47 protein-coding genes and 1 tRNA gene are annotated in these 57,671 nt (G+C 62.9%); 28 read left to right on the top strand and 20 right to left on the bottom strand.

The features are described 5' to 3' along the window. The first annotated feature begins 83 nt into the window (after window positions 1-83). Window positions 84-566: a MarR family winged helix-turn-helix transcriptional regulator gene (locus AC0L2P_RS18515; protein ID WP_254816029.1), complete on the top strand. Its 483-nt coding sequence runs from the start codon at window positions 84-86 to the stop codon at window positions 564-566. Between the two features lies 1 nt (window position 567). Here the strand turns inward: AC0L2P_RS18515 and AC0L2P_RS18510 are convergent, their stop codons facing one another. Continuing rightward, a complete protein-coding gene (locus AC0L2P_RS18510; RefSeq protein WP_473502751.1) occupies window positions 568-1,440 on the bottom strand; it encodes an AraC family transcriptional regulator in 873 nt (290 codons plus the stop codon). A 51-nt stretch (window positions 1,441-1,491) separates the two neighbouring features. Here AC0L2P_RS18510 and AC0L2P_RS18505 point away from each other — a divergent pair, with 51 nt between their 5' ends. The 5 genes from AC0L2P_RS18505 to AC0L2P_RS18485 all read left to right on the top strand — a co-directional run bounded on the left by AC0L2P_RS18505 (window position 1,492) and on the right by AC0L2P_RS18485 (window position 5,601). Beyond that, window positions 1,492-1,899, top strand: a complete 408-nt coding sequence (locus AC0L2P_RS18505) for a DUF2000 family protein (protein WP_473502749.1) — start codon at window positions 1,492-1,494, stop codon at window positions 1,897-1,899. Between the two features lie 198 nt (window positions 1,900-2,097). Further along, window positions 2,098-2,982: a DMT family transporter gene (locus AC0L2P_RS18500; RefSeq protein ID WP_473502748.1), complete on the top strand. Its 885-nt coding sequence runs from the start codon at window positions 2,098-2,100 to the stop codon at window positions 2,980-2,982. A 68-nt stretch (window positions 2,983-3,050) separates the two neighbouring features. Further along, complete coding sequence (locus AC0L2P_RS18495) at window positions 3,051-4,073, top strand: LacI family DNA-binding transcriptional regulator (RefSeq protein ID WP_352522759.1); 1,023 nt, start codon at window positions 3,051-3,053, stop codon at window positions 4,071-4,073. After that, entirely contained in the window at window positions 4,070-5,050 is a 981-nt protein-coding gene (locus AC0L2P_RS18490; RefSeq protein WP_473502747.1) for a 2-hydroxyacid dehydrogenase, read from the top strand. The genes AC0L2P_RS18495 and AC0L2P_RS18490 overlap by 4 nt, the downstream gene beginning before the upstream one ends. Before the next feature lie 155 nt (window positions 5,051-5,205). Further along, window positions 5,206-5,601, top strand: coding sequence for a hypothetical protein (locus tag AC0L2P_RS18485; RefSeq protein ID WP_473502746.1), 396 nt, complete (start codon window positions 5,206-5,208; stop codon window positions 5,599-5,601). Between the two features lie 12 nt (window positions 5,602-5,613). Here AC0L2P_RS18485 and AC0L2P_RS18480 read toward each other — a convergent pair whose 3' ends face one another. Beyond that, window positions 5,614-6,387 carry a gamma-glutamyl-gamma-aminobutyrate hydrolase family protein gene (locus AC0L2P_RS18480; RefSeq protein WP_473502745.1) on the bottom strand — a complete coding sequence of 258 codons (774 nt, stop codon included), beginning with the start codon at window positions 6,385-6,387 and terminating at the stop codon, window positions 5,614-5,616. Window positions 6,388-6,674: 287 nt separating this feature from the next. Here AC0L2P_RS18480 and AC0L2P_RS18475 point away from each other — a divergent pair, with 287 nt between their 5' ends. Further along, entirely contained in the window at window positions 6,675-7,784 is a 1,110-nt protein-coding gene (locus AC0L2P_RS18475; RefSeq protein WP_352469878.1) for a TRAP transporter substrate-binding protein, read from the top strand. Between the two features lie 283 nt (window positions 7,785-8,067). Here the strand turns inward: AC0L2P_RS18475 and AC0L2P_RS18470 are convergent, their stop codons facing one another. The 4 genes from AC0L2P_RS18470 to AC0L2P_RS18455 all read right to left on the bottom strand — a co-directional run bounded on the left by AC0L2P_RS18470 (window position 8,068) and on the right by AC0L2P_RS18455 (window position 12,597). Continuing rightward, window positions 8,068-9,093 (bottom strand): zinc-dependent alcohol dehydrogenase family protein, encoded by a 1,026-nt coding sequence (locus tag AC0L2P_RS18470; protein ID WP_473502744.1) that lies wholly within the window; start codon window positions 9,091-9,093, stop codon window positions 8,068-8,070. Window positions 9,094-9,125: 32 nt separating this feature from the next. Further along, entirely contained in the window at window positions 9,126-10,904 is a 1,779-nt protein-coding gene (locus tag AC0L2P_RS18465; protein ID WP_473502935.1) for a TRAP transporter large permease, read from the bottom strand. Further along, window positions 10,904-11,488: a TRAP transporter small permease subunit gene (locus tag AC0L2P_RS18460; protein WP_473502743.1), complete on the bottom strand. Its 585-nt coding sequence runs from the start codon at window positions 11,486-11,488 to the stop codon at window positions 10,904-10,906. The genes AC0L2P_RS18465 and AC0L2P_RS18460 overlap by 1 nt, the downstream gene beginning before the upstream one ends. Window positions 11,489-11,691: 203 nt before the next feature. Continuing rightward, window positions 11,692-12,597 (bottom strand): branched-chain amino acid ABC transporter permease, encoded by a 906-nt coding sequence (locus tag AC0L2P_RS18455; RefSeq protein WP_473502742.1) that lies wholly within the window; start codon window positions 12,595-12,597, stop codon window positions 11,692-11,694. Window positions 12,598-12,735: 138 nt separating this feature from the next. Here AC0L2P_RS18455 and AC0L2P_RS18450 point away from each other — a divergent pair, with 138 nt between their 5' ends. From AC0L2P_RS18450 to AC0L2P_RS18400, 11 genes are all read left to right on the top strand, one after another. Next, window positions 12,736-13,344, top strand: a complete 609-nt coding sequence (locus AC0L2P_RS18450; protein ID WP_473502741.1) for a CGNR zinc finger domain-containing protein — start codon at window positions 12,736-12,738, stop codon at window positions 13,342-13,344. Beyond that, window positions 13,337-13,867, top strand: a complete 531-nt coding sequence (locus AC0L2P_RS18445; protein WP_473502740.1) for a hypothetical protein — start codon at window positions 13,337-13,339, stop codon at window positions 13,865-13,867. The genes AC0L2P_RS18450 and AC0L2P_RS18445 overlap by 8 nt, the downstream gene beginning before the upstream one ends. A gap of 224 nt (window positions 13,868-14,091) precedes the next feature. Next, window positions 14,092-17,571, top strand: a complete 3,480-nt coding sequence (locus AC0L2P_RS18440; RefSeq protein ID WP_473502739.1) for an indolepyruvate ferredoxin oxidoreductase family protein — start codon at window positions 14,092-14,094, stop codon at window positions 17,569-17,571. Window positions 17,572-17,722: 151 nt separating this feature from the next. Next, entirely contained in the window at window positions 17,723-20,044 is a 2,322-nt protein-coding gene (locus AC0L2P_RS18435) for a putative bifunctional diguanylate cyclase/phosphodiesterase (protein ID WP_473502738.1), read from the top strand. A gap of 150 nt (window positions 20,045-20,194) precedes the next feature. Further along, window positions 20,195-20,977: an N-acyl amino acid synthase FeeM domain-containing protein gene (locus tag AC0L2P_RS18430; protein WP_473502737.1), complete on the top strand. Its 783-nt coding sequence runs from the start codon at window positions 20,195-20,197 to the stop codon at window positions 20,975-20,977. A 117-nt stretch (window positions 20,978-21,094) separates the two neighbouring features. Beyond that, window positions 21,095-21,244 carry a DUF3096 domain-containing protein gene (locus tag AC0L2P_RS18425; RefSeq protein ID WP_013528205.1) on the top strand — a complete coding sequence of 50 codons (150 nt, stop codon included), beginning with the start codon at window positions 21,095-21,097 and terminating at the stop codon, window positions 21,242-21,244. A 224-nt stretch (window positions 21,245-21,468) separates the two neighbouring features. Then, on the top strand, window positions 21,469-21,693 hold the full coding sequence (locus AC0L2P_RS18420) for an aa3-type cytochrome c oxidase subunit IV (RefSeq protein ID WP_473502736.1): 225 nt from the start codon (window positions 21,469-21,471) through the stop codon (window positions 21,691-21,693). A gap of 82 nt (window positions 21,694-21,775) precedes the next feature. Beyond that, complete coding sequence (locus tag AC0L2P_RS18415) at window positions 21,776-23,050, top strand: Re/Si-specific NAD(P)(+) transhydrogenase subunit alpha (RefSeq protein WP_473502735.1); 1,275 nt, start codon at window positions 21,776-21,778, stop codon at window positions 23,048-23,050. Continuing rightward, a complete protein-coding gene (locus AC0L2P_RS18410) occupies window positions 23,050-23,472 on the top strand; it encodes an NAD(P) transhydrogenase subunit alpha part 2 (RefSeq protein ID WP_473502734.1) in 423 nt (140 codons plus the stop codon). Before AC0L2P_RS18415 ends, AC0L2P_RS18410 begins: the two co-directional genes overlap by 1 nt. Before the next feature lie 6 nt (window positions 23,473-23,478). Next, on the top strand, window positions 23,479-24,876 hold the full coding sequence (locus tag AC0L2P_RS18405; RefSeq protein ID WP_473502733.1) for an NAD(P)(+) transhydrogenase (Re/Si-specific) subunit beta: 1,398 nt from the start codon (window positions 23,479-23,481) through the stop codon (window positions 24,874-24,876). 136 nt (window positions 24,877-25,012) lie between these two features. Next, a complete protein-coding gene (locus tag AC0L2P_RS18400; protein ID WP_473502732.1) occupies window positions 25,013-26,482 on the top strand; it encodes a hypothetical protein in 1,470 nt (489 codons plus the stop codon). Between the two features lie 104 nt (window positions 26,483-26,586). Here the strand turns inward: AC0L2P_RS18400 and AC0L2P_RS18395 are convergent, their stop codons facing one another. From AC0L2P_RS18395 to AC0L2P_RS18385, 3 genes are all read right to left on the bottom strand, one after another. After that, window positions 26,587-27,504 (bottom strand): hypothetical protein, encoded by a 918-nt coding sequence (locus AC0L2P_RS18395; protein ID WP_473502731.1) that lies wholly within the window; start codon window positions 27,502-27,504, stop codon window positions 26,587-26,589. 249 nt (window positions 27,505-27,753) lie between these two features. After that, a complete protein-coding gene (gene gyrB, locus AC0L2P_RS18390; protein ID WP_473502730.1) occupies window positions 27,754-30,225 on the bottom strand; it encodes a DNA topoisomerase (ATP-hydrolyzing) subunit B in 2,472 nt (823 codons plus the stop codon). Window positions 30,226-30,510: 285 nt separating this feature from the next. Then, window positions 30,511-31,080 (bottom strand): NADPH-dependent FMN reductase, encoded by a 570-nt coding sequence (locus AC0L2P_RS18385; protein WP_473502729.1) that lies wholly within the window; start codon window positions 31,078-31,080, stop codon window positions 30,511-30,513. A 181-nt stretch (window positions 31,081-31,261) separates the two neighbouring features. Here AC0L2P_RS18385 and AC0L2P_RS18380 point away from each other — a divergent pair, with 181 nt between their 5' ends. Next, complete coding sequence (locus tag AC0L2P_RS18380; protein WP_473502728.1) at window positions 31,262-32,635, top strand: cytochrome P450; 1,374 nt, start codon at window positions 31,262-31,264, stop codon at window positions 32,633-32,635. Between the two features lie 21 nt (window positions 32,636-32,656). Here the strand turns inward: AC0L2P_RS18380 and AC0L2P_RS18375 are convergent, their stop codons facing one another. Next, entirely contained in the window at window positions 32,657-33,631 is a 975-nt protein-coding gene (locus tag AC0L2P_RS18375) for a complex I NDUFA9 subunit family protein (RefSeq protein WP_473502727.1), read from the bottom strand. A 243-nt stretch (window positions 33,632-33,874) separates the two neighbouring features. On the opposite strand from AC0L2P_RS18375, the gene AC0L2P_RS18370 reads away from it, so the two are divergent. Continuing rightward, window positions 33,875-34,147, top strand: coding sequence for a hypothetical protein (locus AC0L2P_RS18370; protein ID WP_473502726.1), 273 nt, complete (start codon window positions 33,875-33,877; stop codon window positions 34,145-34,147). Window positions 34,148-34,201: 54 nt separating this feature from the next. Here the strand turns inward: AC0L2P_RS18370 and AC0L2P_RS18365 are convergent, their stop codons facing one another. The 5 genes from AC0L2P_RS18365 to AC0L2P_RS18345 all read right to left on the bottom strand — a co-directional run bounded on the left by AC0L2P_RS18365 (window position 34,202) and on the right by AC0L2P_RS18345 (window position 38,664). Continuing rightward, window positions 34,202-35,203, bottom strand: a complete 1,002-nt coding sequence (locus AC0L2P_RS18365) for an Ldh family oxidoreductase (RefSeq protein ID WP_473502725.1) — start codon at window positions 35,201-35,203, stop codon at window positions 34,202-34,204. A 138-nt stretch (window positions 35,204-35,341) separates the two neighbouring features. Continuing rightward, window positions 35,342-36,151, bottom strand: a complete 810-nt coding sequence (locus AC0L2P_RS18360) for an ABC transporter permease (RefSeq protein ID WP_473502724.1) — start codon at window positions 36,149-36,151, stop codon at window positions 35,342-35,344. Beyond that, window positions 36,151-36,882, bottom strand: a complete 732-nt coding sequence (locus AC0L2P_RS18355; protein ID WP_473502933.1) for an ABC transporter permease — start codon at window positions 36,880-36,882, stop codon at window positions 36,151-36,153. Before AC0L2P_RS18355 ends, AC0L2P_RS18360 begins: the two co-directional genes overlap by 1 nt. Window positions 36,883-37,005: 123 nt before the next feature. Further along, entirely contained in the window at window positions 37,006-37,800 is a 795-nt protein-coding gene (locus AC0L2P_RS18350) for a transporter substrate-binding domain-containing protein (RefSeq protein WP_473502723.1), read from the bottom strand. 54 nt (window positions 37,801-37,854) lie between these two features. Further along, complete coding sequence (locus AC0L2P_RS18345; RefSeq protein ID WP_352721545.1) at window positions 37,855-38,664, bottom strand: ABC transporter ATP-binding protein; 810 nt, start codon at window positions 38,662-38,664, stop codon at window positions 37,855-37,857. 217 nt (window positions 38,665-38,881) lie between these two features. On the opposite strand from AC0L2P_RS18345, the gene AC0L2P_RS18340 reads away from it, so the two are divergent. The 3 genes from AC0L2P_RS18340 to AC0L2P_RS18330 are packed head-to-tail and all read left to right on the top strand — an operon-like array spanning window position 38,882 to window position 42,072. Further along, window positions 38,882-39,730 (top strand): dimethylarginine dimethylaminohydrolase family protein, encoded by an 849-nt coding sequence (locus AC0L2P_RS18340; protein ID WP_473502931.1) that lies wholly within the window; start codon window positions 38,882-38,884, stop codon window positions 39,728-39,730. Further along, entirely contained in the window at window positions 39,727-41,307 is a 1,581-nt protein-coding gene (locus AC0L2P_RS18335; RefSeq protein WP_473502722.1) for a 5-guanidino-2-oxopentanoate decarboxylase, read from the top strand. Before AC0L2P_RS18340 ends, AC0L2P_RS18335 begins: the two co-directional genes overlap by 4 nt. A 57-nt stretch (window positions 41,308-41,364) precedes the next feature. Continuing rightward, complete coding sequence (locus tag AC0L2P_RS18330; RefSeq protein WP_473502721.1) at window positions 41,365-42,072, top strand: SDR family NAD(P)-dependent oxidoreductase; 708 nt, start codon at window positions 41,365-41,367, stop codon at window positions 42,070-42,072. 90 nt (window positions 42,073-42,162) lie between these two features. On the opposite strand, the gene rpsA is transcribed toward AC0L2P_RS18330, so the two are convergent. From rpsA to aroA, 4 genes are all read right to left on the bottom strand, one after another. Next, window positions 42,163-43,860: a 30S ribosomal protein S1 gene (gene rpsA / locus AC0L2P_RS18325; RefSeq protein ID WP_473502720.1), complete on the bottom strand. Its 1,698-nt coding sequence runs from the start codon at window positions 43,858-43,860 to the stop codon at window positions 42,163-42,165. Between the two features lie 204 nt (window positions 43,861-44,064). After that, window positions 44,065-44,715 carry a (d)CMP kinase gene (gene cmk / locus AC0L2P_RS18320; RefSeq protein ID WP_473502719.1) on the bottom strand — a complete coding sequence of 217 codons (651 nt, stop codon included), beginning with the start codon at window positions 44,713-44,715 and terminating at the stop codon, window positions 44,065-44,067. A gap of 9 nt (window positions 44,716-44,724) precedes the next feature. Beyond that, the gene (locus AC0L2P_RS18315; RefSeq protein ID WP_473502718.1) at window positions 44,725-45,048 is read right to left on the bottom strand and encodes a hypothetical protein; all 324 of its coding nucleotides are present in this window, start codon (window positions 45,046-45,048) and stop codon (window positions 44,725-44,727) included. Continuing rightward, complete coding sequence (aroA, locus tag AC0L2P_RS18310; protein WP_473502717.1) at window positions 45,045-46,403, bottom strand: 3-phosphoshikimate 1-carboxyvinyltransferase; 1,359 nt, start codon at window positions 46,401-46,403, stop codon at window positions 45,045-45,047. Before aroA ends, AC0L2P_RS18315 begins: the two co-directional genes overlap by 4 nt. A 194-nt stretch (window positions 46,404-46,597) precedes the next feature. Between aroA and AC0L2P_RS18305 the strand changes: the two genes are divergently transcribed. Both AC0L2P_RS18305 and AC0L2P_RS18300 read left to right on the top strand, forming a co-directional pair. Beyond that, window positions 46,598-46,987 (top strand): TIGR02300 family protein, encoded by a 390-nt coding sequence (locus AC0L2P_RS18305; protein WP_473502716.1) that lies wholly within the window; start codon window positions 46,598-46,600, stop codon window positions 46,985-46,987. A gap of 164 nt (window positions 46,988-47,151) precedes the next feature. Next, window positions 47,152-47,227: transfer RNA gene (locus AC0L2P_RS18300), tRNA-Ala, on the top strand. A 230-nt stretch (window positions 47,228-47,457) separates the two neighbouring features. Here the strand turns inward: AC0L2P_RS18300 and AC0L2P_RS18295 are convergent. Then, window positions 47,458-47,778, bottom strand: a complete 321-nt coding sequence (locus tag AC0L2P_RS18295; protein ID WP_473502715.1) for a hypothetical protein — start codon at window positions 47,776-47,778, stop codon at window positions 47,458-47,460. A 284-nt stretch (window positions 47,779-48,062) separates the two neighbouring features. On the opposite strand from AC0L2P_RS18295, the gene AC0L2P_RS18290 reads away from it, so the two are divergent. The 3 genes from AC0L2P_RS18290 to AC0L2P_RS18280 all read left to right on the top strand — a co-directional run bounded on the left by AC0L2P_RS18290 (window position 48,063) and on the right by AC0L2P_RS18280 (window position 57,544). Then, the gene (locus AC0L2P_RS18290; protein WP_473502929.1) at window positions 48,063-53,774 is read left to right on the top strand and encodes a HAMP domain-containing protein; all 5,712 of its coding nucleotides are present in this window, start codon (window positions 48,063-48,065) and stop codon (window positions 53,772-53,774) included. A 52-nt stretch (window positions 53,775-53,826) separates the two neighbouring features. Then, complete coding sequence (locus tag AC0L2P_RS18285; protein WP_473502714.1) at window positions 53,827-55,893, top strand: response regulator; 2,067 nt, start codon at window positions 53,827-53,829, stop codon at window positions 55,891-55,893. A 151-nt stretch (window positions 55,894-56,044) separates the two neighbouring features. After that, a complete protein-coding gene (locus AC0L2P_RS18280) occupies window positions 56,045-57,544 on the top strand; it encodes a helicase HerA domain-containing protein (RefSeq protein WP_473502713.1) in 1,500 nt (499 codons plus the stop codon). Window positions 57,545-57,671 lie beyond the last annotated feature (127 nt).

The following is a 57,671-nucleotide window of genomic DNA, read 5'->3' as shown; positions in this document are numbered from 1 at the left end:
AGCCGGAACGTTTTCGATCGTCATTGCCAATCGGCGGACTGCTTCTATGCTGTGCGCACCGGTTCGGCCGAGGAGGGATGAGCATGGCCAAGGCGGACAAGACTGCAACAATGAGCCGGCTGCATTCGGCGGCGCGGCTGGCGCGCACGGCGCTCGCCGCCCGGCTTCTGGCGCATGGCTTCTATGCCGGCCAGGACCAGATCATGCTGGCGCTCGACCGCGAGGACGGGCAGACGCCCGGCAATCTTGCCGGCCGCCTCGGCGTGCGTCCGCCGACCATCACCAAGACCATCAACCGGCTGCAGGCGCAGGGTTTTCTGGAAAAGCGGGCCTCCTCCGCCGATGCCCGCCAGGCGCATATTTTCCTCACCGACACCGGCCGCGAAATCATCCACGCCATCGAGAAATCGGTGAAGAAGACCGAAAAGCAGGCATTGAAGGGTCTCGACAAGAAAGATCAGAAAGCACTGTTCAAGCTGCTCGCCCGTGTCGAGGCGAACCTTTCGAACGGCGAAATGGTGCTCCCGGATGACGAACTGGACATCGAAGACAAGATGCTTGAATAGGTCACGCGTTCGCCGCTGGTGGCCGCCGCGTCAGTGCCGACCAGCGTCCCGGTGTGACGCCGAACGCTTTTTTGAAATGCCGATTGAAATGGCTTTGGTCACTGAAGCCGGCTGCGATGGCGATTTGCGCCAGTGGCTCGTCGGCTTCGATCATCCGACGGGCTCGTTGAAGCCGGCGCATCAACAGGAACCTGTGCGGGCTGGTGGAGAAGGTGGCGCGGAAATGCCGCGACAGGGCATAACGGTCCAATCCGGTTATCGCCTCCAATTCATCCGAGCGTACAATGCGCGCGACATTTTGCTCCAGATAGTCGCGCGCCAGGCTGGCCGCGCGCCAGGCCGTTTTTGCTAGCGGTTTCGCCGGCCGACCGGCGTGCCGGGCCAGGCTTTGCATAAGCTGCGTCATGAAATCGACGACAAACAGCTCGTCCAGCTCCTGATTCAGCGGCCCGAGCGCCGAAAGCAGTGTTGCGCGGAGATCGCGGTCTGTCACCACGGCATTCCCGACGAATGGCAGTGATCCGCCGCCGAGACAATCGAGCATCAGGGACGGCTCCAAATAGAGCATTCTGTATCGCAAGCCGTCTTCGGTGCCGGCGCCGCCGTCGTGCAGTTCGTCGGGATGAAGGATAATGATCTGGCCGGGCAGGCTCTGGTGCGTTTGGCCGCGATAGCGGAAGCGCTGCACGCCATAAAGCGTCACCCCGATCGCATAGGTGTCGTGGCGATGGAGATCGAAGGCGTTGCCGTGAAACCGGGCCTCGATGCGTTCCATCCCGGCAGCACCGGGTGCCGGCACGATGCAGTTCTCGGCTGCATCCACGCACAAACGTCCAAGACCCTGAAAGGCTTCCCCGTCTAGACCGTGCGGCATCGCTTCTCTCGGAGCCTTGGATTGGCCCCCTTTCGGATTGGAAACTGTCGCATGTTCGATACGAAATTTGCAATCGTGCTCAAGGACGATCTTCCCGTCTGGCAAAAGCTCAACGTCACCGCCTTTCTGGCCAGCGGCATCGTCGCGCAGTTTCCCGACATTATCGGCGGCCCCTACCGTGACCGCGCCGGCAATATCTACAACCCGCTGTCGATCCAGCCGGTCATCGTGCTTTCGGCGGACGGCAAGACGCTCGGCGCGATACAGCGGCGGGCGCTGGAGCGTGGTGTAACGGTTTCGCTCTATGTCGAAGAAATGTTTTCGACTGGGTATGATCTGGCCAACCGTGCCGCCTTTGCCGAATTTGCGCCGGAGGATGCCAAGGTGGCCGGCATCGCGCTTCGCGCCGAAAAGAAGCTCGCCGACAAGATCACCAAGGGCGCCCGCATGCACGCCTGAGTCGTCGGCCACTAGCTCGGCCACCAGGAACAAAAACTGAGCCTGTCGGCGGCTGTCGTTGTGCCAGGCTGTTTTGGCTTGCCCGCAGGCGACAATTGCCGCATTGGTGAGGCATTGCCTTGCTCCCCGTCCGGCCTGAAATTGAATGCTCCCTCAAGACAAGACGAAAGCGCGACATCGCCAGCGGCGATCCTGTGCATGCTTTCCGTCTATGTGTTTTTCACCTTTCTCGATACCAGCAGCAAATACCTTGTCCTGGCCGGCGTCTCGGCGCTGGTCGTCGCCTGGACCCGCTTCGCGGTCCATGTGCTGATCGTCGGCCTCTTTCTGCGCGGGTGGCGCGAGCCACTGCGCTTTCGTCCCGCCAACCTGCCGGCGCATATCACGCGCGGGCTGCTCCTGTTCGGATCGACGATATGCAACATTCTGGCGCTGCGGACGCTGCAGCTGGCGGAAACCACCTCGATCTACTTTTTCGGCCCGATGGTGATCACCGCGCTTGCCGGTCCGTTGCTCGGCGAATGGGCCGGCTGGCGGCGCTGGCTGGCGATCATGAGCGGCTTTGTCGGCGTTCTCATCATCACCCGGCCGGGCGTCGGCGTTTTTGGCATCGGCCATCTCTTTGCGCTCGGCTCGATGCTATCGAACAGTTTCTACGTCATCATGACGCGCCGCATGTCGGCGACGGAAACCTCCGAAAGCCTCATCCTGTTTTCGGTGTTGGCGCCCGCCGTGCTGCTGCTGCCGACACTGCCGTTTTCGGTTTCGCTGCCGCAGGATGGCTGGCACTGGTTCATATTGCTGATGCTGGGCGTCTTCGGCGCCATCGGCCATTGGCTTCTTGTGCAGGCCTATCGCCTTGCCACCACCACGGCCCTGGCCCCCTATCCATATTCGCAGATGATCTGGATGATCATCTCCGGCCTGATCGTCTTCGACCAGTTTCCCGACCGCTGGACGCTGGTCGGTGCCACGGTCATCGTCGCCAGCGGCCTCTACATCGTCCACCGCGAGCACCGGTTTCGCTTGCGCAACCGCGCGACGCTGGACGCGGAGGCGGAAGCGCTGGCAAAAAAACTTTGATTTGCTCGGGATCGATGGCATAAAAGCCGGCCTTTAAACAGTTTAAATTGCTTCGGGAGCGCAGGGCGCTGGCACAGAAGATCAAGCTTTCGACCATCGCGGATGCGCTCGGCGTGTCCACGGCCACGGTCTCGCTGGCCTTGCGCGACAGCCCGCTGGTCGCCGGCGGCACCCGCGACCGCATCAAGGAACATGCCCGCGCCATCGGCTATATCTACAACCGCCGCGCCGCCAGCCTGCGCACCTCGCGCTCGGGCATTGTCGGCGTCGTCGTCCACGACATCATGAACCCGTTCTTTGCCGAGATACTGCGTTCGATCGAGAGCGAGCTCGACCGCAGCCGGCAAACCTTCATCCTGTCGAACCACTACGACCAGCTCGAGAAACAACGCACCTTCATCGACACGCTTCTGCAGCTCGGCGCCGATGGCGTCATCATGTCGCCGGCCATCGGCACGCCGCCCGAAGACATAATCATGGCCGAGGAGAATGGTCTGCCGGCAGTGCTGATTGCACGGACCGTCGAAGGCGCCGACGTGCCGGTGTTCCGCGGCGACGATGCCTACGGCACCGGGCTTGCCACCAATCATCTGATCTCGCTTGGCCACAAGCGCATCGCCATGATCGGCGGCACCGACCAGACCTCGACCGGCCGCGACCGCTATCAGGGATATGTCAACGCCATGGAGGCGGCAGGGCTTGAGGTCAGGCCGTCCTGGCGCATCGTCGGCCCGCGCACCAAACAGGCGGGTTTCGAGGCCGCCGGGCAGTTCCTGGCGCTGAAGGACAGGCCGACCGCGGCCTGCTGCTGGAACGACCTCGTCGCCATCGGCCTGATGAACGGCATTGCGCGCGCCGGGCTGGTGCCGGGCATCGACATCTCCGTTACCGGCTATGACGACCTCGAAGAGGCGGCGATCGCGACGCCGGCGCTGACCACGGTCTGGAACGGCCAGCGCGAGGTTGGCCGCCGCGCCGCCAGCGCGCTGCTCGACAAGCTCAACGGACAGACGGTGCGGCCGTCGCAGGAACTGATCAAGCCGGAACTGCATGTGCGCCAGTCGACCGGCAAACCGGTGGAACGTGCATGACAAAAACCGAACAGCAAGCTGTCGCCATTCTGGTGCCGGGCCAGTTCAACGATCATGCCGTCGGCCGCATCGACGGGGCGTTCAGCCGCGTCCGGATCGAACGCGCCGATCCGTCGCTGGTCACCGACGAGATGCGCCGTACGGTGCGCGGCATAGCCGCCTTTGGCGGCATAAGCGCCGCGTTGATGGACGCGCTGCCAAGGCTCGAGATCATCGCCAATTTCGGCGTCGGCTATGATTCTGTCGATGTCCGCCACGCCGCACAGCGCGGCATCATGGTCACCAACACACCGGATGTGCTGACCGAGGAGGTCGCCGATACGGCGCTCGGCCTGTTGATCAACACCATCCGCGAACTGCCGCGCGCCGAGGCCTGGCTGCGCGATGGAAGTTGGCTGCGCAGCGGCAATTATCCGCTGAGCCGGCTGACCTTGCGCGGTCGCCATGTCGGCATTTTCGGCATGGGCCGCATCGGCCTCGCCATTGCCCGCCGCCTCGACGCTTTCGGGCTGCCCATCGCGTATCATAACCGGCGCCGCGTTGATGGCCTGTCCTATGATTATCACCCGACGCTGAAGGGTCTCGCCGAGGCGGTCGACACGCTGATTTCGGTGGCGCCCGGCGGGGCCTCGACGGAAAAGGCCGTCAATGCCGAAATCCTCTCGGCTCTTGGGCCGAACGGCGTCTTCGTCAATATCGGCCGGGGCAGTACGGTCGACGAACCAGCCCTGGCCGCCGCACTTGCCAGCGGCAGCATCGCGGCTGCCGGGTTAGACGTCTTTGCCGACGAGCCGAATGTGCCAGCGGCATTGCTTGCCGCGTCCAACACCTCGCTTTTGCCGCATGTTGGCTCGGCCTCGCAGCACACCCGCCGCGCCATGGCGGATCTGTGCGTCGACAATCTGGTTTCCTGGTTTTCGCAAGGAAAGCCGCTGACGCCGGTCCCCGAGACCGCAAACCTCAAGGCAAGGCCGTGAGCGGGCCGCCGTAGTTGTTAACTTCAGCTTAACCCTTCGGAATCATTCTGCTTCCTTCGCTAGTGTATGTCCACTTGACAGCACATGACAGCAAGACGAAGCGCGCCTCCTGATCTCTTCGAACGCGGCGCGCTTGAAATGCGCGGAGAAACAGAATGAAGACGCTTCCTGCATTGATAGCAGTCGCTGTGCTGTTCGGCAGCGTCCAGTTGTTTTACACCGGTAGCGGTGAAAGCCGCGCAGCCAGTGAGTCACCGCCTTCATCTGGCAACTACAGGCTCACCGCCAACGGCGACGAGGCCTCTTGTGCAGTCAGCCGCGGCGCCGCGATTTCGAAAGGCTTGTCGCTCCTGACGATCGCCACGAATTGCGATCGGGTATTTCCTGGCCTCGAGCAGGCGAAGTTCTGGCGGGAGCAGGATGACGGCTCGGTCAGCTTCAGCGCCAACGGCACCGATCCGATCGTCATGTTCTCAGTCGCCGATGGCGACGGTTACGAATCCTACGCACCGGCGCTGCCGCTGCTGACGTTGGCGGCGGCCGGCGACTGAAGCGCGGCAGGACTATTCCGCCGCGGCGCGCGCGCCCGATTTCGCCGCCTGATGCTGGCGCACCGCATCGCCGAAAGCGCGAAATATTTTTACCGAGATGCTGTCCGACTTGACCCAGTATTCGGGATGCCACTGGACACCGACGGCGAAAGCCCGTGCATCGCGCACCGAAACCGCCTCGACGGTGCCGTCGGTGGCGACCGCTTCGACCTGCAGCTTCGGGCCAAGCCGGTCGATCGCCTGGCGATGCACTGAATTGACCATGATGTCGCCGGCGCCGAAGACCCCGGCCAGGCAGCTGCCGGGTTTTATCGACACGCTCTGGCGGATGGCGAAGCGCTCGTCCTGATTCTCGCTTGCCGGCGCACGATGGTCGAGCGAACCGGCGCGTTCCTGGATTTCGGTGGCCAGCGTGCCGCCCAGTGCCACATTCATCTCCTGGATGCCGCGGCAAATGGCGAGCAGCGGCACCCCGCGCTCCACCGCCCGGCGGATCAGCGGCAGCGTGGTGGCGTCGCGGGCGGGGTCGTAGGGACCATTGGCTTCGCTGGCGTGACCGCCATAGAGCGAGGGATGGACGTTTGACTTCGAGCCGGTGACCATAACGCCGTCGACGGCGGAAAGCAGTTCATCGAAGTCGAGCCGGTCGCCGAAGGATGGTACCAGCAGCGGGAAGACGCCTGCCCCCGAAAGCGCCGCTTCGAGATATTGCTGCGGCGCGGCATGCCAGGTGTAATTATCGAACTGGCGGACGTCGGTCGATATGGCGACGAGCGGCTGGTGCATTTGGTCCGGATTCCATCAGGTGCAGTAAATTGTCCTGCCTGCAAAATAGGCGATCCGAAGGCGCATTTCCATGGCAAGTTTCGGCGTGTCGCGTAGGCCAGTTAATCGACCTTAGACTATAGTTGCAAGATCTGCCCCAACGCCGTGAATTTCCCCGAAAACCGCCACTCAAACCGGGCTGCCGCGCTGGACTCGACTCCTTGCCTGTGTATTGTCGAGCCCGAAGCCGATCCGGGCGCCGAAGCGTCCCGAATGTCGGTCAGTTGATCCAAAAAGGGAGGAACTTCATGGATCGTCGTTCGTTCATCCGCAAGGCCGGCACCACCGGTTTCGGCGCTGCGGCCGCTGCCGCGACACTTGCTGCGCCGGCCATCGCCCAGTCCAATCCGAAGGTGACCTGGCGGCTGGCGTCGTCCTTCCCGAAGTCGCTCGACACGATCTATGGTGGCGCCGAAGTGTTTTCCAAGATGCTGTCGGAGGCGACCGACGGCAACTTCCAGGTCCAGGTCTTCGCCTCCGGCGAACTGGTTCCCGGCCTGCAGGCCGCCGACGCCACCACTGCCGGCACCGTCGAGGCCTGCCATACCGTGGCATACTATTACTGGGGCAAGGACCCGACCTGGGCGCTGGGAGCGGCGGTTCCGTTTTCGCTCAACGCGCGCGGCATCAACGCGTGGCACTATCATGGCGGCGGCATCGACCTGTTCAATGAGTTCCTGGCGACGCAGGGTCTGTTCGGGCTGCCGGGCGGCAATACCGGCGTGCAGATGGGTGGCTGGTTCCGCAAGGAGATCAAAACGGTCGCCGACCTTTCCGGCCTCAAGATGCGTATCGGTGGTTTTGCCGGCAAAGTGGTGCAAAGGCTCGGCGTGGTTCCGCAGCAGATCGCCGGTGGTGATATTTATCCGGCGCTGGAAAAAGGCACGATTGATGCCGCCGAATGGGTCGGCCCTTACGACGACGAGAAGCTCGGCTTCTACAAGGTTGCGCCCTATTACTACTATCCCGGCTGGTGGGAAGGTGGCCCGACCGTCCATCTGATGTTCAACAAGGCGAAATACGACGAACTTTCGCCGGCTTACAAGTCGCTGGTGCACACTGCCGCCCAAGCGGCGGACGCCAACATGCTGCAGAAATACGACTACCTCAACCCGGCGGCGGTGAAGCGGCTGGTTGCCGGCGGCGCCAAGTTGAGTCCGTTCAGCCAGGAGATCATGGCCGCCTGCTTCGAAAAGGCCAACGAGGTCTACGCCGAGATGGAAGCCTCGAACGCGCCGTTCAAGAAGATCTGGGACTCGATCAAGGCGTTCCGCAAGGAGCATTATCTCTGGGCGCAGGTGGCCGAATACAACTACGACACCTTCATGATGGTCCAGCAGCGCAACAGCAAGCTCTAGACCATTCTGCGACGCCGAGTGGCTCCACTCGGCGTCGCAGAAATGGGCAAAAACAAAGCGGATGCCCGGTTTTGTTTGGCATTCCGCTCCAGGCTCCAGGAAGGCGTGGTTCTTGTGCCGCCACGCATCAGTTGCTGGACCTCACCCGGTTGCAGGCCGGCGTCGGCATAGGTAGCGGGTTGCATTTCCCCGGCTTCATCAGCCCGGCTTCAGCAGATTGAGGACGAAGCCAGCGATGCGACGCAGAACCGTGAAGCCCGCCAGTGGCAACCGGCCCGATGGATCAGCCCTGAGGCACTACCAGAACCTTGACCTCGCCTGGCGCCGACGGGTTGGCAATGATCGCCGCCGCCTCGTCGAGGCTGACCTGTCGCGATATCAGCCGATCTACTTCGATCGCCCCCGAGGCGATAAGATCGGCGGCCCGGCGATGGGTAAAGGGATTGAGGAAGGAGCCCAGGATCTTCAACTCGCGGAACAGCAGGTCGAACGGTTCGAACGCCGCATTCATGCCTTGCGGCATCACGCCGACGATGACAACTGTGCCGCCTGCTTTGGCCAGCCGCATCGACTGTTCGACTGTGTCTTTCACGCCGGCGCATTCGAACACCACGTCGACGCCGCTTGGCATCAACCCCGACCGGCCGACGATCGCGTCGGTGACGTCGGAAACACTGGGATCGACCGTCGCGGTTGCCCCCAGTTCCTCGGCGAGAGCCCGCCGCGAGGCCTGACGCGTCGACAGGATGATGGTCGTCGCACCGGCGAGCCTTGCCAGCTGAACTGTGAGCAGGCCGATCACGCCGCCGCCGAGCACCGCGACAGACGAGCCCGGTTTGATCGCCGCAAGGTCCACGCCATGCAGGCAGCAGCCGAGCGGCTCGCAGAGCGCGCCATGCGTCGGCGCCAGATTGCCTGGCAAAACGAAGGCCTGTTTCTGCGGCAGGACAAGATATTCGGCAAAGCCGCCATCGCGATGGATGCCGATGGCGCGCAAATTGCCGCAGAGATTGACCCGGCCGGCCTGGCAACGGGCGCATCGGCCACAGGCAATGTTGGGGTCGCCGGTAACGCGGTCGCCGACGGAAAAGCCGGATACGGCAGGTCCGATCGCCTCGACGATGCCGGAGAATTCATGCCCGAGCGTCACCGGAGGCGTGCACGGGAATTCACCATGGAAAAGATGCCTGTCGGTGCCGCAGACGCCGCACGCTTCGATCCGCACCAGCAGATCGTTCGGCCCGGCGGTCGGTTTCTCGACCTCGCACACGGTGAGGCAGCCCACTCGCTCCAGTCGCACCGCCTTCATGGCTGCCGGGCCTTTCTCAGTTGAAACTCGTCTCAGTTGAAACTCGGGGGTTGCGACAGATCGATTGCCGGCGCCGCCGGTTTCGCGGCCGGCTTTTCGTCGAAGCTCGGCGGCTGCGACAAATCCGGCGTGGAAGGTGAGGCCGGGGCAGCGCCGCCGTTGGCCGGCGGCGTGCCAAGCGGTGACAAGCCGATGCCAGGCGTTTCCGGCACCTGGTAGTTGATGGTGCCCGGATCGACGACGGTGCCTTTGTAGTGCATCACCATCTGCGGGAAGGCGATGGTCAGGCCGATCATGATCACCTGGATACAGACGAAGGGCACTGCGCCCCAATAGATCTGCCCTGTGGTGACCGGCGCGATCTGCTTGCCGGTGAGCCGGTCGAGATAGGGCACGCGCGCGGCGACCGAGCGCAGATAAAACAGCGCGAAGCCGAAGGGCGGATGCATGAAGGAGGTCTGCATGTTGACGCCCAAAAGCACGCCGAACCAGATCAGGTCGATGCCGAGCTTGTCGGCAGCCGGCGCCAAAAGCGGCACGATGATGAAGGCGAGCTCGAAAAAGTCGAGGAAGAAGGCGAGCACGAAGACGAGGATATTGACGCCGATCAGGAAACCGACTTCACCGCCCGGCAGCGACGTCAACAGATGCTCGACCCAGATGTGGCCATTGACGCCGTAGAAGGTCAGCGAGAAGACCCGCGCGCCGATCAGGATGAACAGAACGAAGGACGACAGCCTGGTCGTCGAGGCCAGCGCCTGCTTGACCACGTCGAGCGACAGCCGCCCCTTCATCGCCGCCATCGCCAGCGCGCCAACGGCGCCCATGGCGCCGCCTTCCGTCGGCGTGGCGATGCCGAGGAAGATGGTACCCAGCACCAGGAAGATCAGCGCCAGCGGTGGGATCAGCACGATGATCACCTGCTGCGCCAACCTCGACATCAGGTTGATCTTCAGGCGCTGGTCGATGATCGCGACGACATAGATGAAGATCACCCCGATGGTGGCGCCGAGGATATCGGCGTTGCCGCCATGGTTCGGCGCGAGGTAGCGATACGCCGCATACGAAACCACCACCGCCGCCAGCAGCGCCGCCAGCAGCGACAGCACCCCGTGGCCGAGCGTGCGGGCCTCCAGCGGCAGGGCCGGCATCGACTTCGGCCGGAAGATCGACATGAGCAGGATGTAGAGCATGTAGATGCCGGTCAAAATGAGCCCGGGGATCAGTGCTCCCTTGTACATATCGCCGACCGAGCGGCCGAGCTGGTCGGCCAGCACGATCAGCACCAGCGACGGCGGGATGATCTGGGCAAGCGTCCCGGACGCGGCAATGACGCCGGACGCCAGCCGCCGGTCGTAGCCGTAGCGCAGCATGATCGGCAGCGAAATCAGACCCATGGCAATGACGGAAGCCGCCACCACGCCGGTCGTCGCGGCAAGCAGTGCGCCGACGAAGATCACGGCATAGGCCAGGCCACCACGGACCGGCCCAAACAGCTGGCCGATCGTGTCGAGCAGGTCTTCGGCCATGCCGGATCGTTCGAGCACGATGCCCATGAAGGTGAAGAATGGGATCGCCAGCAGCGTGTCGTTCGACATCACCCGGCTGCCGTAGAAATTGTCCGGCAAGGCGTGCAGCAACGGCCAGGCGAGATTGATCGAGCCGCCCGAATAGGGCGACAGCAGCACGCCGATGAAGAAGAACATCAGGCCGTTGGCGGCAAGCGAGAAGGCGACGGGATAGCCGATCAGCAGGAAGACGACCAGCGAGGCGAACATGATCGGCGCCATGTTCTGGGCGATGAACTCGATCACGAGCGCACCTCTTCGGCGAGCGCCTTTGCTTCTAGCTCGGCTTGCTCATGCGCTGATATGAACGGAGTGGGATCGTCCATCTGACCGCGCATGATGGCGATTTTCTTGATAATTTCGGAAATGCCCTGCAGCGCGAGCAGGAAAAAGCCGACCAGCAGGATCGCCTTCGCCGGCCAGATGATCAGCCCGCCGGAATTATTCGACATCTCGCCGCTGCGGTACGACAGCGACACATAGGGAACGAAATAGACCACCATCAGCGTCACGAACGGCATCAGGAAGAAGACGTGACCGAATAGGTCGATCCAGTGCTGCACGCGGCGCGAGAACATGCCGTAGACGATATCGATGCGAATATGGTCGTTCTGCTTCAGTGTGTAGGCGGCGGCCAGCATGAAGGCGGCGCCGAACAGATACCATTGCAGTTCCAGCCAGGCGTTCGAGGACATGTCGAACAGCTTGCGGATGACGGCGTTGGCGGCGCTTACCAGAATTGCCAGCAGGATCAGCCACGATACCCATTTGCCGATGAATTCATTCAAACGGTCAATGGCTCTGGATAGAGCGAGAAGCCCTGCCATGCATTCCTCCCTTGTGTCAGAGCGCGCCGGTTCCCTGTCCGTCGCGTCGCTGTGGACCAACGGTATGCAGTGCGTGGTTCGGCGGGTCAACTGAGACAGGCCGCATAAACACAGTTGTGAGGTGACGGCCGGCAAAATGCTGCCGCGTCCGTTGCATGTCGAAGGACATGCGGCGCTTTCACCCAGGCAATGTCGGATGCGGCTCAGGCGATCTTCTGTTGGTCGCGGCCGGCGCCGATCAGCACAAGCATAGCGACGAGGAACAGGTACATCCAGCCGTCCCGCCATTCGAGCGGGAAATAGCCGGCCCATAGCGATTCGGCCATTCCGAAGGCGGCGGCGCCCAGTGCCGCCCGCAAAGGCGAGAGATAGCCGCCCACCGCGGTCACGAACAGGATCTTCAAGCCGTAGACCAACCCTGTGCCGAAGCTTATGTTGCCGTAGTAGAAGCCGGCGAGCACGCCAGCCAGTGCCGCGCAAAGGCCGCCGAAAAGCACCGCACGCCGAAACACCGCGCGAACATCGACGCCGCACATCGCGGCGGCCTTGGGATCGTCGGATACGGCGCGCCAGCTGCGGCCGAAGCTCGAATATGCGAAGCCCCATGCAGCCAGCGCAATGGCCGCCAGTACGGCGGCGCAATCGAGCAACTGGATCAGCGTCAACGTCGCCTTGAAGCTGGCATTCTGCGCGAAGACGACGGTCTGGGCCAGCATTGGCGGCAACCATAGGTCATGGGTATCGGCCGCGATGCGGCTGGCTTCCGACAAGACCAGCAATATGCCGAGCGTCGTCACCACGATGGCGTTGGGCGAACGGTCAGCCAACGGTTCGAAGATGCTGCGCGACAGGACATGGCTGAGCAGCGCCGCATAGAGAAATGCCGCAGCTACGCCGAGCGCGACCGATCCAAACAGCGTCAGCCACAGCGCCTGATAGCCGAACGCCGCAGTAAGGATCATCGTATGCCCGCAAAAGGCGAACAGCGCGCCATAGGCAAGGTTGGTGCGGTGCAGGATGCCGTTGGTCAGCACATAGCCAAAGGCAAGCAATGCGTAAAGCGCGCCCGAATGCAGCCCGTTCAGAACCTGCTGGAAGAAATAGAGCATGCAAAACCCTCGATGCATGCCCCGCAATCGGGGCAGAGGTTTGGGACGAACGATGTTCTCATACGCGATCGCCTCAGTGACGAGCGTTGCACCCGGAATCTAACTTGTCAAACGCGAGTTATCAGTTAGATTCGCCATATGACAGTATCCTGGACTCCGCACCGCTTCACCGGTGGAATGCTGGCGCTCGACACGGCCAACACCGTGGTCTTGCGGAACGATCCGAAGAAAACTTTCGACCGTTTCGACGATCCCGCCGAGATCGCCCGCTTTGCCGAAGCCGCGAGTGGCTTTCGCGCCGCCGAACTCGGCGGCAGGCGGCTCGTAGCTTCGGCGCCAGAAAAAATCGCACCGGTTGTGCTGTCGATCCGCGGGACGACCGATAGGCTGTTTCGCCATGCGGTGTCGAAAGGTGCGATCGCGACCGGCGATATGCCGAAATTCCTGGAAGCCTGCGCCGATGGCCTTGCCCATGGCCGCACCGAAATCGGCATGCCTGGAAAACCGTTCGGTGATCCGGCGACGCCGATCGCCTTCGAGGCGGCGCTTGCGGTCTCGGCGCTGTCGCTGCTGCGCGGCGACACCATCGCCAGGCTGCGGATATGTCCGAACTGCAGCTGGCTGTTTGTCGACAAAAGCCGCAATTCCAGCCGCCTCTGGTGCGACATGGCGGTGTGCGGCAACCGCCAGAAGGCAAACCGATACTATCGCCGCCGGACCGCGGCCAGGGAGGTCACCAATGTTTAATAGATTCTCGCGCGCGATGATTGTCGTCGCGGCGTTGTTCGCGGCGTCCGCGCTCGGCGCCTGCCGTGACTCCGGCAAAGACCAGCTGTTTGCCATTTCCGGGAAGCTGTTCGAGTTCAACTACCGGCTGGGTATCGCCACCTATGTCATTACCCTCAATCCGCTGCGGCCGGTGGGTGAGGGGCAGGTCGCCGTGGTCTCCTTCCAGAACCCGGCCGGTGGTGATCCGATCATCGTCACCCAGAAAATATGGCCGAAGCTGCCGCATGTGACGCTCACCAGCCCGCCGCTAACCTGCGTTGTCAAGGACAAGCCCTATGCGGTGTCGATCCGCATCGAGGATTCCAGCGGCAAGTTGCTGCAGAGTTTCGAGACCACTCTGACGTCCTCGCTCGACCAATCGGTCCTGCCCGACCGGCCTCTGGTGGTCGGGCCAGTCTACGAGCTCAACAAGGACTTGGCCGGCCATGTCGACGGCAAGCTGCCCGGCGAACCGAAGCCCAGTTGCCCAAAGGCTGCATGATGCGTCACCAGCGGTACTGACCGCCGCCGGAATTTTCGTGTTCGGCCATCCTCCCCGACAGGCGTTTCGTGGCGCCACACGGCTGCGCATGGATCATTTGTTGCGGACCGCCTGGCACCTTCGATTTTGTTTGACCTCCCCGGCAAGGGAAGAAAGACTGTAGGCACTCGACTCCGACGTTGGCTACGCACCTCCTCGCGCGGCTTCCGCACAGGAAACACCTGATGACGCTGCACAATGTCACGCTCGACGACAAGTTCGACCTGGCAAAGGAGCGCATCTTCCTGTCGGGTGCTCAGGCAGTCATCCGCATGCTTCTGATGCAGCGCGAGCGCGACCGCCGGGCTGGCCTGAACACCGCCGGATTCGTCTCCGGCTATCGCGGCTCGCCGCTCGGCGGCCTCGACATGCAGCTGTGGAAGGCCAGGAACCAGCTCGCTCAGTCGGACATCGTCTTCCAGCCCGGTCTCAACGAAGAGCTCGCCGCCACCGCCTGCTGGGGCTCGCAGCAGGCCGAATTGCTGGGCGAGGGCACCCATGACGGCGTTTTTTCGGTCTGGTATGGCAAGGGTCCGGGCGTCGACCGCTCGGGCGACGTGTTCCGCCACGCCAATCTCGCCGGGTCGTCGAAACATGGCGGCGTGCTGGCCCTGATGGGTGACGACCACATGGCCGAATCCTCGACCAACGCGCATGCCACTGAGTTCCTGTTTGTCGACACCATGGTGCCGATCCTCAATCCGGCCGGCGTCCAGGAGATAATCGACTACGGCCTCTACGGCTTTGCCATGTCGCGCTTTGCCGGCACCTGGGCGGCGATCAAATGTGTCAAGGACAACATCGAATCGACAGCTTCGGTCGATGCCGCGCCCGACCGGCTGGATATCGTCATCCCGGACTTCGACATGCCGCCCGGCGGCCTCAACATCCGTAACGAGATCGACATGCTCGGCCAGGAGGAGCGATTGCATGAATACAAGCGCGCCGCCGCCTCGGCCTTCATCCACGCCAATGGGCTGAACCGGATCGTCTATTCGGGCGGCAGCGGCCCGAAGCTTGGCATCGTCACCATCGGCAAGAGTTATCTCGACGTTCGCCAGGCGCTCGAAGATATCGGCATCGACGAAGCGGCCGCCAATCGTATCGGTATCAGGCTGTTCAAGGTCGGCTGCCCGTGGCCGCTCGACCTGCAGCACATCGCCGACTTTGCTCGCGGCCTCAATACCATCGTCGTCGTCGAGGAGAAACGCTCGCTGATCGAGGTGCAATTGCGCGAGAACCTTTACGGCACCGCCTCGCAGCCGGTCATCGTCGGCAAGAAGGACGAGCGCGGCGACTGGCTGTTCCCGGCCAAAGGCGCGCTCGACCCCAACGACATCGCTATCGCCCTTGGCGAGAGGATTTTGCGAACGATCGGGCCGGCGGAAGAAATCGCCGCGCGGGTGGAAAAAATGCGCCAGTTCCAGGCGATGCTGGCCGACACGTCTGACATCGCCTCGCGCACGCCCTTCTTCTGCTCCGGCTGCCCGCACAATTCCTCGACCAAAGTACCGGACGGCTCGCTCGCTGCCGCCGGAATCGGCTGTCATTTCATGGCCTTATGGATGGACCGCAATACCGTCGGCTTCACCGCCATGGGCGGCGAGGGCGCGCAGTGGGTCGGCCAGGCGCCGTTCTCGAACCGGGAGCACATCTTCCAGAATCTGGGCGATGGAACCTACAACCACTCGGGTGTGCTGGCGATCCGCTTCGCGCTGTCGACCGACGCCAACATCACCTACAAGATCCTCTACAATGACGCCGTCGCGATGACCGGCGGGCAGCCACACGAGGGCGGCCTGACGGTGGACATGATCGCCAGGCAGGTGCGCGCCGAGGGCGTCGAGCGCATCGCCATCGTCACCGACGAGCCGGACAAATATATCGGCAAGGTGGAATTTCCCGCCGGTGCCACCATCCATCACCGCGACAACCTCGACCTCGTCCAGCGCCAGTTGCGTTCGGTCAAGGGCGTATCGGTGCTGCTCTACGATCAGACCTGCGCCGCCGAGAAGCGTCGCCGCCGCAAGCGCGGCACCTTCCCCGATCCCGACAAGCGTATCTTCATCAACGAGCTGGTCTGCGAAGGCTGCGGCGATTGCGGCGTGCAGTCGAATTGTGTCTCGATCCAGCCGGTCGAGACCGAATTCGGCCGCAAGCGCAAGATCGACCAGTCGAGCTGCAACAAGGACTTCTCTTGCATCAACGGTTTCTGCCCGTCCTTCGTCACCGTCCACGGCGCCAAAATCAGGAAAGCCGAAGGCATAGCCGGCGCGGCCGACCCGCTCGCGGGTGTGCCGGCGCCGGCGCAATTTACGCTCGGTGAGCAAGGCTGGGCGGCGATCATCGACGGTGTCGGCGGCACCGGCGTCGTCACCATAGGCGCTGTGCTCGGCATGGCCGCGCACCTTGAAGGCAAGGGCTGCGGCATGATCGACATGGCCGGCCTTGCCCAGAAGGGCGGCTCGGTGTTCACCCATGTCCGCATCGCCCGCACGCCGGACGACATCCACGCCATTCGCGTATCGGCCGGCAGGGCCGACCTCGTGCTTGGCTGCGATCTCGTCGTTTCGGGTGCCAAGAAGGTGCTGGCGGCGGTGCGCGAAGGCCATACCATCTTCCTCGCCAACACCGCCGAGATCATGCCAGGCGAGTTCGCACGTTCGGCCGATTTCTCGCTGCCCATCGAGCGGCTCAAGAAAGCGATAAGAACTGCCGCGGGCGACGACAGGGCGCATTTCTTCGACGCTACCCGCACCGCCACCGCGCTGTTCGGCAGCTCGCTCGGCGCCAACATGTTCATGCTCGGCTTCGCCTTCCAGCACGGCGGCTTGCCGCTGTCCGCGGAGGCGGTCGAGAAGGCGATCGAACTCAACGGCGAGGCGGTGGCGATGAATGTCGCGGCATTTCGCTGGGGCCGCCGCGCTGCCCACCAGCCGGAATTCGTCCGCGGCCTTCTCGCTCAGCCGGGCAAGGCCACGCAACCTGCCGCCATGGCCGAGACGCTTGACGACGTCATTGCCCGCCGGGTCGCCTTCTTGACCGCCTATCAGAACGCCGCCTATGGCAAGCGCTATGCCGACAGGCTGGCGGCGCTGCGCAAGGCCGAAACCAATGCCGTGCCCGGTTCGACCGTGGTGACCGAGGCCGCCGCAAAGAACCTGTTCAAGCTGATGGCGATCAAGGACGAATACGAGGTGGCGCGGCTTTATACGGACGGCTCTTTTGTCGCAGAGCTCGCAAAGCAGTTCCAGAGCTACAACAAGCTCGAATTCCATCTCGCACCGCCGATCATGGGCAGGCGCGGCAGTGACGGCAAGCCGAAGAAATCGAGCTTTGGTCCGTGGATGATGAACGGGTTCCGCCTGTTGGCGGCGATGAAGGGGCTCCGCGGTACCGCTTTCGATATGTTCGGCTACAGCGCCGAGAGGCGTATGGAGCGGCAGCTTCTTGCCCTCTATGAAGCCGACCTGGATCTCGTCGCCGGCGCGCTGGCACCGGGCAAGATCGACGCCGCCGCCGCGCTCCTCTCGGTGCCGGCGCTTGTCCGCGGATATGGCCACGTCAAGCGGGCCAGTGCCGAAAAAGCCGCCGGCGAACGCCAGCGTCTGCTCGACCGCCTTTCGACGGCGCCGCAGCGACGGCAGCTTCAAGCCGCCGAATGATTCCGCGCTGCGATACGCTTGTTTACCTGAACTGTCGTTTCCCTGTTTCCGTAGCGTCAGCGATGGACACCGGCAGGGCTCGAACCGCTGCTCTAAACCTTTCTTAAGGCCAATGTGACACTGCTGGGTTCCCCAAGGTTGGGATCCAGGCGTGAATCTGAGAAGAAAAAACGAGATTCCGGTCGACGTTTACATTCCGTTCGTGGAAACTCTGTTTCGCGACGGGTTCACGCTGTCGATCGGCCTTGTCGCGCAGACACTCCTCGTCATCCTGGTCTATTGGAAGACCATGGACTTGGCGTATCTTCTAGTTGCCGCTGGGCTCATCGTCGTCGGTACTCTGCGCCTTCGCAACATCCGGAAATACGGGCGACTTCCTTCCCCCACGACATGGGAGGAAGCGCACAACCGTGAAAACGATTATGTACTTTTCGGTTCGATGCATGGTTTCATGCTTGGCGCATTCTGTTTCGTCAGTATCTATCTGGCAAATGACAGCCACGACAACTATGCCGAAATAGCCTCGGTCTGCGTCACGTTGGCATCGGTCACGTCGATTGCCGGCCGTAATTATGGGTCGCCGCGCATGGTCATGATTTTCATCATGACCACCACATGGCCCATATCGCTTGGCTTTATCCTGCGCGGCGATATCTACCACGTCATCCTCGGTCTGATGTCAGCCCCCTTTCTGTTCGCGATCAAGCGGTTCGCCGACATCGTACGCGAGGTCCTGTTCACCGCCCTGTCGGAGGAAAAGAAGGCGAACCGGATCGCGCAGCGTTTCAACCGTGCGCTCAACACCATGTCGCACGGCCTTGTCATGCTCGGTCCTGACGGCCGGGTGGCGGTAGCCAATGCCGAAGCCGCGCACCTGATGTCGCTCAAATCGCCCGATGCCTTGCTCGGACGCTCGATCCACGGTCTGCTGATGCGCGGCGTTGCCGGCGGCATGCTGGCGCCGAAGGATTGCCGCTACATCGAGGCCCAACTGACGCGTGCCCTGCGCGAGGGCCGCGACCGCAAGGTCCTGGTCTCGCTCACCAACGGCCAGCACTATGAATTTTCGGCTCGCGAGGGCAGCCAGGAACTGGGCGTCATCACTTTTGAGGATGTGACCGCCCGTGTCGAGGCGGAAGACAAAATCCGCTTCATGGCGCGTTATGACAGCCTCACCGGCCTACCCAACCGCGCCTATTTCCATGAACTGGTGGTGGAGGCGATGGCCTCGGGCGATCCGGACCGTCTCTGCGGGCTGGTCGTGCTCGACCTCGACGATTTCAAGAGCGTCAATGATACGCTCGGCCATCCGGTCGGCGACGGTTTGATCTACGCCGTTGCCGAGCGGCTGGCGGCGGTCGCCGGGCCAGGCATCACCGTCAGCCGCTTCGGCGGCGACGAGTTCATGATCTTCTTCGAGCGCATCGAGGATGAAAGCCATCTGACCGCCCAAGTTGATGAGATCTTTGTCAATCTACAGGGCGAGGTCGATGTCGCCGGCCACGGATTACGGATCCAGGCCAGCGGTGGCGCGGCGCTGTCGCGGGTCAAGGATACCGACGTCGACGCCATGATCGTCAAGGCCGACCTCGCACTCTACAAGGCAAAGGAGCTTGGCAAGAACGGCTGGCGGCTTTTCGAGGCCTCGATGGACGCCGCCTTCCGCAGCCGTCAGCTGATGAAGGCGGATCTGCGCAGTGCGGTGGAGAACAAGGAGCTGCGGGTCGTCTACCAGCCGATCGTCGCGATGAACACCATGCGCATCGCCAGTTGCGAGGCGCTATGCCGCTGGGATCATCCCGACCTCGGGCCGATCTCTCCCGGCGTCTTCATTCCTCTGGCGGAGGAAATGGGCATCATTTCCGACATCAGCACTTTCGTCCTGCATGCGGCGTGCACGGAATGCGCCAAATGGCCATCCCAGACCAGCGTCTCGGTCAATCTGTCGGCCAAGGATTTTCGTAACCGCGACGTAATACAGAAGGTTCGCGAGGCGCTTGCCGGTTCCGGTCTGCCGGCCGGCCGCCTCGAGATCGAAGTCACCGAGACGGCGCTGCTCGACGACAAGTCGCTGACACGCCAATATATCGAGGAATTGAAGCGGCTCGGCGTGCGTATTGCGCTCGACGATTTCGGTACCGGGTATTCGAGCCTCAGTTATCTACACAAACTGCCGCTCGACAAGATCAAGATCGATCGCTCGTTCCTGATGGATGTCACTCAGAACAGCCGGTCCCTCGAACTGCTCAAGGGCATCGTCAACCTGTCACGGCCGCTGGGACTTTCGGTTACCGTCGAAGGCGTCGAGACCTTCGAACAGCTCAAGATCCTGGCATTGCAGGTCAAGCCGGACCTGGTCCAGGGCTTTCTGTTCGGGTCGGCGCTCAGCGCGTCCGGCATTGAGACGATGTCGACCACGGTCTGGCCTTTTGCCAATGACATTAAGACCGTAAGGAAGGCGCCGCGGCGCTGACTTTGCGCCGAAAGGCTACGTATTTTATTATAATTTGATCAATTATTAACCTTAACGCGCGGTAAACGACCTCATACTTATTTTCATCTTTACATCTTATGACCCATCCGTAGTGTCGGCTGGTGGCGGTAATCGCGGGGAATAGAGTTCATGTGTGCCCAGTTGAGTTCGCTCGGCCATGCGGCGGGCGCTGGTGGGAACGATGCGTCCGAGACCATGTCCAGCTTCGCGCAACATGTTTATACGCTGCTTGACCGGACGGAGTACCGACGCTGTGAGAGCGGCGAGGACTTCGAAAGTATTTACAGGCTGCGCTACAATTCCTATCGAATGAACGATCTCGTGCCCGAGAATTCGTCCCGTCAGGTCCATGACGAGTTTGACGAACTGCCCAATTGCCATATATTTGGAATCTACATCGAGGGGCGGCTGGTCAGCACAATTCGCCTGCATAACGTGTCTGCTGATAACGCGACATCACCAGCGCTCAGCGTCTACAAGGACCTCCTGATGCCGCGTCTGGCGGCCGGCGAAGTCTTTATCGACCCGAGCCGTTTTGCCGTGGATGCCGAATGGTCACGGCTTTACCCGCAGATCCCTTATGTGACGCTGCGCCTTGCGGGCATGGCTTGCTTCCATTTCGGCGCGCCTTATTGCATATCCATGATCCGCGAGGATCATGCGGCTTTCTACAAGCGCATCTATCGCGCGCGACCGATCGGCGATGCGCGTCCCTATGCCGGCGTGATCAACTGTTTCGCGTTGCTTTATCAGGCTGATGTCCTGGCGATTAAGAACGAAACCTACGCTCGCTTTCCGTTCTTCCGTTCGACGGCGATGGAGCAGCGCATGCTGTTCGATACGCCCGGTGCCGGCGAACTCGCCCCGCTGACCATCCTGCCTACCGCCAAGTATTTTCGCGAAGCCGCCTGAACCAGCCCACGGAGCCTTCCGGTCGCTTCGGCGTTCTGGGCAAGGGCGCTCGTGGCAGGCCGGCATGGCCGCCATCCGCCACGCCGCTTCGACAGCGATCCGATCAAAGGAACCGATATGACCATTTCGACACTCGCCCTTACCCCGCTTATCTCGCTGATCGCAGGCGTGCTGATCCTGGTGATGCCGCGGCTGCTCAACTATATCGTCGCCCTTTATCTGATCGTTGTCGGCCTGCTCGGTCTGTTCCCGCATCTCGCCGGCTAACGTCATCGACAATAGCGGACCTGCCATTGGTTTCGCCGCGCCTGACCTGCCTCGTTTACAGGGAGGGTCAGTCATAAGACCGCTGCGCACGTTGAGCCACATCATTGGTGCCGCGGCTTCAAGTTTCGCTTGAGACTGTTGGCTTGCGCTGCGGCAATAGCGCCATTGCCCTTAACGCGGCTTTTCGCTATGTGCCTGAAAGATGTCTTCGAAGGGGTATTCCTATGGCTGAACACACGCCGACCGGTCCTGTCGAATTGGGCGCGAAGATGGACTATGCCGAGCACGACCGCACCTATGCCGGCTTTGTGATGCTGGCCAAATATGGATCGCTGTTTTGCGCCGCCGTGCTTCTGGCCATGGCGTTCGGCTTCTTTGCGGGCGGCTTCTTCTCGGCGACTATCCTGTTCGTGCTGATCCTGGCCGTCGGCGCCCTTATTCTCCGATAACTCCTCCAACCATTGTCGAAGGGCGCCGCCGGGGTCGGTTGGTGTCTTGCGCTAACAGGGTTCCGGCCGAAAGGATCGTGCGGTGGGACAGACGGTTTTCATCCCTCGTGAGCTCGACGCGAGCGAGCCGCGTGTCGCGGCCTCGCCCGATACGGTGAAGCGGCTGGCGGCACTGGGTTTCGACGTGATTATCGAAACCGGCGCCGGCGCGGCGTCGCGCATTCCCGACGAGGAGTTTGCCAAGGCGGGCGCCGCGATCGGCAAGGCCGGCGATGCTACCAAGGCCGATGTGGTACTGAAGGTGCGCCGCCCCATGGACGCCGAGCTGAAGGGCTACAAGTCCGGCGCCGCCGTCATCGCGATCATGGATCCCTACGGCAACGACGCTGCCGTCGCCGCCCTTGCCAAGGCCGGTGTTACTGCCTTCTCCATGGAGTTCATGCCGCGCATCACCCGGGCGCAATCGATGGACGTTCTATCAAGCCAGGCGAACCTCGCCGGCTACCAGGCGGTGATCGACGCGGCTGCCGAATATGACCGGGCCTTGCCGATGATGATGACGGCGGCTGGCACCGTACCGGCAGCGAAGGCGTTCGTCATGGGCGTCGGGGTCGCCGGTCTGCAGGCCATCGCGACCGCGCGCCGCCTCGGTGCTGTTGTCACCGCCACCGATGTACGCCCGGCCGCCAAGGAGCAGGTCGCCTCGCTCGGCGCAAAGTTCCTGGCCGTCGAGGACGAGGAGTTCAAGGCAGCCGAAACGGCCGGCGGCTACGCCAAGGAAATGTCAAAGGAATACCAGGCCAAGCAGGCGGCGCTGACCGCCGAGCACATCGCCAAGCAGGATATCGTCATCACCACGGCGCTGATCCCCGGCCGGCCGGCGCCGAAGCTGGTTTCGGCGGCAATGGTCGCCTCGATGAAACCTGGCTCGGTGATCGTCGACCTCGCGGTCGAGCGTGGCGGTAATGTCGAGGGCGCCGTGGCGGGGCAGGTGGTGACCACGGCCAATGGGGTCAAGATCGTCGGCCATCTCAACGTTCCCGGCCGCGTCGCGGCATCCGCTTCGCTTCTCTATGCCAGGAACCTCTATGCCTTCCTCGAAACCCTGGTTGACAAGGCGACGAAGACACTTGCCATCAACCGCGACGACGAGCTGGTCAAGGCAACCATGCTGACCGATGGCGGCAAGGTCGTGCATCCGGCTTTCGCCAGGGCTGAGCAGGAGCCACCAAAGAGCCAACATGTCGAACCGCCGGCCATTCCGGCCAAGACGATGGTTGCCGAGGCTTCGGCGAAACCGGCTGCGAAGAAACCGGCCGCTTCGAGGAAGCCCAAGACCACCGGAGGGATCGCGTGATGGACCAGACACTGCAGAAAGCCCTCGACCAGCTCGACCAGGCGACTGCGGCCGTCAGGCTTGCAGTACAGGACTTGGCCACTGCGCCAGGCACAGAGGCGGCCGGCGATGCCGCGCACGCGCTGTCCGGCGGCGCTATCGACCCTTTCGTCTTCCGCTTCGCCATCTTCGTCCTGGCGATCTTCGTCGGCTACTACGTCGTGTGGTCGGTCACACCGGCGCTGCACACGCCGCTGATGGCGGTCACCAACGCCATCTCCTCCGTCATCGTCGTCGGCGCGTTGCTGGCCGTCGGCATCTCGGCCTCAGGGCTTGCCACCGGCTTCGGCTTCGTTGCGCTGATGCTGGTATCGGTCAACATTTTCGGCGGCTTTCTCGTCACCCAGCGCATGCTGGCTATGTACAAGAAGAAGGAAAAGTAGGCCGCTATGAACGCCAACTTCGCCTCCTTCCTCTATCTGGTCTCCGGCATCCTGTTCATCCTGGCATTGCGCGGCCTGTCGCACCCGACCACCAGCCGCCAGGGCAATATGTACGGCATGATCGGCATGGGCATTGCCATTGCCACGACGCTGGCGCTGGCCATCCCTTCGGCCGGGCGCTTCGGGCTGATCGCGCTCGGGCTCGCCATCGGCGGCTCGGCCGGTGCGGTCACGGCGCGGCGCATTGCCATGACCTCGATGCCGCAGCTGGTCGCCGCCTTCCACTCGCTGGTCGGTCTTGCCGCGGTCATGGTGGCGGCCGCCGCCATCTATGCGCCGGAAAGCTTCGGCATCGGCACCATCGCCGATATTCATGCCCAGGCACTGATCGAGATGAGCCTCGGCGTTGCCATCGGTGCCATCACCTTCACCGGCTCGGTCATCGCCTTCTTGAAGCTCGACGGCCGCATGTCGGGCAAGCCGATCATGATCGGTGGCCGTCACTTCATCAACGCAGCCCTGGGCATTGCGCTGATCGTGCTGATCGTGCTGCTCGTCACCGCCGAGTCCAAGCTGGTGTTCTGGCTGATCGTTGCCGCGTCCCTTGTGTTGGGCGTCCTACTTATCATCCCGATCGGCGGCGCCGACATGCCGGTGGTCGTCTCGATGCTGAATTCCTATTCGGGCTGGGCCGCCGCCGCACTGGGCTTCACGCTCGGCAATCTGGCGCTGATCATCACCGGTGCGCTGGTCGGCTCGTCGGGCGCCATCCTGTCCTACATCATGTGCAAGGGCATGAACCGAAGCTTCATCTCGGTCATCCTCGGCGGCTTCGGCGGCGAGACATCAGCCACTGCCAACGACGGCATCGAGCGCACGGTCAAGCAGGGCTCGGCCGAGGATGCCGCCTATCTGATGATGAATGCGCAAAAGGTCATTATCGTGCCGGGTTACGGCATGGCCGTCGCCCAGGCGCAGCACGCGCTGCGCGAAATGGCCGACAAGCTCAAGGCCAACGGCGTCGAGGTGAAATACGCCATCCACCCTGTTGCCGGCCGCATGCCCGGCCACATGAACGTGCTCTTGGCCGAAGCCAACGTGCCTTACGACGAAGTGTTCGAGCTGGAGGACATCAACTCTGAGTTCGCGCAGGCCGACGTCGCCTATGTCATCGGCGCCAACGACGTTACCAACCCTTCGGCCCGTGACGACAAGTCGTCGCCGATCTACGGCATGCCGATCCTCGACGTCGACAAGGCGCGCACCTGCCTGTTCGTCAAGCGCTCGCTCGGCTCCGGCTATGCCGGCATCGACAACACGCTGTTCTACAAGGACGGCACCATGATGCTGCTCGGCGACGCCAAGAAGATGACCGAGGAGATCGTCAAGGCGATGGATCACTGAAAAGGCGTCGTTGCCAACTCACTGCCGATCATCGAGTACAGCCCGGCTCCGCGCCGGGCTTTTTCTTGGCTGTTGCCGGTTCTGAAGCTACGATGCCGACCGTCGTCTTGCAAACGGCGTCATTGTGGAGGTGCTGGTGCCCGACCCTGGTTCTGCTGCATCGCCGGCCGCCGATCTGACCGCAGCAGAGAAGGCGCCACGCAAGCGCAGCCAGGCGGTGGTGGTCGTGCATGGTATGGGCGAACAGCGGCCCATGGACACGTTGAGGGGGTTTGTCCAGGCCGTATGGAGCCACGATCCAGCCCGTGCCCCGTTCTATGCCCATGTCGCCGATCCTGCCGACCCGATGGGTGCGAAGATCAACCAGAGCTGGATCACGCCCGACAGCCGGACCAATTCGCACGAGCTTCGCCGGATCACCACGCCCTATGATGTAGATGGCCGCCGCACCGATTTCTACGAGCTTTACTGGGCCGATATCACCCAGGGTACGACCCGGAGCCGCCTTGCTGCCTGGGTGACGACCCTGCTGTGGCGCAGGCCGGCAGATATTCCGCGCGATGTGCGCAAACTCTACGTCGTCACGCTTTTGACCACCATCATCGTCCTCGGCGCCGCGCTGGCGCTCGCAACGTCGGCTTGGCAAGGCTACATCTCCTGGACGACTGGCGCGCTTGTAACCGTCGTGGCGTCGTTCGTCATCTGGTCGGTGGACCAGTTTGGCTTGCCGTATTTCGGCGATGTCGCCGCCTATGTGCGTGCCGAAGCGGCAACGGTCGAGAAGCGCGCGCTGGTCCGCGAGCGTGGCCTCAAGCTGCTGAAGCGCCTCATGATGGACGACACCTATGACCGCGTCGTGCTGGTCTCGCACAGCCTTGGGTCGATCATCGCCTATGATCTGTTGCAGATATTATGGGCCGATTTCAGGCCTCGAAAGCTGGAAGCCATTCGTGACAGAGCGCGGCTGAAGGCGATCCACGCCGTCGACAAGGCGACGCTGGCCGCCGATGCCTTCGCCTGGCCCGACAGCCTCGACGACCTCCCCGCATTCCGGCGCCACCAATGGGAGCTCTACCGGCAGCTTCGCGTCCACGACGCCGATCATCCGCTGCCGTGGAAGATCAGCGATTTCGTCACGCTCGGCAGTCCGCTGACCCACAGCGAGTTTCTGGTGACCTACAACCTCGCCGAATTCAGGCGCGCCATCGCCGAGCGGCTGTTCTCGGCATGCCCGCCGATCCCCGACAAGACGGCGGGCGGGACCATGCTCTACCAGGAAGGGCGCAGCCATTCCGGCAAGCCGCAGCGGGCGGTGCATCATGGCGCGGTGTTTGCCGCGACGCGCTGGACCAACATTTTCGACAAAGGCAATGGCTGGCTGACCGGCGATCCGATTTCCGGGCCGATGACGGAGAACTTCGGTCCCGGTGTGGAAAACATCCAGGTCGAGCTGCGCGGCTCGCGCGGCCGCGTCTTCACGCACACGCTCTACTGGTCGCTGACGGCGAGCGCCGTCGAGGTCAACGCGCCGGCCGGCGCACAGCCGCGCTCGCACCTTGCCGTGCTGCGCGATGCGGTCGATCTCGGCCGCAAGCTGGGGGATTGAACTATCGGCGGCGAGCAGCGCACGACAATGCTGCACCGGCAGCTCAAATCAAGGTCCGCTTCGGGGTAATCTTCCCGAAGCGGATCGAACTCGCCGAGCCCCGATCAACGATTGGTCAGGAAAACCGCTTCCTCGTCGTCGCGCTGCCTGCCGCCGAGTGCCGCAGCCGCGCTGGCGATGAAAGCCCCGACGACCAGCGACAGCGCGCCGATCAGCGAGAAGGTGGCGCCGGCCTTTCTGGCGGTGTCGGCCGCCTGCTGGGCCTTGACCTTGGCGTCTTGCGCTTTGGCGATTACCGCATCGACGCGCGCGGTGGCATCCGCTTCGGACAGGCCTGTACGGGCGGCCACCAGCCGCGACAGGTAGGTCTTGTCCTCGGCCGATATTTGGCCTGCTGCGGCACTCGCGATCAGAATGCGCGAGGCTTGCGCTGTCGCCGCGGCATCGCTCTCCGAACTGGCGGCAGCGAGCCTTGCCGGATCGGTTGGGCGGAACAGCGTATCGACGAAATACGACGTGGCGTTGTCAGTCGAGGCGCCACCCGCGTTTGCAGCGGCACCCGCAGACGCCCCCATTGCCGCGCCGGATGCTACAGTCGAAGCAGCCTGGACACCGGTACCTATCGCGGCCGAAAGCGCCGTGCCGAGCACGCCGGCGACGAGCAGCGTCGCCAGGGCCCAGGCCAGGAAGCCGTGAGCGGTATCGCGGAAGAAGACTTCATCGGTGTGGATGCCAACCCATTTGGTACGCAGACGCCCGGCGAGGTAGCCGCCTAGGGCCGACGACAGCCACTGCACGACGATTAGCCAAGCGGCGGTAGAAACAGCGAAAGCGGTGACTGACGCACCCGAGCCGGACCATGGCGACACCATGCTCAGCCCGAGCCCCGAGCCGAGCAGCATCAGAATGAAGGTAAGCGTCGACGCAGCAAAGGCACCGGCGACGATTGGTCCCCAGCTGACGGCGGGGGAAGCGGATTCCGTCGGCGCGGAAACGTCAACAGTCGTTAGGGTGGACGGCATGGGAGCCTCCTACCTTGCAAACAGCATGATCAGAATAATAATCGGAATCGGGACTCCGAGAAGCCAGAGCAAAATGCCACGTCCCATGGATGCCTCCTGCGGCGATTGTGATCAACTACAATGCCTTAAAAGACTTTCCGTTCCGGGCGATCCTCGGTGATCTTTGTTGCGGTGCAGCAGTCGGCATCGGTGCGTCAAGATGCACCAATGCACTTCATGCCTGCTGGTTGGGTATTCTGGGTCGCGGCTTTAGATATCCAGATTGGCGACCGACAGCGCGTTTTCCTGGATGAATTCGCGCCTTGGCTCGACCTCGTCGCCCATCAGCCGTGAAAACAGGCTGTCTGCATCAGTCGCGTCATTGACCTTGACCTGTAAGAGCGAGCGCACGTTCGGGTCGAGCGTGGTTTCCCAGAGCTGCTCGGCGTTCATTTCGCCAAGGCCCTTGTAACGCTGCATGGTCAGGCCCTTGCGGCCGGTGGCAAACACGGCATTGAGCATTGCGAGCGGCCCCGAAATGGTTTCGGAGACGTCCTTGCGGCGCAGCACCGGCGGTTCGCCGTAAACTTCTGCCAGGCGCGGCGCATAGCGGTCGAGCTGGCGTGCGTCGGCGGAATTGATCAGCGCCAGGTCGAGATGTGCGAACTCCTTGACGCTGCGCACGGTGCGCTCGAAGACATAGCCGCCGATGCCCTCGTTCGAGGTCGACATGCGGCCTATCCAGCCGCGCTCGGTATCCTCGGCTATAATGTCGAGACGGCGGGCAACACGCTCGGCCGTCTCGTTGGCGCGGCCGAGGTCGATGAAGATCTCCGGGTTGAGCGCGCCGGCAATCGCTGCCTGCTCGACCACGCCTCTGTTATAGCGGGTATGCAATCCGTTGATGAGCTGGCGGACAGCTAGGGCGTCATCGATGGCGCTGCGCAGGTCCTGCCCGGCCCGCACCTCGCCCGTGCTGAGCGCAAGCGATGCTTCTTCCAGCCCCGAGCCGATCAGGAATTCCTCGAAGGCGGCTTCGTCCTTGATATATTGCGAGCTCTTCCCGCGCGTCACCTTATAGAGCGGCGGCTGCGCGATGTAGAGATGACCGCGTTCGATCAGTTCGGGCATCTGGCGGAAGAAGAAGGTTAGCAGCAAGGTGCGGATGTGGGCGCCGTCGACATCGGCGTCGGTCATCAGGATGATCTTGTGGTAGCGCAGTTTGTCGGCGTTGAACTCGTCCTTGCCGATCGAGGTGCCGAGCGCGGTGATCAGCGTGCCGATCATATCTGAACCGAGCATGCGGTCGAAGCGGGCGCGCTCGACGTTGAGGATCTTGCCGCGCAGCGGAAGAATGGCCTGGTTCTGGCGCGAACGGCCGCCCTTGGCCGAGCCGCCGGCGCTGTCGCCCTCGACGATGAAGATCTCGGATTTCGCCGGATCGCGCTCCTGGCAATCGGCCAGCTTGCCGGGCAGCGAGGTGACGCCGAGCGAACTCTTTCGAGTGATGTCGCGTGCCTTGCGCGCGGCTTCGCGCGCGGCAGCGGCCTGGATGACCTTCTCGATGACCGCCTTGCCCTCGGTCGGGTGCTCCTCGAGCCAGGTGCCGAGCGCTTCGTTGACGAGCCCTTCGACCACCGGGCGGACCTCGGACGACACCAGCTTGTCCTTGGTCTGCGAGGAGAATTTCGGGTCAGGAACCTTGACCGACAGCACCGCGGTCAGCCCTTCACGGCAATCGTCGCCGATCAGCGCCACTTTTTCCTTCTTGGTCAGGCCGGACGAATCACCATAGCCGGTTATCTGGCGTGTCAGCGCACCGCGAAAGCCTGCCAGATGCGTGCCGCCGTCGCGCTGCGGGATGTTGTTGGTGAAGGCCAGAACGTTTTCATGGTAGCTGTCGTTCCACCACATGGCGACTTCGACCGTGATGCCGTCGCGCTCGGCGCGGATCGAGATCGGCTTGTCGAGCAACGGCTTCTTCATCCGGTCGAGATATCGGACGAACTCTTCCAGCCCGCCATCGTAGTGCAGTTCGTGGCGCACGATATCGGCATGGCGGGCATCGGTCAAAACGATGCGCACGCCGGAATTCAGGAAGGCGAGTTCGCGCAGCCGATGCTCCAGCGTACCGTAGTCGAATTCGACCATGGTGAAAGTCTCGGACGACGGCAAAAACGTGATTTCGCTGCCGCTGCGCCCTTCATAGATGCCGGGGACCTTGTCTTGTTCATAACTGCCGGTGATCCGCAGCGGCGCGTCGGCATTGCCATGCGTGAAGCTCATCTCGTAGATATGGCCGTTGCGGCGGATCTTCAGTTTCAGCCAGGCCGAGAGTGCGTTGACGACCGACACGCCGACGCCGTGCAGGCCGCCGGACACCTTGTAGGAGTTCTGGTCGAACTTGCCGCCGGCATGCAGCTGCGTCATGATCACTTCGGCCGCCGAAATGCCTTCGCCGGTGTGGATATCGGTCGGAATGCCGCGGCCATTGTCGATGACCGTCACCGATCCGTCCGGATTGAGCGTCACCGTCACCAGGTCGGCATGGCCGGCCAGTGCTTCGTCGATGGCGTTGTCGACGACTTCGTAGACCATGTGGTGCAGGCCCGAGCCGTCGTCGGTATCGCCGATATACATGCCCGGCCGCTTGCGAACGGCATCCAAGCCCTTCAAAACCTTGATGGAATCGGCGCCGTATTCGGCTTCAACGCCGTTGGCGATGTCGGTCTGTTCGCTCATGAAAACCTGTCTGATTGATGCCGTGTGCAGAGCGCGAAAAATCGGCTTCGAATCGCGCATTTCTAATGTCGTAGATATAGGCGCAAAAGGCGGTTTTTCCAAGGTTTGCAGGCGTTTCCGCGGGGAAGAACCCGCTATCGTGCTCCTACCAGCCGGTCGCACGCAAATTCGATCCTGGACTGCTGGCGCGGCCTTCGCCATCCCAGCTGGTCGAGCATGCTCGCTACGTTGAGCGCTTCGGAGAAACAGCTTTCCGGTCCCGCTTAAGCCGGCTGTTCCGTGCCTCTATCCAGCCCGCATCGGCCTCAGTGTCTCGCTCCAGCGGAATAGCTCGTCCAGCATAGTCCTGGCCCCGCCGAGCACCTGCTCGCTGGGCTGGAAGGCGCCGGTCTCGTCCAGCAGCTTCTGGTACATCGGCAGCGCCACGCCTTCCGGAATCGGCATGACGCCGACGGCGGTCAGCAACGGTTTGACCGCCTGCGCCGCTCGTAAGCCGCCGGAGACGCCGCCGTAGCTGAGAATGGCGGCCGGCTTGTATCGCCATTCCCTGAGCAGGTAGTCGACCGCGTTGACGATCGCGGGGGCGCCGAAATAGTTGTATTCCGGCGCTACGAAGACGAATGCGTCGGCGGCGTCGATTGCTTTCGACCAGGCTTTCGTGTGGCTGTTTTCGTATTTGCCGAGTCTCGGATGATGGGGCTCGTCCAGCACCGGCAGATTGAAGGCGGCGATGTCGGTGAGCACCGGCTCGAATTTGCCGTGCTCGCGCGCAAAGCTTTCCAGCCATTTTGCGAAAACGGGACCGGCGCGGCCCGGCCGCGTGCTGCCGATGATGACGTTCAACTGGTGCTTCAAGGCAGGCTCTCGCCGGTTAGTGGCATCTGTGGTGCTGGCACCTAAGACACGCAGCCGGACACAGCAAGCAGGCACTTTCCGTGCCCAGGTCACATTCCAGAGAGCGGATGCGTCGACTTCGTCCGGTCACATGGACGCCTGCCTTGCCCGCCATTACATTGAGGTGTCAGCGGAGCAAGCCATGGACAGTCAGCCCGTCCCGTTCGTCCCGCCAGCGCCAAAGCCGCGCACAGCGCCGCCCTCGACGCTGGAGATGATCCGCATCGTCTATCGCAATCCGCTCGAACTGTGGGGCGAGCCGACCTACAACGAGCCCTGGATCTCGGTGAGTGGCATCGGTGGGCCGCTGGTCATTGCCAACGATCCTGGCCTCATCCGCCATGTGCTTGTCGATAATGCCAAGAACTACAAGATGGCGACGGTGCGCCAAAAAATCCTGCGGCCGATCCTGCGCGATGGCCTGCTGACCGCCGAGGGCGAGGTGTGGCGGCGTTCGCGCAAGGCGATGGCGCCGGTGTTCACGCCACGCCACATCTTTGGCTTCGCCGAGCCGATGCTGAAACGCACGCTCGAATTCATCACGCGTTACGAGCAAGGTAGCACGTCGGATATCGCTCACGACATGACGCTGCTCACCTTCGATATCCTGGCCGAGACGCTGTTTTCGGGCGAAATATCGGGCGAGCCGGGCAGCTTCGCCAAGGAGATCGACCGCCTGTTCGAGACGATGGGCCGGGTCGATCCGCTCGACCTTCTGCGTGCGCCCGACTGGCTGCCGCGCCTGACCCGCATCCGCGGCCGCAAGACCATGGCTTATTTCCGCAAGATCGTCACCGACACGGTGCAGATGCGCGAGGCGCGGTTGAGGCGCGCTCCGGACACGGTACCGCAGGATTTTCTCACACTGCTGTTGAAGACGGAGGGACCGGGCGGGCTGACCCGGGCCGAGGTCGAGGATAACATCATCACCTTCATCGGCGCCGGCCACGAGACTACGGCCAGGGCGCTCGGTTGGACGCTCTACTGCCTTGCCGAAGCGCCGTGGGAGCGTGAAAAGATCGAACACGAGATCGACGCCGTGCTGGCGCGTGAGCCCGACCCGACGAAATGGCTCGACGCCATGCCGCTCACCCGCGCCGCCTTCGACGAGGCGCTCCGGCTCTATCCGCCGGCGCCGTCGATCAACCGCGAACCGATCGAGCCCGAAACCTGGAACGGCCTCTACATACCGCGACGTGCCGCGGTGCTGGTGATGCCGTGGGTCGTCCACCGCCATCGGAAATTGTGGGACCGGCCGGAGGCTTTCATGCCGGAACGCTTCCATCCGGGAAACCGCGAAAAGATCGACCGTTTCCAGTATTTGCCGTTCGGCGCCGGGCCTCGCGTCTGCATTGGCGCCAGCTTCGCCATGCAGGAGGCGATCATTGCGTTGGCGATCATGCTGTCGCGCTATCGTTTCGACACCACCGCAGAAACCCATCCCTGGCCGGTGCAGAAGCTGACGACGCAGCCGCAAGGCGGGCTGCCGATGCAAGTCACCCGGCGCGCGTCGTAAGCAACCGGACGTCCGTTCGTATTATGCGGCGGACTTGCGTTGGAACTGGCCGGCGGCGCGGTAGCGCCAGAGATAGCTGGGCAGGATGGTTCCGATCGACCGCGGCTGGATTCCGAGGCCGGCGAGCGTCCTGTTGTCCTTGACGGCGGCATCCGACACGACATTGTGCTGGCGCAACAGCAGGACCTGGTCCTTGGTCAACAACGGATTGGGCAGCAGCCCGAGAATTGACGCCTGCAGGTTCGCCAGCCACCACGGCAGAGGCAGCAAAAACCGCCTGCGTTCGATAATGACAAGCAATTCTTGCATGCATTCCTTGAACGTGAGCACTTGCGGCCCGCCGAGTTCGTAGATTTGGCCGCCCTGGACCTTGCCGTCGACCGAATGCGCCACCGCTTCGGCGACGTCGCCGACATAGACCGGCTGGAATTTCGTCTGCCCGCCGCCGATCAGCGGCAGCACCGGGGAAAAGCGGGCCATGTTGGCAAAGCGATTGAAGAAACCGTCCTCCGGCCCGAAATTGATCGATGGCCGCAAGATCACGGCGTCGTGGACCGTCTCCAGAACCGCCTTTTCGCCGAGCGCCTTGGTACGCGCATACTCCGATTGCGCGTGGAGATCCGCACCCAGAGCCGAGATGTGGGTGAGGCCGGCGCCGACGGCGCGCGCCGCTTCGGCGACAGCGCGCGCGCCGAACTCGTGGACGGCAGTGAATTTCTGCCGGCCGGCCTCATACGGGATTGCCACCAGATTGACGACGTGGTCGGCGCCTTGCACGGCGCGGTCGACCGACCAGCGCACACGGACATTGGCCTGCACCGGCTGGATCTGTCCGACATTGCCGAGCGGTTGCAAATGACCGGCGAGATCGGGCCGGCGACAGGCGACCCGGATGCGGTAGCCGCGCTTGGCCAGCGCCCGCACGACATGACGACCGACAAAGCCGGAGCCGCCGAACACGACGACGAGCTTTGGGGTCTGCAGGATTTCGGTCATGGCTGGCTCCGGCGGGCTATCCAGATGGCTTGATTGAAGCCGTTTCATAGTCGGTTTCGCGCCAAAGGCAAAGGGCGACCATAAGTCGCCCGGCACTGTTGAAGCATGATTTTCCGGATACGTTCGAAACGGCAGAAAACGCCGCAGAAGCCCGGCTTTACGGCAACTCTGTTCGGAACAGGAACCTTTGTTCGGTCCGCGATTTTAGATGTATGGTTTGATTCCGAATGGAGGATACTGCCGATGACGACAAAACGCGTTGCGATCTTCGCCTTGGCTTTAGCAACAGGCTGCAGCATTGGCGTCTCGGCATTCGCCGCAAACCGGCGTCACCACCAAGCTCAACCCGAACGCTATGTTCCCGCCAACGGCGACATCATCGAGTTCCTCTTCGGTGGCCCGCGCTACTATGACAACCACCTGTTCACGACGGCCGCCGAACCCTGCTCCTACAACAGGGTAGGACCGGACGCGAATGCGCTGAACGTCATCAACGATCATCACTGCGGGAAGTAGGTCGCTGCCGGATCGGCCGGCCTCATCAGCCCCTCATCGGACAAACGAATTTCTTCAGGACGAATAGCGGGCGGCGAATTCGGAAATGCGCTGCACCACGGCTTTCGGCGCGCTTATGCCGCGTGCCGCCGCCTTCTCCGCGGACTCGGCCCGGGCACGCCCCGGGACATGCACACCATAGCGCCGCCGCAGCCGGTCGAGTTGGTTCTTCATCCGCTTTTCGAAGTCCGGATCGAGCAGCTTGGGCTCGATGGCGAGCAAGAACAGGCCGGTTCCCGGACTGTCCGGCCCGCCGCTGAACCATGGCGCATCGAGCGACCAGTTGGCGCCCGACAGGCCCGCGGCCAGCACCTCGACCATCAGCGCGATGTTGGCGCCGCGCTGGCCGCCGAAGGCAAGCATGGCGCCCTTCATGGCGGCTGCCGGGTCCGTGGTCGGATTGCCGCTGGCGTCCAGTGCCCAGCCTTCGGGGATATTCTTGCCGTCCTCGGCCGCCTTGCGGATGTTGACGAAGGCGGTGGCGCTCGACGACTGGTCGATGACCAGCGGCGCCCCGTCCGCGGCGGGTGCGGCAAACGACATCGGGTTGGTGCAGTAGACCGGCTTGACCGAGCCCGAGCCGGCAAGCACGGCCGGGCCGTTGGTGGCGGCGAACGACACCAATCCCTGCGCGGCCAGCCGTCCGGTGAAATAGCCGAGCGCGCCGCACGTATAAGCATTCTTCTGCGAAAAGATGGCAACGCCGAACAGCCGCGCCGCCTTGGCGAGGTCATCGATCGTGCGGTCGAAACCGGTGTGCGCCAAGCCGCCGCGCGCATCGGAGAGATAGACCGCGAGCGCTGGCCTGGTGATCACCGGATCGGCGTTGCCGTCGATACGGCCGGCCTCCAGTGCTTCAAGATAATCGATGAAGTGCGACAGCCCGACGGTCGACAGTCCTTCCGCCTCGGCCGCGACGATCGAGGCAGCCAGCGACTGCGCCGCCTCTTCATTGGCGCCGGCGCCAAGTGCAGCCATCCGGCACAGCCCTGTCGCCTGGTCGAGACTGAGTTGCATTGTGATTGCCATGGATATCTGAGGGAATGATGAATAGTGAATGGTGAATTGGACTTAGCCGGTACCACTGAGGGCTACTGCCTACTGCCTACTGCCTACTCGCTACTTGCTATTGGCCATTCACTATTCACCATTCACCTAACCAATCTTGTTCGGGATCCGCGCCTCGAGCCGGCGGAAGCCGAACACCAGGATACCGGTGATGGACATATAGACCAACGCCAGGAGCAGCAACGGTTCATAGGTGACGAAGAGATCCTGGCGCACCCGCGAGGCTACGGCGTAGATGTCGACCATGGTTATGGTTGCCACCAGCGGTGTTGCTTTCAGCTGGAGAACGGTTTCACCCGCTAGCGTCGGCAGCGCCCGGTGGATCGCCTGCGGAAGCCATATGCGCCTGAAGACTTTCCAGCGGCTCATGCCGAAAGCGCGGGCCGCCTCGAGTTGGCCATGCGGTACCCCGGCGAAGGCGCCACGCATCACTTCGCCTTCATAGCCGGCATACGAGATCGTCAGTGAAAGAACGGCGTAGGGCCATGCTTGCCTTAGAATGGGCCAGAGGAACGACTCGCGTATCCACGGAAATTGCGGAAACAGCGAACCCAGTCCGTAGTAGAGCAGCCAGAGCTGGAGCAGCAGCGGCGTGCCGCGAATAATCGTGCAGAACACCTTGGCCGGCACACTCAAAATTGGCGGGCCGATCACCTGAGCAAGGCCGAGGGGAAGGGCGAGCGCGATGCCCAGTGCCGACGTTACCACAAGCAGCCAGATGGTCCGCCATATGCCTTGCAAAGCCAGCGGCAGATAGGCGGGCAGCCAATCCCAACGCATGAGGAAAATCGACGCCAGCACGACAACCAGCGCGATCAGGATCAGCGCTATGCGGTACGGCTGTATCAAGAGCGAGGCCCGTGCGGCGGCGTCGATGACCGGAGTTTCGGCCGCCATTAGTGCGATCCCGCGATCGACGGCATGCCGCGTCGCGCCCAGCGCTCAACGCGCCCGATAACGACGTTGGACACGAGGGTCAGAACGAGATAAAGCGCGCCCGCAGCCATGAAGAAGGTGAAATAAGCCTTCGTGGCGCCGGCGGCCGTCCGTGTGGTTTGGGTCAGTTCATTGACGCCGACGATCGCGAGAAGCGCGGTATCCTTGGTGGCGATCAGCCACAGATTTGCCAGCCCCGGAATGGCGAAGGGCAGCATCCCCGGCAGCGTTATGCGCCTGAGAAGCAGGCCGGGAGGCATTCCATACGCCCGCGCGGCTTCGATCTGGCCTTGCGGAATGGCGCGGATCGCGCCGCGCAAGACTTCAGTCGAGTAGGCGCCCTGCACGACCCCGAGCACGCCTATGCCGGCGATAACCCCGTTGATGTCAATCGCGGCATAGCCGAGCGCGGCAAGCAACTGGTTGATGAGGTCGGTGCCAGCGAAATAAAGCAGCAGGATCAGCACCAGCTCGGGCACGGCGCGGACCACTGTGGTGTAGACTTCCAGCAGGTCGCGGACCACCGGCCCGCCATAGAGCTTGCCATAGGCGCCGCCGACCCCGATCACCAGACCGACCCCAAAGGAACCGAAAGCTATTCCGACTGAGTTTGCCAGCCCATGCAGAAGGCTGAGACCCCTGCCGTTCGGCGGTTCGAAAGACAACAATTCCAGCGAACTGGGTCCGAACATGGTGGCAAGAACGTCGCTCAGCTTATGTCCCCTGGACTTGCGGGTTGAGGCACCAATGTGGATCAAGCCAGACATGCCCACCGCGACGAGGCGGCTAGCATGCCCGGCTTAATGCCGTTGCCGTCAGTTGGACTGCGACGCTTCGCCGTAGATGTCGAAGTCGAAGTACTTCTTGGTGATTTCGGCATATTTGCCATTGGCCCGAATGGCCTTGATGGCGGCATTGATCTTGTCCTTGAGTTCGGTGTCGCCTTGACGCATGCCGGCGCCGACGCCAGGCCCGAGCACTTCAAGGTCCGGCGCGACATAACCCTTGAGGTCGCAGCACGCCTTGCCCTGGTCCGATTTCAAAAACGCGTCGAGCGCGATCGAATCGGCCTGCGTGGCATCGATACGGCCGGCGGCGAGATCCTGATTTGCCTCGTCCTGCGTCTGGTATTCCTTGATTTCGGCAGCGTCGGTGAAGTGCTTCTTGGCGTAGGCGGCGTGCACCGTGGACGCCTGAACGCCGAGTATCTTGGCTTTCAGCCCCTCAGGCGTCGCATCGAATTTCTGATCCTTGGCGCCGATCACCGCGGTCGGCGTGTTATAGTATTTGTCGGAGAAGTCGATTTCCTTCTTGCGTTCATCGGTAATGGACATCGAATTCATGATTGCGTCGATCTTCTTGGTTTTAAGCGCCGGGATGAGGCCGTCCCATGGGACTGGCGTCAATACGCAATCCAGCTTGGCTTCGCCGCAGATGGCGTTGACGATGTCGACTTCCCAGCCACCCCACTTGCCGGAAGCATCCTGCGAGTAAAACGGCGGATAGGCTTCAGGCGAAAAACCCACCTTGATCTGTTCGGCGCTTGCCGAAAATGCACCCGACAATGCGATCAGCGTGGCCGCGAGCGCCGTTTTGAGAAAAGGTTTCATTTTTTCAGTTCTCCCGTTTTTTGGTTTTGACGTTCCCGTCTGCTTTCTCGCAAGTCATCCAACATTGCGCAGAAACTGCTTCAGCCTTTCGGATTTTGGTGCGCCGAAGATCTGTTCCGGCGGCCCTTCTTCCTCGACCAGCCCGTTATGGAGGTAGACGACATGCGTCGCGACCTCGCGGGCAAACTTCATCTCATGGGTGACCAGCACCATGGTGCGGCCTTCGCGCGCCAGGTCGCCGATCACCTTCAGCACCTCGCCGACCAGCTCCGGGTCGAGCGCCGAGGTCGGCTCATCGAACAGCATGACGCGCGGATTGATGGCCAGCGCCCTGGCGATCGCGGCGCGCTGCTGTTGGCCGCCCGACAGATAGGCGGGATAGACGTCGCGTTTTTCGGCCAGGCCGACACGGGCGAGCAATTTTTCCGCCTCGCCGATCGCCACATCGCGCTTGACGCCGAGCACATGCACGGGAACTTCGATGACGTTCTCGATCAACGTCATGTGACTCCACAGATTGAAGTTCTGGAAGACCATGCCGAGCTTGGAGCGGATGCGTTCGATCTGCTTGCGGTCGGCGGGCACGGTGTGGCCGTAGCTGTCGGCCTTCAGCTTTATCTCTTCGCCATTGACCCGGATGATGCCGCTGGTCGGGTTCTCCAGGCAGTTGATGCAGCGCAGCAGCGTCGATTTGCCCGAGCCGCTGCCGCCGATGATGGCGATCACCTCGCCATCGCGCGCCGAAAGCGAAACGCCCTTCAATACATGCAGTTTGCCGAAGTTCTTGTGCAGGTTCTCGACGTGGATGGCCTCGGCAGCGCCGTTTTGCGCCGTATGCTTCAGGGCGGTGGCCGGCGCTGTCATCGTCGCGGCGCCCCGCGGAGCAGCCGAGGCAGTCCTTGCTGGAATTTTTTACCCATTACCCGTCACTGGACAGCGTTCCGATTCTCAAGATGGACCGTTCCGCTTGCCTCCGTCAACCGCAGTTTTTGGACCATTGATCACGGCCTGCCGAGTGGCTATTGGCAGGAGGGGCGCGTTTCAGGAGAACTTAGTGGGCAAAGCATACGGGTCGCAGTCGATGGCCGGGCCGCTGCAGCGCGTGCTGATGCGCTCCGCCGCCAGCGCCATGCATCGTGCCGAAGCGCTGGAGTGGCACTATGGCCCGGGCTTCGATCCGCAAAAGGCGGCGGCCCAGCATGAAGCGCTGGCCAGGCTGATTTCCGCCTCAGGCGCCGAGATCGAATGGCTGAGCGACGCCGATGACGGGCTTGCCGATTCCGTCTTCACCCACGATCCCTCGCTGATGACCGACCATGGCGCGGTCATCCTCGCCATGGGCAAGACGCTGCGCCGGCCCGAGCCGGGCCTGCACGAGGCAGCCTATGGGCGCATGGACATCCCCGTCCTCGGCCGTATCGAGGCGCCCGGCCAAGTCGAGGGCGGCGACTGCGTGTGGGTGGATGCAAACACGCTGGCCGTCGGCCGCGGCGTGCGCACCAATCAGCACGGCATCCAGCAGCTCTCTAATCTGCTTTCACCCAAGGGCATCCAGGTCTACGGCTTCGACCTGCCGCTCTGGCACGGCGAGGAGGCCTGCCTGCACCTGATGTCGGTGATCAGCCCGCTCGCCGACGATCTGGCGCTGGTCTATGCGCCCCTCCTGCCGGTCGTTTTCTACCAGATGCTGCGCCAACGCGGCATTCGGCTGGTCGAAGGCGACGCCGAGGAGTTCGTCGCCTCGAATGGGCTCAGCCTCAACGTGCTGCCGACCGCGCCGCGCCAGGTTATCGCCGTTGCCGGTTTTCCGAAGACGGCGGCTGCCATGCAGGCCGCCTGCTGTACGGTCTCGACATTCGAGGCCGATGCGCTGTGCATTGCCTGCGAAGGCGGCCCGACGTGCCTCACGCGCCCGGTATTAAGACAATGACGACGATCGGCGAAGCGCTCATCACCTTGCTCGAAGCGCACGGCGTCGACATCGTCTTCGGCATTCCCGGCGTGCACACGGTCGAGCTCTACCGCGGGCTGGCGCGGTCGAAGATCCGTCATGTCACGCCGCGCCACGAGCAGGGCGCCGGCTTCATGGCTGACGGCTATGCGCGCGCCAGCGGCAAGCCGGGCGTCGCTTTCGTCATCACTGGGCCGGGGCTGACCAACACCATCACCGCCATGGGCCAGGCGCGCGCCGATTCGGTGCCGATGCTAGTAATCTCGGGCGTCAACGCCACACCGACGCTGGGCAAAGGCCTTGGCCACCTGCATGAACTGCCGGACCAGCGCGGCATGATGGAGAAGGTGGCGCTGTTTTCGCACCGTGTCACCGAGGCTGGCGAACTGCCCAGCGTGCTCGCCCGCGCCTTTGCGCTGTTTTCATCCTCGCGTCCGGGTCCGGTGCATATCGAGGTCCCGACCGATGTCATGACCCTGCCTGCCAGCGGCATCGTGCCGCTGCTGCGGAATTCAGCGCCGCCCGAACCGGATGTAGCGGCGATTGCAGAGGCCGCAAGGCTGTGCGCGTCTGCCCGCCGGCCGCTTATACTGGCGGGCGGCGGCGCCAAAGCTGCCGAAGCACCGTTGCAGCGCCTGGCCGAGAGGTTGGGAGCGCCGGTCGTCCAGACCGCCAATGCGCGCGGCCTGCTCTATCGCCATCCGCTTGGCGTGCCGGCCAGCCCCAGCCTGAAGGCGGTGCGTGCGCTGATGGCCGACGCCGATCTGGTCATTGCCGCCGGCACCGAATTCGGTCCGACCGACTATGACGGCTATGGCGACGGCGGTTTTGTTCTGCCCGCCAATCTGATCCGCATCGACATCGGCGCCGACCAGCTTGCCCGCCGGCCTGCGCGGATTTCGATCCAGGCCGATTGTGGCGCGGCGCTCGAGGCGATGCATGCCGAACTCGGCACGGGCAAGGCGCAATCGGGCGATGGCGCCGCTCGCGCCGCCGCGACGCGGCAAGCGGCCTTTGCCGAGATTGGCCCGGCTATGCACGCGCAACTGCGCGCCGTCGAGACGATCCGTGATGCGCTGCCTGGCGCGATCATCGTCGGCGATTCGACCCAGCCGGTCTACGCCGCCAACCTCTATTACGATCACGACCGGCCGGGCGGCTGGTTCAACGCGGCCACTGGCTTCGGCGCGCTCGGCTATGGCCCGCCGGCGGCGATCGGTGCCGCCCTTGCCAGGCCAGAGGCGCCGGTCGTTTGCCTCACCGGCGACGGCGGCTTCCAGTTCACCCTGCCGGAACTGGGCGCCGCGCTCGACGCAGCGGCGCCGGTGATCTTCGCCGTCTGGAACAATCGCGGCTACCGCGAGATCGAAACCTCGATGCTCGACATCGGCGTCGAGCCGGTCGGCGTCTCCCCGGCACCGCCGGATTTCTGCAAGCTGGCCGAAGCCTATGGCATTGCCGCCGAGCGGATTTCCGGCTCGGACGGCTTGGCGGACGCGCTTGGGCGCGCGCGGGCGGCTGGACGACCTTACGTCATCGAGATTTCGGTTGAGTGATCGCGCGAAAGGCGCGACCTTCCGCATCGGCGGCGCGCAATAACGGAGCGGTCGAATATGACGGAAACACTGGACGGCAGACATATCGTGGTGACCGGCGGCACCGGTGCGCTTGGCGGCGCGGTCGTAGGGAAACTGCTGGAGCAGGGCGCGATCTGCCATGTGCCCAATGCCCATGCTGCCGCGCCTGCGCATTTTCCCTTTCCGGCGCATGACCGCGTCAAGCTGGCGCACAATGTCGACCTTGCCGACCCTGCCAAGGTCGACGCCTTCTATGCCAGCGTTCCGGACTTATGGGCATCGGTGCATCTTGCCGGCGGCTTCACCGCCGCGGCGGTCGAGAAGATCGAGCCCGCCTCCTTTGCTGAGATGATGGACACCAACGCCCGCACCACCTTCCTGTGCTGCCGCGCGGCGATACGCTCGATGCTGGAATCTTCCGTGCCGGGCCGCATCGTCAATGTCTCGGCTCGAGCCGGGCTCGATCCACGGCGCGGCTCCGGCAAGGTGGCCTACGCAGCCGCCAAGGCGGCGGTCGCAGCGATGACCGTGGCGATGGCCGAAGAGCTGAAGGGCAAGGGTATCCTGGTCAACGCCGTGGCGCCCTCCACGCTAGACACGCCGGCCACCCGGGCTGACATGCCGGACGCCGATTTCAGCAAATGGGTCAGCCTGGAAGCAGCCGCGGAGGCCATTGCTTACCTCGCTTCGCCGGCCAATCTGGCGATGAGCGGCACTCTGGTGCCGCTCTATGGCAGGGCCTGAGCCTGAGGCCCGTCACAAGCAAAGCCCCGCCGGGTCGCTCCGGCGGGGCTTTTTGTTTCGCTTATAGCCCGCGCGAGGCGCGGTGTTGGCTTAGCTGCCCTGCTTCTTCAGCGCGGCACCCAGGATGTCGCCCAGCGAAGCGCCGGAGTCGGTTGAGCCGTACTGGGCGACCGCTTCCTTCTCTTCGGCGATTTCCAGCGCCTTGATCGAGACTTGCAGCTTGCGGGTCTTCTTGTCGAAAGCGATGACGCGGGCGTCGACTTTCTGGCCAACGGTGAAGCGCTCGGGGCGCTGCTCGTCGCGGTCACGGCTGAGGTCGGAGCGCTTGATGAAGGTCTCGATGCCGCTGTCGACCAGCCGCACTTCCAGACCGCCATCCTTCACGCCGATAACCTCGCAGGTGACCACGGCGTTCTTGCGCAGTTCGCCTGACGTCGCGGCTTCGCCGACGGCGTCCTTGGCCAGCTGCTTGATGCCGAGCGAGATGCGCTCCTTGTCGATGTCGACGTCGAGCACCTGCGCCTTGACCATGTCGCCGCGATTGTACTCCTCGATCACCTGCTCGCCCGGACGGGTCCAGTCGAGGTCGGAAAGGTGGACCATGCCGTCGACGTCGCCTTCGAGGCCGATGAACAGACCGAACTCGGTCTTGTTCTTGACCTCACCCTCGACCTGGCTGCCGACCGGATGGCTGCGCGCGAAGGCCTCCCATGGGTTCTCCAGCGTCTGCTTGAGACCGAGCGAGATACGGCGCTTGGCCGGATCGACTTCGAGCACCACGACGTCGACTTCCTGCGTTGTCGACAGGATCTTGCCGGGATGCACGTTCTTCTTGGTCCACGACATTTCCGAAACGTGGATGAGGCCTTCGATACCCGGCTCCAGCTCGACGAACGCGCCGTAGTCGGTGATGTTGGTGACGGTACCCTTGATCTTCTTGCCGATCGGGAATTTCGTTCCGATCTCGGACCACGGATCGCTCTCGAGCTGTTTCATGCCGAGCGAGATGCGGTGGGTTTCCTGGTTGATGCGGATAATCTGCACCTTGACCGTCTGGCCGATATTGAGGATTTCGGTCGGATGGTTGACGCGGCGCCATGCCATGTCGGTGACGTGCAGCAGGCCGTCGATGCCGCCGAGGTCGACGAACGCACCATAGTCGGTGATGTTCTTGACGACGCCTTCGACCACCTGGCCTTCTTCGAGGTTCTGCACGATTTCCGAACGCTGTTCGGCGCGGCTTTCCTCGAGCACGGTGCGGCGCGAGACCACGATGTTGCCGCGGCGGCGATCCATCTTGAGGATCTCGAAGGGCTGCGGGTTGTGCATCAGCGGCGAGACGTCGCGGATCGGGCGAATATCGACCTGGCTGCGCGGCAGGAAAGCCACGGCGCCGTCGAGGTCGACCGTGAAGCCGCCCTTGACCTGGTTGAAGATGACGCCTTCGACGCGTTCGCCCTTGGTGAACTTCTCTTCGAGACGAACCCAGCTCTCTTCGCGGCGGGCCTTTTCGCGCGACAGCATGGCTTCGCCAAGCGCGTTCTCGATACGCTCGACATAGACTTCGACCGTGTCGCCGACCTTGAGCGTCGTGTCCTTGCCCTTGACGCCGAATTCCTTTAGCGGCACGCGGCCTTCGACCTTGAGGCCGACGTCGATGATGGCCATGTCCTTTTCGATCGCGGTGATCGTGCCCTTGACGACCTGGCCTTCGCCGGAATGGCCGGCGGAAAATGATTCTTCGAGCAGGCTCGCGAAATCATCGCGAGTGGGATTTGCAACTGACATAGTTTCTCCTGGAATGCCCCGCAATCTGTCGCGAGGCGGGCGCCGTGGGTTAGCGTTGCGTTGGCCTGCCGGCGTTCCGGGCAAAAAGCCCTTGGCCGCCCTTGAGCGGCAATTCCGGCGCACGAAGAATGCTGGCAGGCTGGTTCACGCCCAATATGGGAATTCTTTCGTCGCCGGCAATCGGCGGCGGCAGGAAAACCCGGCTCAGGCTTCGTTTCTCTTGGCCAGGACGTCGTCGATGATCGCCTGAGCTGCCAGAAACGCGGCCTCTATAGCCATTTTCGACGTGTCGAGCAAGTGCGCATCGGCGGCCGGCTTCAAAGGCGAGTCCATGCGGCCCATGTCGCGCTCGTCGCGGCGCACGATATCCGCAAGGATTTCATCAAAATTGGCAGTGCCGCCGATGCTCTCGATTTCATCCAGCCGCCGCTTTGCCCGCACCTCGGCGCTGGCCGTGACATAGAGTTTTACGTCGGCGTCGGGACAGACGACAGTGCCGATGTCGCGGCCGTCGAGCACCGCACCCGGTGGGGTTTTTGCGAAGGCGCGCTGCTTTTCCACCAGGATGCGCCGCACGCTTGGGAACACAGCGACTTTCGAAGCAGCCTCGCCGACCGCGTGTGCCGAAAGCACGGCGCGGTCGAGCTTGGCGAGGTCAACTTGCCGCGCCGCGGTCTCGGCGGCCGAGACATTGTCGAGCGGCAAGCCAAGCTGCAGCAACGCATGCGCCACCGCTCGGTAGGTGAGGCCGGTATCGAGCAGGTTCAGGTGGTAGTGGTCGGCGAGCCGGCGGGCGAGAGTGCCTTTGCCCGCACCTGCGGGACCGTCGATGGCGATGGTGAAAATTGGGCTCATCTCGCGTGACTAAACAGACGGAACGCCAGTACCGCCAAGGCGATCAAAACCGATAAAGGCAACGCAATGAAAGGTATTACGCCGATTGTCATGAAAGCCATTGCTCCAAACGCGTTGAAAAGCCCGGCAAGGAAGACCCAGTCGCTCTTTCCAAGAAACCTGGCTGCATAAGCATAAAATGACAGATAGAATGGTCATGAATTGAATGGCCAGAGGCCAGAAAAGAAGAGCGAAAATGCCAAATCGCTCTTTGAAAACGAGGCGTTCGATCAGATACGGGACCAGCGCAGCTCCTAGATATCCCGCTACAGCCAGCAAGTCTCGCAGCATCAATCGATCTCCGCACCGAGCCCCTTCATCAGCCCCATGAATTCCGGAAAGCTCGTTGCGATCATCGCCTGGTCGTCGATGGTTACCGGTTTTTCCGTCGCCAGCCCCATCACCAGAAAGCTCATGGCGATGCGGTGATCGAGATGGGTCTGGACGATGGTGCCCTGTCCGTTGGGATGCTGGCCGAGGCCCTTGCCGCCCGGCTTTCCGCGCACCACAAGCGAGGCTTCGCCTTCGCTGCAATCGACGCCGTTGAGCTTCAGCCCTTCGGCCACCGCGGACAGCCGGTCGGATTCCTTCACGCGAAGCTCTTCAAGCCCAAGCATCAGCGTTTCGCCGTCGGCAAAACTCGCCGCCACGGCAAGCACCGGATACTCGTCGATCATGGTCGGCGCCCGTTCCGGCGGCACGGCGACGCCCTTCAGCTCGGAATAACGCACGCGCAGGTCCGCAACATCCTCGCCGCCTTCGTTGCGCGGGTCGAGTATGTCGATCCGGGCGCCCATTTCCTGCAGCGTCAACAAGAGTCCGGTGCGGGTAGGATTCATCAGCACGTTTTCGATGGTAATGTCCGAGCCCGGCACAATCAGCGCCGCCACCAGCGGAAAGCCGGCGGAGGAGGGGTCGCCAGGCACCGCGATAGTCTGGCCGGTGAGCTTGCCCTGGCCTTCGATGAAAATGTGGCGCACGCCGCGCTCGTCGGTCTCGACCGACAGATTGGCGCCGAACCCTTTGAGCATCTTTTCGGTGTGGTCGCGCGTCATCACCGGCTCGATGACGGTGGTGATGCCCGGCGTGTTCAACCCGGCGAGCAGCACCGCCGATTTGACCTGCGCCGAGGCCATCGGCACCCGGTAGGTGATCGGTGCGGCGTGCTTGGGCCCGTGCAGCGTGATCGGCATGCGGTCGCCGGGCGTCGCCCTCAGCACCTGCACGCCCATCTGGCGCAGCGGTTCGAGCACGCGGCCCATCGGCCGGCCGGACAGCGAGGCGTCGCCGATGAAGGTGGTTTCCATGTCATAGGTGCCGACCAGGCCCATGGTCAGGCGTGAGCCGGTGCCGGCATTGCCGAAATCGAGCGGGCCTTCCGGCTGCAGCAGCGCGCCATTGCCGGTGCCGCGGATCACCCACTCAGCGCCATGCTTCTCGATATGTGCGCCCATCGCCTTCATGGCAGCGCCCGTACGCATTACGTCCTCACCCTCCAGCAGTCCGGTGATGCGGGTTTCGCCGGAGGCCAGCCCACCGAACATGAACGAGCGGTGCGAGATCGACTTGTCGCCGGGCACCCGCGCCGCGCCTGAAAGGCTAGATGATTTGCGGGCGGTGGCCTGCTTGGGGGCGGCAGTGTGCGGCATGGTTCTTTCCTGGAAACGCCGGCGGCCGGCCATTTTTTGCTGGTTTGCGGGGTCTCCTATCATGGCGCACCGAAATGGTCATCCCCTTGGTATGAAGGCCTTCGAATTCAGGCTTTTTGGGACGCCGGCTTTTCGCTTTGACAGCGCCGTAAACTCTGGTTAAGGGGACCAAACTTTCATCGACGAGGCTTGCTGTGGCAAAACCCGAACTTGGCACCAAACGCATCGACCCGGAGACAGGTCGAAAATTCTATGATTTGAACAAAGACCCGATCGTCTCGCCTTACACGGGCAAGAGTTATCCGAGCTCCTATTTCGAGGAAGGCAAGGTCGCCGCCCCCGAGGAGGAAGAGGAAGTTGCCGAGAAGGAAGTGGACGCCGAGGAGGAAGAGGGTGTCGAGGTCGTCTCGCTCGAAGAGGCGGACGAGGACGCGAAGGCCGACGAACTTCCCGATCTCGGCGACGACGAGGACGACGTCGACCTTAGCGATGACGAGGATGATACGTTCCTCGCCGACGAGGAGGAAGAAGACGACGATGTTGCCGACATGATTGGCGTCGGCGACGACGACGACGAAGTCTGAGCGAACCGCATTCGCGGCTTTTCGCAGCGCCGGCCTGGAAAAAGCGGTTCTTGAAGGCTTGATATTGACTGAAGGCGGGGTTAGAAGCCGCCTGCACTAACGGCGCGGTCTAGAACCCGCGCCGGATCTCTTCGCCGGAAACGGCGCCGGCGAACTGCCGGAGTGGGGCCATAGCTCAGTTGGGAGAGCGCTTGAATGGCATTCAAGAGGTCGTCGGTTCGATTCCGATTGGCTCCACCAGTTCTCTCCGCGAAAATCAGCAGGACGGCCGTCCCGAGCTGGCCATCGCCCTCGCGAACCCAGTTGAGACAAAACAAACAAGTACGATCAGCCGTCCGGCTTGGGCTCGCCGCTCCATCCAAAGTAGTGAGCCCGCGCCTGGTCAGTGCATTTTTTTGGCTGTGGTTTGAACCGCAAGCACCGGGTCTGGACCAGGCAGCGGGCTGAAATGACGGCTGAGCAAAACTCCGTTACTTGTTGCAGTTCTGCATATTCGACGTCATAGCCCCGCTGGGGGTATTGTTGTCGGTATCGTTGCCCGCTGTATCCTTGCAGCGGTCCTGCATGCCGTTTGGCTGCTGTGTGGCGTTCGTTGCGTTCGGATCGATCGTATTCGGCGTAGTTGCGCTACCAGTCCCGGTGTTGCCGCCGGAAGTGCCTGTATTGACACCGGTATTGACACCGGTATTGGCATCATTGCCAGTCCCGCTGGTGCCGGTGCCGCTCGATTGTGCCATGGCAGATGTGGCCAGGCCGATGGCAAGTAGGGCTGCAGAGAGAATTTTCATCATCTTAGTGTCTCCATCGAGTTGCATCGCTGTATCGCGATCTATACCAACGACAGTTTTTTCGAGATGTTCCGTTGGACAGAAATAGTGATCGATACAATCACTATGGATCTTTGTTGCTCGTCGTTCATGAATGGCGACGAAATTCCTGCCGGATAGCGGCAATTTCGTCTGGAACCAAATCGAGCATGTCGCGTTGTTGCGCTTGCGGAGAGTTGTGTCGGCCCGCAGGGGACAGTTTCACCAAGACAATCAGGAATCCGTGAGCTGGGAGGGGCGCTGTGAGCGTGCTTGCATCCACAAGGCAATTGGACCACCGCGAAATACTGAACGCGCTGAAGGCTTTTCGGAGCGGTGATTTCTCCGTTCGCATCGACAATGTCTACGCCGGCCTCGATTCCGAGATCGCCGATACCTTCAACGAAATCGTAGAACTCAACGATCAGGTCACGCGCGAGTTCGAACGCCTCAGCAAGGTCGTCGGCAAGGATGGCCGGATCGGCGAACGCGGCCGTGTCCGCAACGCCACTGGCAGTTGGGAATCGAGCGTCCGTTCCGTCAACGATCTGATCGAGGACATGGTTCAGCCGACGGCCGAAGTGGCGCGCGTCATCGGCGCGGTGGCCAAGGGCGACCTGTCGCAGACGATGATGGTCGAAATCGACGGCCGGCCGTTGCGCGGCGAATTCCTGCGCATCGGCAAGATCGTCAACACCATGGTCGGACAACTGGCCTCCTTCGCCTCGGAGGTGACGCGCGTGGCGCGCGAGGTCGGCACCGAAGGCAAGCTCGGCGGGCAGGCCCGCGTGAAAGGTGTGGCCGGGACCTGGAAGGACCTCACCGACAACGTCAACGCCATGGCGACGAACCTGACCGGGCAGGTGCGCAACATCGCCGAGGTGACGACCGCCGTCGCTTCCGGCGACCTGTCGAAGAAGATTACCGTCGATGTGAAGGGCGAAATCCTCGAGCTCAAGAACACCATCAACACGATGGTCGACCAGCTCAATTCCTTCGCCTCGGAAGTGACACGCGTCGCGCGCGAAGTCGGTACGGAAGGCAAGCTCGGCGGCCAGGCGCGCGTCGAAGGTGTCGGCGGCACCTGGAAGGACCTGACCGACAACGTGAATTTGATGGCCGAAAACCTGACCGGCCAGGTGCGCAACATCGCCGAGGTGACTACAGCTGTGGCGCTTGGCGACCTGTCGAAGAAAATCACGGTCGACGTCAAGGGCGAGATCCTCGAGCTGAAATCGACCATCAACACCATGGTCGACCAGCTGAACTCCTTTGCCGGCGAGGTGACGCGCGTCGCCCGCGAAGTCGGCACCGAGGGCAAGCTCGGCGGCCAGGCACAGGTGCGCGGCGTTGCCGGCACCTGGAAGGACCTGACCGATAACGTCAATTCGATGGCCGAGAACCTGACCGGCCAGGTCCGCAACATCGCCGAGGTGACGACCGCGGTCGCTTCGGGCGACCTGTCGAAGAAGATCACCGTCGCGGTGCAGGGCGAAATCCTCGAGCTCAAGGACACCATCAACACGATGGTCGACCAATTGAACTCCTTCGCGTCCGAAGTGACCCGCGTCGCCCGCGAGGTCGGCACCGAAGGCAAGCTCGGCGGCCAGGCCGAGGTGAAGGGCGTCGGCGGCACCTGGAAGGACCTGACCGACAACGTCAACCTGATGGCCGCCAACCTGACCGGCCAGGTCCGCAACATCGCCGAGGTGACGACCGCCGTCGCCCGCGGCGACCTGTCGAAAAAGATCACCGTCGACGTCAAGGGCGAAATTCTGGAGCTCAAGGATACCGTCAACACGATGGTCGACCAGCTCAATTCCTTCGCCTCGGAAGTGACGCGTGTGGCGCGCGAAGTGGGTTCGGAAGGCAAGCTCGGCGGCCAGGCGCATGTCGAGGGCGTCGGCGGCACCTGGAAAGATCTGACCGACAACGTCAACGCCATGGCCGGCAATCTGACCGTGCAATTGCGCGACGTCTCCAAGGTGGCGACGGCGATTGCGACCGGCGACCTGACCCAAAAAATCACCGTCGATGCATTGGGCGAGATCCTGCAGATCAAGGACGTCATCAACACGATGGTCGATCAGCTGAATTCCTTCGCCTCCGAGGTGACGCGCGTGGCGCGCGAAGTCGGTTCCGACGGCAAGCTCGGCGGCCAGGCGCAGGTGCGCGGCGTTGCCGGCACCTGGAAGGACCTGACCGACAACGTCAACGCCATGGCCGCCAACCTGACCGGCCAGGTGCGCAACATCGCCGAGGTGACGACGGCGGTGGCGCTGGGCGATCTGTCGAAGAAGATCACCGTCGATGTGCGCGGCGAAATCCTCGAACTCAAGGACACCATCAATACGATGGTCGACCAGCTGAATTCTTTCGCCTCGGAAGTGACGCGCGTGGCGCGCGAGGTCGGTACCGAAGGCAAGCTCGGCGGCCAGGCACAGGTGCGCGGCGTTGCCGGCACCTGGAAGGATCTGACCGACAATGTGAATTCGATGGCCGAGAACCTGACCGGCCAGGTCCGCAACATCGCCGAGGTGACCACCGCAGTGGCACGCGGCGATTTGTCGAAGAAGATCACCGTCGACGTCAAGGGCGAGATCCTGGAGCTGAAATCGACGATCAACACCATGGTCGACCAGCTGAACTCATTTGCCGGCGAAGTAACGCGCGTCGCCCGCGAGGTCGGCACCGAGGGCAAGCTCGGCGGCCAGGCGCGGGTCGAGGGCGTCGCCGGCACCTGGAAGGACCTTACCGACAACGTCAACCTGATGGCGACGAACCTGACCAACCAGGTGCGCGGCATCGCCGATGTCGTGACCGCGGTCGCGCAAGGCAATCTCAAGCGCAAGCTGACGGTCGATGCCAAGGGCGAGATCGCCTCGCTCGCCGACACCATCAACGGCATGATCGAGACGCTTGCGACCTTCGCCGACCAGGTGACCAACGTCGCCCGCGAGGTGGGCATCGAAGGCAAGCTCGGCGGCCAGGCCCGCGTGCCCGGCGCCGCCGGCCTTTGGCGCGACCTGACCGACAACGTCAATCAGCTCGCTGCCAACCTGACCACCCAGGTGCGTGCCATCGCCGAGGTGTCGACGGCGGTGACCAAGGGCGATCTGACCCGCTCGATCAGTGTCCAGGCCTCCGGCGAGGTGGCGGCGCTGAAAGACAACATCAACGAGATGATCCGCAATCTGAAAGACCAGACGCTGAAGAATGCCGAGCAGGACTGGCTGAAGACCAATCTCGCCCGCTTCTCGCGCATGCTGCAGGGCGAGCGCGACCTGGCCACGGTCTCGCGTCTCATCATGTCCGAACTCGCTCCGCTGGTGAATGCGCAATATGGCGTGTTCTACGTGACCAACCGCGACGAGGATGAATTCTATCTGGAGCTGGCCGCCTCCTATGGCGCCGAAAGCAAGGCGGAGATCAAACAACGCCTCGACCTGCGCGAAGGCCTTGTCGGGCAGAGTGCCGCCGACAAGCGCGCCATCATGCTGGACAATGTGCCGCCGAATTTCCTGCGCGTCACCTCCGGCCTCGGCAATGCCGCGCCGGCGAACGTGATCATTCTTCCGGCTCTGTTCGAGGACGAGGTCAAGGCCGTCATCGAACTCGCCTCGTTCAGCGAATTCCGCGACACGCATCAATCGTTCCTCAATCAGCTAATGGAATCCGTCGGCATCGTTCTCAACACCATCGCCGCCACCATGCGCACCGAAGGGCTGCTCAAGCAGTCGCAGCTGCTGACCTCGGAGTTGCAGGCGCGTCAGACCGAGCTGACCAAGAAGCAGGAAGAGCTGCACACTACGAATGAGGAGCTGCAGGAAAAAGCGCAGCTGCTCGAGAACGAAAAGAAGCAGGTGGAGAACAAGAACCTCGAAATCGAGATGGCGCGGCGCGCGCTGGAGGAGAAGGCCGAGCAGCTGGCGCTTACCTCGAAATACAAGTCGGAATTCCTCGCCAATATGAGCCACGAACTGCGCACGCCGCTGAACTCGCTGCTCATCCTTTCAAACCTGCTCGCAACCAACCAGCAAGGCAATCTCAACGACAAGCAGGTCGAGTTCGCGCGCACCATCAATTCGGCCGGCACCGACCTTTTGAGCCTCATCAACGACATCCTCGATCTGTCGAAGATCGAATCGGGCACCGTCTCGATCGATATCAACGATATGCCCGTGGTGCATCTTCGCCAGCATATGGAACGAACCTTCCGGCAGCTGGCGACCGACAAGGGACTTGGCTTCACTATCAATGTCGCCCCCGAGCTTCCGGAGACCGTTCGCACGGACGAGAAGCGCTTGCAGCAGATCGTGCTCAACCTTTTGTCGAACGCGTTCAAATTCACCTCGCAAGGCGAGGTCCGCTTGAATTTCCGGGCCGAAAAGACGGGCCGTCACAACGGTTCGGCGCAACCGATGGAGGCGCTTGCGATCGTGGTCAGCGACACCGGCATCGGTATTCCGCAGGACAAGCAGAAGCTGATCTTCGAAGCCTTCCAGCAGGCCGACGGCACCACCAGCCGCAAATACGGAGGGACCGGGCTTGGGCTCTCGATCAGCCGGGAGATTGCCCGGCTGCTCGGCGGCGAATTGCGGGTCGAGAGCACGCCGGGCAAGGGTTCGACGTTTACGCTGGTCATCCCGTTCGACGGACCCCGGATGGCCTTGGCCCCGCAAGCGGCTTTGCTGCCGGCGATGGAAGTGGCCGCAACGACGGCACAGCCGAGCCCGCCATCCTCCGAATTGCTCGATGACCGCGACACGATCTCGCCGGAAGATCGGGTCGTGCTGATCGTCGAGGACGACCCGACGTTCGGCGGTCTGCTGCTCGGCCTCGCACGTTCGGCCGGGTTGAAAGGCGTCCTGTCGACCGCGGGCTCCGGCACGCTGGCTTTGGCACGCAAGCTGGTTCCGGACGCGATCACGCTCGATCTCGGACTGTCGGATATCGACGGCTGGGTGTTGTTCGATCTGCTTCGCCATGACCCGAAAACCAAGGACATTCCCGTCCATGTCATTTCGGGCGCCGAAGACATCGAGGTGCTTGCCCGCAAGGGCGCCTCCAGCATTTCAACCAAGCCCGTGTCGTCGGACGAACTGATGAAGGTCTTCCAGGACATTCATTCCAGAAAGCTCCGCGTCCAGAGCCGCGTCCTGGTTGCCGATCCCGACCCCGAGCGCCGCCTTTCGCTGATCGACGCGATCCGCGACGGCGTCACCTCGGTCACCGCGATCGGCCGCGTCGCGGCGAATGCGGACGATATCGGCATCGCCAGCTATGATGCAATTGTGCTCGGCTTTGGCCGCTCGGCCAGGGATAACGCCCAGATGCTGGATGAGATTGCCGTCCTGTTCGGACAGTCGGTGTCGCGGCTGCTGTTCTTTGCGCCTCATCCGGACGCGCTGCAACAGTCACTCGCTTTGCATCCGGCATTGGCGGATGTTCCGCGGGCGGAGAATTTCGCGCAGCTGGCTCTCCTGATATCCGCAACGCTCCCCGGGCGAGGCCACGAAAACGATGGTGCGGCGGCCGAACAGCCGGACAAATTCGACCTCGCCGGCGCAAAGGTCCTCATCGTCGACGACGACATCCGCAACATCTATTCGCTTACCAGTGTTCTCGAGACCTATGACATTCAGGTGCTGCATGCCGAACGCGGGAGGGAAGGTATCGCGCTTCTGGAGCAGAGCCCGGACATCGACGCCGCACTGATCGACATCATGATGCCGGAAATGGATGGCTACGAGACGATGCGGCAGATCCGCAGCATGCCGGCGATCGCCCATATCCCGTTGATCTCGGTCACGGCCAAGGCAATGAAGGGCGACCGCCAGAAGTGCCTCGATGCCGGCGCCTCCGACTACATCGCCAAGCCTGTCGACCTCGATCTGCTGCTGGCATTGCTGCGTGTCTGGATCGGCCGTTCGCGATCCCGTGTTCATGATCCGGAAAAGACCCTCATGGCAGTGAACTGACGGCCGCTCGATGCAGAAACTGTCGAGAAACGGAGCAAGGAAGCTGGAGGTTATGAGCCCGGCAGTGGGGCCGGCAAAGGCGCGCATCCTGGCGGTGGATGACGACGAGCGCAATCTGCTGGCGATCGGCGAGGTTCTGGCCCCTATCGGTGACGTCGTCTGCGTGCAGTCGGGCGAAGAGGCGTTGCGCGCACTGCTGAAGGAGGATTTCGCCGTCATTCTGCTGGATGTGCTGATGCCGCGGCTGGACGGTTACGAGACGGCGGGATTGATCCGCCAGCGCGAGCAATCCAGGCGAACGCCGATAATTTTTCTCACCGCCATCAACAAGGAAGACGCCCACATGCTGCGCGGCTATGACGCCGGCGCGGTGGATTACGTGTTCAAGCCTTTCGACCCGGCCATGCTGCGTTCCAAGGTTGCCGTGTTCGTCGAACTGCATGAGAAGACGCTTGAAATCCAGCAAAAGGCGGCTGCCGAGCAACGGCTGCTGGCCCAGGCACTGCAGGCGCAGCAGGAAAAGCTCGAGGCAGAGCGGGCGCTGCGCAGCGCCCAGGAGCGGCAGCATGCCATTTTGAGCTCTCTTCCGGTCTGCTTTCACGCGAGGGCGGCGGAGCCGCCGTTCGGCCCCAGCTTTGTAACCGAAGGGGTCGAGCGCCTGACCGGCTTTCCTGCCGAACGGCTGACCTCCGATCCGGACTTCGGCCTGAGCCGCGTTCATCCCGACGATCTGCCGAGAGTGAGGCAAGCCCTGCTCGCAGCCAAGGCCGCCGGCTCCTACACCTGCGAATTCCGCTGGCAATGCGCCGACGGCAACTACCGGATTTTTCTCGACCAAGGCGTCCTGTCGAACGGCTCCGACGACAAGAAGCCCGAGATCCTCGGCACATTGCTGGACGTTTCCGAGCGGCGCGAGCTTGAGAACCAGCTGCTGCAATCGCAGCGTCTCGACGCGATCGGCAAGCTTACCGGCGGCCTGGCGCATGATTTCAACAATCTGCTTGCCGCAATTCTCAGCGGGTTGGGATTGCTCGAGCGCCACGCCGAATTCGACGCACAGGCCAGGCAGGTTCTGGAACTGACACGCCGGTCGGCTAAGCAGGGCGCCGAACTCGTCAACCGCATGCTTGCCTTCTCGCGCCGCCAGACGCTGAGGCCGCAGGCCGTGCGCCTCGCCGCGCTCGGCGATACAATGAACGGATTGGTGGCCCCGGTCCTGGGCGGCCTGATCCGTTTCGATTGGCTGGTCGACGACACTGTGTGGCCGGCGCATGTCGATGCCAGCCAGCTGGAGCTGGCGCTGATGAACCTGGTCTTCAACGCGCGCGATGCCATGCCGTCCGGCGGCACGATAATCGTGGAGGCGCAAAATCGAACGCTGGGCAGTGCAGCCGAGGATATTTCGGCGGGCGACTATGTCGTGGTCACCGTCGAGGACACGGGGTCGGGCATACCGGCCGACATTCTCGCCAAGGTCGTCGAACCGTTCTTCACCACAAAACCGGTCGGCAAAGGCACTGGCCTCGGCCTGAGCACGGTGCATGGCTTCGTCAAGCAATCGGGCGGCACGCTCCGCATTGAAAGCACCGTCGGCAGTGGAACATCCGTCCAGCTCTGGCTGCCGCGTTCGATCGAGCGTCCGGTGGAAATCGCCGAGAACTCCGATGCCGGCCACACCGTCGTGAATGCCGGCGAGGACTATCCATCGGTCTTGCTGATCGACGACAGCAGCGTACTGCGGGAACTGACGGCGCAATCGCTTCGCCAGCACGGCTTTGCGGTGATCTGCGCCGGGGGCGGTGCGGAAGCGCTGGCGATGATCGAGCGGGCGCCACACGATTTCGACGTCATAGTCACAGATTTTGCCATGCCGCTCGTCTCGGGCCTGGAGGTCATTCGGTTCGCCCGCAATCTGCGGGCCGATTGGCCGGCGGTGATGATAACCGGATATGCCGATGCCGACGCCATAGCCGACCGGCCCGCCGACGTGCCGCTGCTCGGCAAACCGCTGCGCGACAAGGACCTGGTGGAGGGCATTCTTGCGGCCGCCGCGCGCACCGTGTCGCGAAGGGCCCAAGCAGGCCAGCCGGTGAAAGGCGGATACCGGTTTTCGACCTGAAGAGACAAGCCTCATCGAATCGAAACGGTACGTTTCGTATCCTCTATCGTCCGCGACATCCAGCCTGTGCGCAACACGGAGCGCCGGCCATGGCGTGCTCGACGGGCTGTGATGCGGTTGATAAGCCCTCTCCCCAAGGAGAGTCGAAGACATGACCGTTGCGATCGAGATGGGCCAGACGAGCGCGGGCGCCCCGGCGGCGCTCGATCTTGAGGAGCTGCTGGCGACGCGGCTTTTGGTGCAGGGCAATTCGGGTTCCGGCAAATCCCATCTGCTGCGCCGGCTTTTGGAGCAGAGTGCGCCCTGGGTGCAGCAGACCATCATCGATCCCGAAGGCGACTTCGTGACGCTGGGCGACCGGTTCGGCCATCTGGTGATCGATGCCGAGGAGCATACCGAGCGCGGCCTGCAGAGCGCCGGCGAGCGGGCGCGCATCCACCGCGTCTCCACGGTGCTCAATCTCGAGGGGCTCGACGCCGAGAACCAGATGCGGCGCGCCGCCGCCTTCCTCGGCGGGCTTTTCGAGGTCGCCCGCGACCATTGGTATCCGATGCTGGTGGTGGTGGACGAGGCGCAGCTGTTCGCGCCGGCGGTTGCCGGCGAGGTTCCGGACGAGGCGCGCAAGCTCTCGCTCGGCGCCATGACCAATCTGATGTGCCGTGGCCGCAAACGCGGGCTTGCCGGCATCATCGCCACCCAGCGACTGGCCAAGCTCGCCAAGAACGTCGCCGCCGAGGCTTCCAATTTCCTCATGGGCCGGACCTTTCTCGATATCGACATGGCGCGCGCCGCCGACCTTCTCGGCATGGAGCGGCGGCAGGCCGAGGCCTTTCGCGACCTTGAGCGCGGACAGTTCATGGCGCTCGGCCCGGCGCTGTCGCGCCGTCCGCTCGGCTTGCGCATCGGCCCGACCGATACGAGTCCGCGCAACGCGACCCCGCGCCTGATGCCGCTGCCGGAAGCAGCACTGGAGGATGCCCGCGCCATCATCCTGGCGGCCCCACCGCCGGAAACCGTCCGGCCGCAGCGCCGCTCGTCGCCGGACCTGCTCGATCAGCTGATGGCGGCAAAATCGGCGGCGCTGGAAATCCGCCCCGAACCGGTGGAGCCGCCGATCAGCGCCGAGGATTTGGCGGAGCGGCGCGAGCGCGTCGACCGGGTGCTGCGCGCCGTGCTGGCGCAGCCCGATGCCGGCTTCCGCGTCATCGGCGCGCTCTATCAGGAGTTCGTGGTCCGCTGCCGCATCGAGGGCCTCGCCTCGGTCGTGCCGGACCTGCCCGAGTTCCGCCGCATGCTGACCCGCTCCCGCGCCGGCTTGGGCTCCGACATGGCCGGCGACGACGCCTGGCAGGACGTCTCGGCGCGCGCCTCGCTGCTGCCCGAGGATATGCAAGGCGTGTTCATGATGATCGCCCGCGCCGCCAAGGAGGGCTGGCCCTGCCCGAGCGACGCCGCGATCGCCCGCGCCTACGGCTCGCACTCGCTGCGCCGCGCCCGGCGCCTGCTGACCTATATCGAGGAACAGGGGCTGATCGTGTGCCAGCTCGACGGGGTTGGAAGGCGGACGGTGACGCTGGTGGAACTGGCCTGGGCGACGGCGCCGGGCGATCCTAATGCGGAGGAGGTGGAGCAGGGGAGCTTGGCCGGGTGATTAGGGTGGGGCGATTTGGGCGAAAGCTGGCGTCGCTCAACAGCAGCAAAGCGCCGATTGTGTTGAAAAACTCCGGCTTGAAGCAGCTCTGAAGCACTGATTCAATCTCCTTGGTAAAGGAGATTGA

It is taken from the genome of Mesorhizobium sp. WSM4836, from assembly GCF_055811815.1.
This window is presented reverse-complemented; position numbering and strand designations above follow the sequence as displayed.

Excerpts from the sequence above, each read along its gene's own strand:
- rpsA (WP_473502720.1), bottom strand. The coding sequence starts at position 43,860 with ATGTCAGTTGCAAATCCCACTCGCGATGATTTCGCGAGCCTGCTCGAA.
- AC0L2P_RS18475 (WP_352469878.1), top strand. The coding sequence starts at position 6,675 with ATGGATCGTCGTTCGTTCATCCGCAAGGCCGGCACCACCGGTTTCGGC.
- AC0L2P_RS18430 (WP_473502737.1), top strand. The coding sequence starts at position 20,195 with ATGTGTGCCCAGTTGAGTTCGCTCGGCCATGCGGCGGGCGCTGGTGGG.
- gyrB (WP_473502730.1), bottom strand. The coding sequence starts at position 30,225 with ATGAGCGAACAGACCGACATCGCCAACGGCGTTGAAGCCGAATACGGC.
- AC0L2P_RS18455 (WP_473502742.1), bottom strand. The coding sequence starts at position 12,597 with ATGCTCTATTTCTTCCAGCAGGTTCTGAACGGGCTGCATTCGGGCGCG.
- AC0L2P_RS18285 (WP_473502714.1), top strand. The coding sequence starts at position 53,827 with ATGAGCCCGGCAGTGGGGCCGGCAAAGGCGCGCATCCTGGCGGTGGAT.
- AC0L2P_RS18450 (WP_473502741.1), top strand. The coding sequence starts at position 12,736 with ATGACAGTATCCTGGACTCCGCACCGCTTCACCGGTGGAATGCTGGCG.
- AC0L2P_RS18505 (WP_473502749.1), top strand. The coding sequence starts at position 1,492 with ATGTTCGATACGAAATTTGCAATCGTGCTCAAGGACGATCTTCCCGTC.
- AC0L2P_RS18485 (WP_473502746.1), top strand. The coding sequence starts at position 5,206 with ATGAAGACGCTTCCTGCATTGATAGCAGTCGCTGTGCTGTTCGGCAGC.
- AC0L2P_RS18345 (WP_352721545.1), bottom strand. The coding sequence starts at position 38,664 with ATGACAGCGCCGGCCACCGCCCTGAAGCATACGGCGCAAAACGGCGCT.
- AC0L2P_RS18420 (WP_473502736.1), top strand. The coding sequence starts at position 21,469 with ATGGCTGAACACACGCCGACCGGTCCTGTCGAATTGGGCGCGAAGATG.
- AC0L2P_RS18365 (WP_473502725.1), bottom strand. The coding sequence starts at position 35,203 with ATGCAACTCAGTCTCGACCAGGCGACAGGGCTGTGCCGGATGGCTGCA.
- AC0L2P_RS18340 (WP_473502931.1), top strand. The coding sequence starts at position 38,882 with ATGGCCGGGCCGCTGCAGCGCGTGCTGATGCGCTCCGCCGCCAGCGCC.
- AC0L2P_RS18480 (WP_473502745.1), bottom strand. The coding sequence starts at position 6,387 with ATGCACCAGCCGCTCGTCGCCATATCGACCGACGTCCGCCAGTTCGAT.
- AC0L2P_RS18335 (WP_473502722.1), top strand. The coding sequence starts at position 39,727 with ATGACGACGATCGGCGAAGCGCTCATCACCTTGCTCGAAGCGCACGGC.
- AC0L2P_RS18410 (WP_473502734.1), top strand. The coding sequence starts at position 23,050 with ATGGACCAGACACTGCAGAAAGCCCTCGACCAGCTCGACCAGGCGACT.
- AC0L2P_RS18360 (WP_473502724.1), bottom strand. The coding sequence starts at position 36,151 with ATGGCGGCCGAAACTCCGGTCATCGACGCCGCCGCACGGGCCTCGCTC.
- aroA (WP_473502717.1), bottom strand. The coding sequence starts at position 46,403 with ATGCCGCACACTGCCGCCCCCAAGCAGGCCACCGCCCGCAAATCATCT.
- AC0L2P_RS18515 (WP_254816029.1), top strand. The coding sequence starts at position 84 with ATGGCCAAGGCGGACAAGACTGCAACAATGAGCCGGCTGCATTCGGCG.
- AC0L2P_RS18370 (WP_473502726.1), top strand. The coding sequence starts at position 33,875 with ATGACGACAAAACGCGTTGCGATCTTCGCCTTGGCTTTAGCAACAGGC.
- AC0L2P_RS18405 (WP_473502733.1), top strand. The coding sequence starts at position 23,479 with ATGAACGCCAACTTCGCCTCCTTCCTCTATCTGGTCTCCGGCATCCTG.
- AC0L2P_RS18355 (WP_473502933.1), bottom strand. The coding sequence starts at position 36,882 with ATGTTCGGACCCAGTTCGCTGGAATTGTTGTCTTTCGAACCGCCGAAC.
- AC0L2P_RS18445 (WP_473502740.1), top strand. The coding sequence starts at position 13,337 with ATGTTTAATAGATTCTCGCGCGCGATGATTGTCGTCGCGGCGTTGTTC.
- AC0L2P_RS18510 (WP_473502751.1), bottom strand. The coding sequence starts at position 1,440 with ATGCCGCACGGTCTAGACGGGGAAGCCTTTCAGGGTCTTGGACGTTTG.
- AC0L2P_RS18375 (WP_473502727.1), bottom strand. The coding sequence starts at position 33,631 with ATGACCGAAATCCTGCAGACCCCAAAGCTCGTCGTCGTGTTCGGCGGC.
- AC0L2P_RS18380 (WP_473502728.1), top strand. The coding sequence starts at position 31,262 with ATGGACAGTCAGCCCGTCCCGTTCGTCCCGCCAGCGCCAAAGCCGCGC.
- cmk (WP_473502719.1), bottom strand. The coding sequence starts at position 44,715 with ATGAGCCCAATTTTCACCATCGCCATCGACGGTCCCGCAGGTGCGGGC.
- AC0L2P_RS18425 (WP_013528205.1), top strand. The coding sequence starts at position 21,095 with ATGACCATTTCGACACTCGCCCTTACCCCGCTTATCTCGCTGATCGCA.
- AC0L2P_RS18500 (WP_473502748.1), top strand. The coding sequence starts at position 2,098 with ATGCTTTCCGTCTATGTGTTTTTCACCTTTCTCGATACCAGCAGCAAA.
- AC0L2P_RS18330 (WP_473502721.1), top strand. The coding sequence starts at position 41,365 with ATGACGGAAACACTGGACGGCAGACATATCGTGGTGACCGGCGGCACC.
- AC0L2P_RS18295 (WP_473502715.1), bottom strand. The coding sequence starts at position 47,778 with ATGATGAAAATTCTCTCTGCAGCCCTACTTGCCATCGGCCTGGCCACA.
- AC0L2P_RS18350 (WP_473502723.1), bottom strand. The coding sequence starts at position 37,800 with ATGAAACCTTTTCTCAAAACGGCGCTCGCGGCCACGCTGATCGCATTG.
- AC0L2P_RS18460 (WP_473502743.1), bottom strand. The coding sequence starts at position 11,488 with ATGGCAGGGCTTCTCGCTCTATCCAGAGCCATTGACCGTTTGAATGAA.
- AC0L2P_RS18280 (WP_473502713.1), top strand. The coding sequence starts at position 56,045 with ATGACCGTTGCGATCGAGATGGGCCAGACGAGCGCGGGCGCCCCGGCG.
- AC0L2P_RS18470 (WP_473502744.1), bottom strand. The coding sequence starts at position 9,093 with ATGAAGGCGGTGCGACTGGAGCGAGTGGGCTGCCTCACCGTGTGCGAG.
- AC0L2P_RS18490 (WP_473502747.1), top strand. The coding sequence starts at position 4,070 with ATGACAAAAACCGAACAGCAAGCTGTCGCCATTCTGGTGCCGGGCCAG.
- AC0L2P_RS18395 (WP_473502731.1), bottom strand. The coding sequence starts at position 27,504 with ATGCCGTCCACCCTAACGACTGTTGACGTTTCCGCGCCGACGGAATCC.
- AC0L2P_RS18440 (WP_473502739.1), top strand. The coding sequence starts at position 14,092 with ATGACGCTGCACAATGTCACGCTCGACGACAAGTTCGACCTGGCAAAG.